Genomic DNA, 56,676 nt, shown 5'->3' with positions numbered 1-56,676 from the left:
CGAGAAAGTCGATGTGATCGCCGGGACGCAGGTCGGCGGGCAGCAGCACCGGTGTCTGCTCGTACAGCACGTCCGCGCTGTCGCAGGTCGGTCCGGCGACGACCGCGGGGGCCTGCTCGCCGGCGAACTCGCCGCCCGGCCGCCTGGCCACCAGCGGATAGGCGATGGCCTCGCCCTCGGTTTCCGCCAGCCCGCCGAACCGGCCCACGTCCACGTACACCCAGCGCCTGCCGTGCTCGCGGTTGACCACGAGAACTACCTCGGAGCGGATCAGGCCAGCATCGCCGGGGAGATAGCGGCCCGGCTCGATGATCAGGTTCGGAACATGTCGGAAATGCTCTGCCACGCTGTTGTTGATCGCCGTGGCGTAGGCGGTGAGACCGGGCACACCGGCGTCGTAGCGGACTGGAAGCCCACCGCCGAGGTTGAGCAGGTCGAGTTCGATGCCCTCGGCCGCCAGTTTGGCGGCGACCCGTGCCGCGGCCGCGACGCCCGACTGCCAACTGCCCGGCCGGCGCTGCTGGGAGCCGACGTGGAAGGTGCTTCCCCTCGGGTTCAGACCGAGCGACCTGGCCTGCCGCAACAGGTCCACCGCGTCCTCCTCGGTGCAACCGAATTTCCGGCTGATCGGCCACTGCGCACCGGTGGTCCGCACGATGATCCGGCAGCACACGTCGGCGCCGGGCGCGGACCGTGCGATCTTTTCCAGTTCCGCCGCCGAGTCGATCGAGTAGAGTCGTATTCCCCGCTCATGGGCGTAGCGGATGGCGGACTCCTTCTTCACCGTGTTGCCGAATGAGATGAGTTCAGGTTCCGCGCCCGCGGCGATGCAGGCGTCGATTTCGCCAGTGCTGGCCACATCGAAACCGCAGCCGATGGCTACCAGCGTGCGCAGCAGTTCCGGGTCGGCATTGGCCTTGACCGCATAGTATATCGCGGCACTCGGCATATCTGATCTCAGCGCACGATAGCGCTCCGTCACAATATCCAGATCGAGCAAGAGGCAAGGCGTGGGTGGCCGGATGGCTTCGAAGAATGCGTGGTGTCCGGTATATGTGGTGTGGTCCACGGGTCGTTCGCCGGTCAAGTCGATGCCTTTCCTGGGTGGTGGGTCGCCATGTTCACCGAATGCTGGTTTGGTGTTCTTCTGTTGGCGTCGCGCCCGCGCACCGGCGGACCGAAGGAAGGCGCAACTCGACGGCATGGCAACATGTTTCGCTCGCTGGGTCGGCAGGGAAACACGCAATATCGCCACCCGCGAACATCTGCAAAATAATGGCGGATAATGCGCCGACGTGCGCTGCCATGTATCTGGACACACGTATTGCAGCCCCCATCCTGATGTAGCCAGACACCGGGAAATGCACGGATCCTTTTGGCTCATGAAAAGGTGCTGAGATGATCTCCACAAGATCGTCTTCTTGAGGTGGACGGGATCGGCCGCGACGCTGCGTCCTACTTTTCAGAGTGCCGTTATTGCTCGTTGGTGTCAACTATTCGGCCGGAAATCACCCGGGTGCTCGCCAACCGTCCGTCTTTTGGTGGATTCGGTTCGGTAGCTTCAAACACCACGATAACACCGCATTTCAAGGAATCTGATCCCGCGATCTTCGGAACCTCCATGACACCCAGAATTCCTCGGAGTGTATGGAAGTTCGAACCGGCCTGCCAAAGCAGGAGGTGAAAGGGTGCCCGCCAACATCACCGCCCGGCGCGTGCTGCCCGCGCCCGAAATAGAGGACACGGTGGCCCGCAGGGGGCGACCTCAGGCAACTTGTCCGCTGGCGAGGTCTACCGGACACGGTGAGAAGGACAAGCGAATGCGGAATGACGGCCGGGAACGGACTCGGCCTCTTCCGCTGCTGATTCACGCGATTGCCAGGACACCCAACCGCCGGCCGATCCGACCAGGTTCCAGGTGCCTTCAAGTGCCCACCGTCAGGATTGAGCCCGGAGAGTCCCGTCGTCCGAAACACCGTCCCGGAGGGAGACCGTCGTGTGCATCCTGATCGTCGCGCCAGCGGGGATTAGCCACAGCCTCCCACCGTTCCCGCCGCATGGGCGCATGGCACAGTCATGGCGCCGACGCGAGACCAGGATGCGGCGATCGGTCCGGTGTTCGGCGCGGTCAGCGAGCATTACCTGGGCCGCCCAGTTCGTCCTCCCGCGCGGGGGGCGACCAGTTCCTCGCCTCCGAGACGCTCACCCGGGCCAGGGTCACACCCGACGAACTGGAGCCGATTCCTACCCATCCTCATTTCTGGATATGAGTCTTTGTTGAACAGTTCACGCGAAAGGGTAGTCCGGGTGAATGGAAGCAGATTGTTTTCGCTGGAAATCGTCTATCCGGCAGATCCTGATTTCGCGGCCGCCGAAGAAGTCGAGGCGAAAATATTCAGAAATGCCTATGGTCTCTCGCCGGAACTAATGGCGGACGAGTTGGCGCCCTACCGGGACGCGAGCGAGTTCCTGGTCCTGCGGGACAGCGTCACCGGCCGGATCGCCGGGGAGGTGCGGCTGGTGACGAACTCTCCTGCCGGTTTCAAGAGTCTCAACGACATGGGCCATGATCCGTGGAGCACGGATTACCGGACGGTGTTGCGGGAGAACGGACTGACCATGGCTCCGGAGTACACGGTGGACATTGCGACGCTCGGAGTGGACGAGGGGTATCTTTTCAAAGATGATCCGGAGATGTCGATCTGGGTACGTATCGCTCTCTTTCATGGGATATGCCAGTATTCCGTCGAGCGCGGTACACGGCACTGGGTCGCCATTCTCGACAACCGGGTGCTTGCCTTGATCCAGCGGATCGGCAAACCGTTCCAGAAATACCACGGCGTGGACTCCGCGGAATATCTCGGTTCGCCGTGCACCCCGGTCTGGTCCGATTTCACGGCCGCCACCGAGAACCTGCGGAAGGACCAACCGGTCCGATACGCACAGGTAGTGTGCGGAAAGGGACTGGACAGGGTGGTCGACCTTCCTCCTAAGGGAGCGCTTGGGGTGCGGTCGTAGACCAGGTCAGCTCCGAACGGCGCGCCGGGTGGGCGCCCTCCCGGATGGCCGGGTTGAGCCCGGCCGTGCTCCTGGAGGCCTTACCCCACGGTGAACTCCAGCGGCGCCCTGAACACGGCGGTCAGGCAACGTGACTTCAAGCAAGGCCGGACACGCACGGCGTCCACCTATCTGGCGGCACACCACACCAGTCAGGGACGGCGCCACGAACAAGGTGTGGATCAACGGTCCGCCTGATGACGGCGGCACGCTGATCGGCTACGTCGCCCACCGCACACCCCGCGCGAAGCGTTGGCCGAAACGCGACGAGAAATGGCACACCACAGTGGAAACCACCGGCCCGTTGGCACGGGCACGGTGGCGGTCGTGGTTCGACACCTCCGCCAAAGCCGAGGCGCCTCTCCTCGGTGCGTGGGCGGCACGCACGGCGGCCGCCGAGCGGCGACAGGTCATCAGCGCGCGCTGATGCGGTGGGTACTCACGATCACATCATCGAGCTGGACGTCGTAGGACGACGGGGCCGGGTTGGGCTGGTAGAGCTGCCAGCCCAGCTTGAGGGTATCGAAATGCGGGAAGACGAAGTCGCCCGATGCTCCGCCGTGCTGCTTTGTGGAAACAGTGAGCGCGGTCTGTTCGACACCGTCCAGGTATACGGTGACACGATTGTCGCTGGCGTCAAGGTGGAATTCCACGCACCGCCACCTTCCGGCGACAGCCGGGGCCGAGGTCTGCCAAGCGGTCCAGTCGCCCGTGGGACCCTGATCCGACCCCACGCCGAAGAAGTTGGCGCCAGAGGTGGGCACGTACTGGCCGCCGAGCGGGCGGACCAGCGTCGGCGAATCGGAGCCGGAAGCCTCGGCGATAGTCCAGTGGGCCCAGTCGGGAGCGGTGGGGAACGTGGCCACCCTCAGGCGCATGCGGACCCAGAAACTGTTGCCGGGTGGAGTCAGGCCGGGCACCACGAGAAAGGCACGGCCGTTCCCGTCGGTGTGGATGTGCAACTCTTGGCCGTGCCCGGTGGAGTTGGGTTCGATTGCCAGGCTGCCGCCGGAGGTGTCGGCGGCCCAGCCGTGGCCCCAAGTGACCTGGCCAACCGGCAGGTGATCGAAGTCCTCCTGGAACAGGCGGCCGCCCTGCGCAACCGCCGTGGCGGCCGACGTCAGCAGCGCGACCGCCGCGGCTAGCACGGTCACAGCCGATCTTCTCAAGCGAATCATGTCCAGCAGTACGGCGGAAGAAAGGTCGGCGACGGCAGGGAAAGAGTCACCGGGTAATTCCGCGCTTTCGGGAAATTTCCCTCGAATCTAGCGGCTTGCCGGCACGGCGGCCATCACACCCGGGAATGGCCCTGCGCAATACGCACGGTCCGTGACCGGTTCCGGGTCGGCGGCCAGTGCGTTCAGGCCGATCGCGGCACGCGAGGTACCAGGGGCCAGCAACCGGAGCAGACCGGCCGAGATCTCGCTGGACATGCGGAACAGCGACTTACTGAGCCCCAATCAGTTCCGGCCCGCCGTACCGCTCCAGCTCGGGTTCGTAGCGCTCGCGGTAGACGCCGCCGGTCCGCAGCCGCCCGACGGGCAGCGATCGGTCCCTTCCCCCACCGCCGCGATGCCGGCCGCCATCGCCAGGTACGTCTGCTGGTCGAGCCGCCGCTCGGCCGGGCTCCCCGCGTTGACGTAGGCAGGTCGAGCCTCCAGTTCGCCACCGACGGCATCGGCGGCCTCCGGCGCCAGGTCACGGATCCGCAGCCGCGCGTGAGACCCGTCCTGCCAGTAGCGCACGAAGAACGTAAGGAGTTCGAAGCCACCTCGGAACTGGCCGCACTGTGCGGTTACCACCCACTCGCCCTGCGCATCGCCGCCGGGAATCTGTTGCTGCGACCCGACTCCCCCATCGCCGACGCAGTGGAAAACTTCCGTGGCGGCAACCTGCTCGACGCCCTCGCAGCACCTGACGACCCTGCCACCGCGGTCAGGACGGCGTTCGACACCTCGTATGCAGCCCTGAGCGCCGACGGTCAACAACTGTTCCGCCGCCTCGGTCTCATTCCCGGCGCCGACTTTCCTCCCGAAGCCGTTGCCGCGCTCAACGGCACCAGTCTGGAACGAACCCGAGCGCTGCTGGAACACCTACAGGCGGTACACCTGATATCGCAGCAAACCCCTGGTCGCTACCGTCTGCACGACCTGGTCCGCATCTACGCCAAGCAACGCGCGGAGGCCGAATCCGACCACGAAGGCCCGCTGAGCCGTCTGTTCGGCTGGTATCTCCAGGTCGCCGACGCGGCCGCAGCTCCGTTGTACCCTCTGATACTGCGACTACCTCTCCCCGATCCGGATCCCACTCTTTCCGTACCCGACCTTCCCGACCAGCCCGCGGCGGTGGCGTGGCTGGAGGCCGAGCTCAGCAATCTTCTCGCCGCAGCCGAGTATGCCGCCAACTGCGGTCCGCACGAGTTCTCCTGGCTGCTGGCCGATCTGCTGAGAGGCTTCTTCATGGTCCGCGGTCACACCGAGGAGTGGGCCGCCGCGACAACTATCGGACGACGCGCCGCCGAAGACCAAGGCGACTTGGTGGCGAACGCGGCCATGCACAACAGTCTCACCACTCTGCACGTGACCGCCAGCCGGCTGGACGAGGCCGTGGAACATTCCGCGCGAGCGCTCGAGCTCAGCCGGCAGGCCAGCTGGCGAGGCGGCGAGGCGGCAGCCCTCGCCAACACCGCGGCCATCTCCCGGATATGGGGTGACCTCGACCGGGCCGGAACCAAGGCACGGAGAAATTCGCTGACCCGTCAGCATCGCCTCAACGTGTTAACCAAGGTCGGGTGGCCCAGGGGAATCTCACCCCTGGGCTCCCACAGATCCGGGCGTAACAGTCTCCCGTTACCCGGCTCCTGTCATCCTGATCGCCAGGCGGTGTGGACCCATGCCCAGTGGGCGAAGAGCCTGGGGTATTGGCGGGTGATGCGTTGCCAGCACGCCAGGGCCTTGTGGAAGGGCCGCAGTCGCTTGTACTTCTTGCGGATCCAGCGCATCAGGTAGGCGTTGATGCGTGCCAGGAAGGGACACAGCGCGGAGCGGTAGAACGCACCGTAGTACTGCATCCAGCCGCGCACGATCGGGTTGATCTTTCGTGCGAGCTCGGCGAAGCTGTGCCTGGTTCTGCGGTGCAGCCGCCATCGGCGCACCTCACCGCTGATCTTCTTCAGGGCGTTCTTGCTGATCGCGGGCAGGAAGCTGGTGAAGTTCTTCCCTGCCCTGGTGCGTGCCTTGCGGGCGCGGAAGGTGAACCCGAGGAAGGTGAACGACGTGTGCTCGTGCGAGCTGCGCCGGGTACCGTCCTTGCAGTACACCACCTTGGTCTTGTCGGGATGCAGGCGCAGTCCGACCTCGTCCATCCTGTTCGCGATCGCCGCCAGGACCTCGCGGGCCTGGCGGTGGCTGTCGCAGTGCACTACGCCGTCGTCGGCGTAGCGTTCGAAGGGCACGTCCGGGAACTCCCGGGCCATCCATGCGTCGAACGCGTAGTGCAGGAACAGGTTCGCCAGCACAGGTGAGACCCCCTTGCCGGGTCCCGGTCACCGACCTGCGCACCACCCCGTCCCTCATCACCCCGGCGTCGAGCACGACCCGCAGCAACTTCAGCACGGACTGGTCGCAGACGCGTTCCTCGACCGCCTGCATCAACCGGTCTTTCGGAATCGCCTCGAAACAATTGGCGATGTCCGTCTCGACCACCCACACCCGACCCCGCCAGGACTCGTCCACGAGCACGTGCAGGGCGTCGTGCACCGAGCGTTTCGGGCGGAACCCGAAACTGCACGGTTACATATCCGCCTCGAAGACCGGTTCGAACACGATCTTCAACACGGCCTGCACGACCCGATCCCGCACCGACGCGATCGCCAACGGCCGCCACTGCCCCGACCGATCCCGTTTCGGGATCAACACCTGGCGAGCAGGCAACGGCCGATACCGGCCATCACGCAACTCGGCCATGATCTCGGCCAGGAACCGGTCAACACCGTATTCCTCGACCGCATCCAGGGTGAGCTTGTCAATGCCCGACGCGCCATCATTACGGCGCACCGCGACCCACGCACGCCACAGGACGTCCCTGCGCAGGACCTTGTCCATCAGCGTGTGGAACCGTCGCCCGGGACCGGCCTTGGCCGCCCGGCACAGCGTGTGTTGCAGGGCACGCACCTTACCCCGCGGAACCTGGGTTCCGCGGTCGGCGGGACTAGCCAAACCGGCACTCACCGGGCACCTCCACAATCAACCTCACGCATCGACGAAGTAGTGGCCCTTCCCTCACCGGCGGTTGTGTTGTCCACCCGGCTCAAGCAGTACCACAGCCACCTCCGACTCCCTTCCGACCGGCTCCCACTTCCCGGCTCGTCACCGGTTCTAGGTCGCCGCACTCCAGCCACTACACGCAGTTGGCCGGGCCGGGCCGGGCCGGGGAGGGCCTCTCCAGTTCCCGCCACCGCTATCCGAACGTTCCGAGCCCCTTACGCCGGGGAGTCCTTCACGGCTGCACTTCCAGGCTCTTCACCGCTTCCCTGGCCTTCGCCCTTCTCCTCCAGGCTCGGCACTCCCTCACCCCAGCCGTTTCCGACCGGGAAACGTAACGACGCGGCAGGCTTCACTTCACGTTACGAACCGTTCGGTTGCACACCCCCAAGGTTGGGGCGCTCGACGCTGGGCTTCGACCCCGCCCGTTTCCAGACGACACCACCAGCCTGCTACCGGGCCCCCCGGCAGTTACCCGGACCCGACTTCCACCGCCAAGCGACGACAAGCTTACAAAACCAGCCATCAACCACTCACCTGATCAACCACCTATCCCTACTGGACACACAGGAGGTTCACCATGGCCGCGAACACCCAGGGCGCCACGACGGGTCAGGCTTCCACGCTCGCCGCCGGGCCGGCGGTCACCGGCGTGAACCCGGCCGCGGGCCCCGCTTCCGGCGGCACGGCCGTCACGATCACCGGTTCCGGGTTCACCGGTGCCAGCTCCGTCACCTTCGGCGGCACCCCGGCCGCGTACACGACCTTTTCGGACACCCAGATCATCGCCTTCGCCCCGGCGCACGCCCCTGGGCAAACGCTGGTGAAAGTCGCCGGACCCGCCGGCGCCAGTAGCCAGAACGTGTTCTACACCTACCTCGCCACACCCACCGTCACCGGCATCAGCCCCACCACCGGCCCGACCGCCGGAGGCACCACCGTCACCATCACCGGCACCGGACTCACCGGCACCACCACCGTCACCATCGGCGGCACCCCAGCCACCTTCACCGTCAACTCCGACACCCAGATCACCGCCACCACACCCGCACACGCCCCCGGACAAGCACAAGTCACCATCACCACACCCGCCGGCACCAGCACCCAAAACGTGTTCTACACCTACCTCGCCACACCCACGATCACCAGCCTCACCCCCACGGCTGGGCCGGCCGCCGGAGGAAACGGCGTCACCATCACCGGCACGGACCTCGGTTTCACCGGTGCCGTGACGTTCGGCGGTACCAGGGCGGCCTTCACGGTGCTGTCCAACACGCAGATCGTCGCGGTCGCCCCGGCCGGCACCGGCACCGTTGTCGTGGCCGTGACGACGCCGGGCGGAACCAGCGTGGGGTCTGCCTACACCTACGTGCCGGCGCCGATGATCTGAACAGACCGAGGCCCGTCTTACGGACTCCCGTAAGACGGGCCTCGGGTGTGCTCGTCAGTGCTCGTCAGTGCTCGTCAGTGCCCGTCGCCGTCGGGCACGTTGTCGGCGCCCGGGACCTCGTTGGGCAGCAACACCTTGCTGTCACCGGGAAAGGGCTTGGTGAAGTTGTTCGAGGCATACCAGATGTCGCGGTTCGCCTGCGCCATGTTCACCATGTCCTCGGTCGCGAAGTTCTGCTTCGCCGACCACTGTGCCCAGGCCGCCTGCACCGCACTGGTGGTCTGGGCCACCTGGGGATTGGTCGAGTTCAACGGAATCTGGTTGGGCAGGACGGTGTACGGCATGAAGTCCGGCCGGTCGGTGAACGCGTCGAACATCGGGGTCGCCGTCATGTCCTGCTGGTTCATCGGGGGCAGGCCGAGGATCTGCTCGATCGTCCTGATCACGTTGAGCTGGCTGTAGTAGTCGTGCACGACCGCGCCCTTCGCGGCGTACGGGCTGATCACCAGTGTCGGGTTGCGGTGCCCGTCGACGTGGTCGACACCGTTCTGCGAGTCGTCCTCGATGACGAAGATCGCGGTGTTCTGCCAGTACGGGCTGTGCGAAACGATGTCGATCATCCGGCCGGTCGCCAGATCGCTGTCCGCGACGTACGCGGACGGTGTGATCCCGCCCGGCGTGGTGCCCGAGGTGTGGTCGCTGGAGAACCACATCATGTTGAGCGCGGGCAGGTTGCCGTTGCGGACGTAGTTGTCGAAGTCCCGCTTGAACAGGTCGACCCGGTACTGGTCCGGGATGTTGAGGTCGAAGTTGGGATAGTCGGGCTGGGTGATCTTCTGCAACGACGGGATGTCCGTCCTGGGCTGGTAGGTGCCGACCGGCACATGCAGCTGGCCGGTGGCCTTGCCCTCCATGATCTGCGAGTCGTTGTACCACTGCGGCCAGGAACCGCCGGGCGTGCCCTTGCCGCTCGAGTCGACGTAGCTGTCGATCTGCTCGCCCCAGTTGGTCACCGTCTTGCCGTGGCTGAGGGCGTTGTCCCAGATCCAGCCGGTCTTCACGTCGGACATCGGGTCGCCGGTCTGGTACGAGCGGGTGTAGTTGCCATACATCTGCTGCATGTAGTTGTTGACGAACGCCTGGTTGAGCCAGTGGTGGCCTTCGGCGGAGTTGGTCCCGTCCGAGTACAGGTTGTCCACCAGCGGGAACTGCTTGACCAGCGCGTGGGTGTTGGGCGTGACCTGGCCGCCGAACTGCGCCAGGTTCGGGTCCCCGTTGCCGCGCGCGTCGTCACCGAGTTCCTGGTCGTAGGTGCGGTTCTCCTTCACGATCAGGAACACGTGCTGGATGGTCGACGGGTCGCCGACGTGGACGGGCACCGGGACCGGCCTGCCGTGGCCGTTGCCGGGCAGGTTGCGCTGCAGCAGGCCGTTCCACTGGTTGTTCTCGAAGACCTGCCTGGTGTAGGCCTGCATCTGCGCCGGGCTGGGAGCCACGATCGTCTGCACGGTTCCCACGAAGTTGTAGCCGAGGTGACCGGTGGCCGGGCTGGTGCCGGTTCCCTCGTTGACCGTGCCGGGAGCGCCCACCGAACCGATGCCCTGTTCGCTGGCCACGACGAGCCGGTCGAGCTGGGTGTCCTTCGCGATGCCGGTCGGGAACGAACCGGTGGGGATCAGACCCTCGAACCAGGGCTGGGTGTAGGGGTCCCGGTAGTCGTAGACCGCTACCGCGTTGTCCCGGCCGAGGCTGACCGCCAGGTGTGCCGGGTCGAGCATGGCCAGGCCGTTGGGCTGCGCGCCGAACGGCGCACCGGGCGCGGGACTGGTCGCGAACGTGCGACCGAGCGACTGCCGCTGTGTGTCTATTGTGGACACCGTGTCGTCGTCGGTGTTGGCGACGAGGACGTTCTTGCCCACCACGAGCAGCGCGCTCGGCTCCAGCCCGACCGGAAAGGTCCGGACCAATTGCCCCGAAGCGAGGTCGACTTCCGAGACCGTTCCGGTGGACGGCACGGCGTCGGGGTTGTTGGTCACGATGGGCGTGCCGTAGGAGTTGTCGGTCCGGTCGCCGGGCTGGGCGGGACGGCCGCCCTGGTTGCTGACGTAGGCCTTGCCGTCCACGACGACCACGCTGTTGGGCACGTTGCCGACCGGAATCTGCCTGGTCACGGTGTTGGTCGTGGTGTCGACCACGGCGAGGGTGTTGTTGCCGCTCAACGTCACGAGGAGGTCGGTCCCGGTGGGGGCCCAGGCGAGCCCGGCGGGCACGGCCTGCCGGCCGGAAACGCCCGGCAGGCCGACGCTGGTCTGGTTGGACAGGGTGCCGTCCGCGGCGACGTCGAACCGGGCCAGCGCGCCGGGCTGGGCGGCCCACAGGTGCCTGCCGTCGGCGGAGTAGAGGATGCCGCCGTCGGAGATCTTCCCGGTGCCGGCCTGCTGGACCACCTTGTGCGTCACCAGATCGAAGACGCTGACCATGCCGGTCGTCGCGCCGCCGGTGTTGAGCGCGGCGGCCGTCTTCCCGTCGGGGCTCAGGGCCAGCCCGAACGGCCTGCCCGCCTCCTTGATGACATCGCCGGCCGGGGTCACGAACTGGCCGGTCTGGGTCAGGTACGAACCGTCCGGCTGCGGCCCCACCGTCTTGTCACCGAGCAGCTTGCCGAAACCGCCGGTGGCGTACGTGACGCCAGTCCCCAGTACCATCGCCGATATCGCCGAAACGGCGACAATCGTACGTTTACCCCACTTCGGTCTGCGCATGAGGTTTCCTCTCTCGAGCCCACAGCCCAGTCGCCGGCCGACTCTAGGCGGGGGCATTCGAGCCGGGGCCAACAATGGCCCTACATGAAATGAACAATCGCCGGTGACCGCCCGGTGGATTCCTTTTGTTCCGTTTGGGCCGGCCCGGCCCGGGTGCGGGCCGGGCCGCGATGGGGTAAGCCAGAGGGCGTGGACCCGGCACGAGCACTCAGGCGGATCGCGTTCGAGCTCGAACGGGCCGACGCGCCGACCTACCGCGTGGCCGCGTTCCGCCGCGCCGCCGCGGTGGTCGACCAGCTCGCCGCCGAAGAGCTGGCGCACCGGATCAGCCAGGGCACGCTGCGGGCCCTGCCCGGCATCGGCGCGGCCACCGGAGCCGCCATCGAAGAGTCGGCCGCCGGCCAGGTGCCCGCCTACCTGCGGAAACTCCTCGACGCGGCGCCACCGGCGACGCGGGAAGGCCTGCGGTGCGCCGTGCGCGGTGATTGCCACACGCACTCGGACTGGTCCGACGGCGGCAGCCCGCCGAAGGAGATGGCCGAGGCGGCGCGTGCGCTCGGGCACGAGTGGATCGCCCTGACCGACCACTCCCCCCGGCTTACCGTGGCCCGTGGCCTGTCCGCCGAACGGCTGCTGACGCAACTGAAGGTCGTCGAAGCGCTGAACGGCGAACTGGCCCCGTTCCGGGTGCTCACCGGCATCGAGGTGGACATCCTCGACGACGGTTCCCTTGACCAGCGCGAAGACCTGCTGTCCCGGCTCGACGTGGTCGTCGCGAGCGTGCACTCGCATCTGCGGATGCCGTCCGAGCCGATGACCGAACGCATGCTCGCGGCCGTGCGCAACCCGCACGTCGACGTGCTCGGCCACTGCACCGGGCGCCTGATCACCGGCCGGGCCAGACCGGAATCGGTCTTCGATGCCGAAAGGGTTTTCACCGCGTGCCGCGAGCACGACGTCGCGGTCGAAATCAACTGCCGCCCGGAGCGGCAGGACCCACCCGACCGGCTCCTGCGCCTGGCCACCGAAATCGGATGCGTGTTCGCCATCGACACTGACGCGCACGCACCCGGCCAGCTCGACTGGCTCGGCAGCGGCTGCCTTCGTGCGCAAGCGGAAGGCATCCCACCCGAACGCGTGATCAACACCCGCCGCGCGGACGAGTTTCGTTCTGTGTAACGCCGGGGAAAGCCTGCCCGACCAATCGGCATGAAAACACTGGCCATCGTGGCCGTCGCGTTGTGCGTGCTCACCGCGTGCGGTGGCGAATCGAAGACAGCCGGCGAACCGGCGGCCTCGACGACCGAAAGCGCGGAAACGACCACCACTGCCGAGACCACGACGGCGACAACCGAATCTTCCGAGGAAACCACGAAAAGCTCCGAATACACAACCTCCGAAGAAACAACCACCGGCAGCGACAGTGACTGGGACGACATGCTGCCAGGTGTGTGGCGAGCGCCGCAGCCCTACGGGGGCGAGGAGCTGTGGACGTTCAATGGCAGAACCCATGGCGTGACCTGGAATTACTGGCCACGAGGGGTCGGTGTCGGCAATCCACTCGACAACGGCGTCCCGGCCCCGGTCAACATCGGCTCGATCTACTCCGTCGACGGGGATACCTTGACCATCGAGAACATGGTCGGTGGCGGCCGGGTCTACACCGACCTGACGATGCTCGACTCCGAGTCATTCTCCGTCGAATTCAACGGCGACACGATCACCTTCCACCGCTACACCCTATGAAGATCCAAGTGATGCACTGAACTGCGGAAGCTGAAGAGTCGCCGAAACCTTCGCCGAGCTCACCACTGCTTGACGCCGTCGGCACCGGCGAGTGCCCGGTAGAGCCGGTCGTGGTGGACCAGCTCACCATGGCGGCCGGTGGCGCGCACCCTGCCGTCGGCGAGCAGGATGATCCGGTCCGCGGCGGTCGCCACGGACAGCCGATGCGTCGCCGCGATCACGGTGCTCGTTCTGGCCTCATGGGCCACCGAATCGAGCAGGGTACGTTCACTGACCGCGTCGAGCTGCGAGGTCGCCTCGTCGAGCAGGAGCACGTCAGCCCCCCGCAGCAATGCCCTGGCGACCGCGAGCCGCTGGCGCTGCCCTCCCGAGATCGCCACTCCCCGCTCCCCGACCGGGGTGTCGAGCCCGTCCGGCAACCGCGCGATCCAGGCGTCCAGGGCGACCGCTTTCAGCGCGCCGTCCAGGTCGGCGTGATCCGGGTCCGGCACGCCATAGAGCGCGGCGGACCGGATCGTGTCGCCGAGCAACGGCGCCTCCTGCTGCACGTAGGCCAGCCTGCGGCGCAGTTCGGTACGGTCCATGTCCCGGAGGTCGCGGCCCCGCAGCGTGATGCGTCCCCGGTCCACGTCCGCGAAACGCTCGATGAGGCCGAGAACGGTGGTCTTTCCGGCCCCGGAAGGACCAGCGAGCACGGTCAGCCCGACGTCCATGTCGAGGGTCACCGCCCGCAGGATGGGGGCGTCGTGGTAGCCGAACCACACGTTCTCGAACCGGACGACCGCTGGACCGGATCCCGCCGGAGCCACGGCCCGCCCGGCCTCGGTAACGACCGGCTCGCCAGGGATGTCGCGCACTTCCTGGATGCGCTTCACCGCGGCGAAGCCCTCGGACAGCGAGGCGGCCGCGATGGTGGTCGTCTCGATGGGATCGCGGAGAAAGACGACGTAGAGCAGGAACGCCACCAGATCGGGCAGTCCCATGTCGCCCGCGGCGACCCGTGCCGCGCCGACCGCGAGCACCACCAGGAACGTCGCGTCCACCGCGATCATCGCGACGACCTCGAGGATCGCGCGGGCGCGGGCCGAGCGGACACCGGCGTGGTAGGCCGAATCGGCCTCCGCCCCGATCACGTGCTTCTCCAGTGCCTCGGTGCCCGAGGCCTTGACGGTGCGGAACGCGACGAGTGCGCGCTGGAGACCGGAGACCATCCTGGCGACGCGATCCTGCGCATCCTCGGTGGCACGGCACAGGCGGCGAAACGACCACCGTTCGGCGATGGTGGTGATCACTAACAGCGCCGCGACCAGTGCGAACATCGGCAGGTCGATCGTGCCCATCAGCACCAGCGCGGCGAGGACACTCAGCGGCGAGGCCGCGGCGTGCACGAGCGAGCCGGCGATGTTCTCTTCGAGCAACGTCGTGTCGCTGGCCAGCCTGGACAGGAAGTCACCGACCGGCCTGCGCTCGACGACGCTTACCGGGGCGAACAGCACCCGGCCGGCCATGGCTCGCCGGACATCCCTGATGACCTGCTGGCCGGTTCGCTCCAGCAGGAAGGTCGAGATCCCCACCAGTGCCAGCCCCGCGACCGCCGCACCGGCCAAGGCCAGCGCGGGGCCGAGCACTCCGCGATGCGCTTCCAGCTCGTCGAGCACCCACCGGGCCGCGAGCGGCTGGACCAGTGACGCCCCGTTGGCGGCCAGGTCGAGTACCAGTAACCCGGCCAGCAAAGCCCGGATTCCCCTGGTGTAGTCCCACAGAGACTTGCCGGGCCTTCGTCGCTTCGCTGTCGTCAACGGCTCGCGGCACGACATTCCTCGATCACACCAGGCGGAAATCGTAGGAGTGCCGGTTGAGGTGCATCACCATGCACGACAGCAACGCCCCGCCCTTGAGATATTCGCTCAGGTTCACCAGCGTGACTTCGAAAGCCTGCGCTGCCGCGATGTCCTCCAGTTGCCGGTTCTTGACCACCTCGGCCTGGTAGTCCTCGGTGCCTGCCTTCAGATCGTGCACATTGGACGCGTTGAGGATGGTGTTGTGCAGCCGCACCGAGTTGCAGATGCCCGATATGCAGACCTCCACGCCGACATCGATGATGTCGGTGTGTCGCTCCAGTTCCCTGATCTCCGTGCGGTCGTACAGCTCCGTGCACACCAGTGTCTGCTCCCGGGTCAACGGAAACACCGTGCAGTCGAGGTGGTACAGGTAGGGATCGGTGAGCTTCAGCGGTACGACGGTCATGCCGAACTCACGTCGCATCCAGTCGTAGGTCTCCGGCTCCGACCGGATGCCGTACCCTCCCACGTAGACGTTGCCGTAGAGATGTTTCAGCTCCGCCTCGCCTTCGAACTTGGCCGGAGAAACGTAGGTGCGGTAGTTCATCTGGTCGAAGAACCGCAGCCCCACCTCGGTCTCGCCCTTTCTCGGTTCGGAGGTGAAGTTGGACATCACGACCGTGTTGTTGCCCACGACGTGCTCCAGCACAACGCCCAGGTTCGCGGTGAACACGAGGTCCTGCAGTCCTTCGGTGGCCGGTGTGGGCAGGACGTAGACCAGGCCGCCCGCGGCGAGATAGTGGTACAGCTCCAGAAACTGCACCATCGCCTTCTTCGCGTCGGGAACGCGCTCGTGCTCCGGGAGCTCTTGCATCCACGCGTTGTTCGCCTCGCCGGTGTCGTAGGAGAACGGCGGATTGAGCAGGAACGCCGGGCACTCGAGCCGAGTCGGGTTCGCGGACCGGACCTGGCCCGCGATGCTGGTTGAGGTCATCGGTTTCGTTTCTTCCTGTCGTGACTTTTCCGATCGGTCCGGCTTCAGTCGGGGCTGATCGACACGAGCGGATCGACGCCGGCTTCGACGTGGTCATTCGGCGACTGGACCGCGGCGAACCGGTAACCCGGCGTGAGCGGGACGATGAGGTCCACCTGGGATCCGTATCTGATCTGGGAGAAACGGTCCCCTTGCCGGCAGGGCTGGTTCTGCTTGAGCGTGAAGGGCGTTATCGAGTCCACGTCGTAGTCGGCGACCTGCAGCACGTAGTAGCGCAGGCCGAGCGCGGGCGCGTCGATGCGGTTCACCACCCGCTGGTTGTGGTGCAGGTAGCCGGCCTTGTCGGGCGAAACCCGGAGGTCGTCCACGATACCCTGCTCGAGGTCGAGCATCGGATGGTTCTCCGTGTCCAGCGGATCGAATTCACGATAGGACAGGAAACCCGAGTACGGCACCCGGTTGACATGCACGTCGAAGAACGTCATGAAAATACCGAAGACGATACTCGTCCGGTCGTACGAGGGATCACGTATCGCGTCGCGCACCGAATAGGAGCGCCCCTTGATCCCGACAATCGGCTCAGCTGGCTCAACAATTCGCACATACAGCAGAACACCGTCCGCCGGAGAAAAGAAGAACCGAGGATCCACGAAGGCCGGCCGCGCCGGATCACGGAAGAAGTGATACTGGGACAGCCACGCTACCGGCTTGTCCCGCAAAGGTTTCACGTCGGAGTCGATCCACTCGTCAAGCCTCTTGGCCATAGTTCACCCTCAACCGGACACGAACCCGGGAACAGCCGGGCGGCCGTGAACGATCAACGCTCGCCCGCGCACAGCACGCAAACAGCCCACGCCCGGTCGCGTCGCGTATCCTGATCAAAATTTCCTAACCTGCTCGTAAAAAAACTACGGGCACCGCACTTCGCACGTAACCCAAGGGATTGGCCGAACGGTGCGCATGATTAATTGAACACACCGGCGAAGACATACGAAAGAATATGGCGAACGCCGCGTTCACCGCGCCTGGCCGGCCGATGGCGCTTACCCGGGTAACACCCCCCTCCAGTAGAACTGAAACTTGTTCCAGTTGGCAGACCGATCTTCCCCTGTGTTCCCTATAAAATGGCCGTTGCCCATAGAGATAACATGTTCTAGTCTGACCCGGTGACCCGTACGCTGGCCGGCACCGCGACCGCGTCAGCCTTCGCGACATCTGGCGGCGCACCATGAGTGTCAGCGCTCCCTACACGATCCGGTTTGCGTTCGAGCGCACAGTGGGGCCGAAGATCGGCACCCTCGTCAGCGGCCTGCGGGACTGTCAGTTGTACGGCGTCCGGTCGAACCGGGAAGTTTTCTGCCCGCCGCTGGAGTCGTCGCAGTGCCCACCGACGTCCGACGGGGCGGTCGTGGCCGGCGAGCGGTTCGTGCGGGAAAGCGCCGTCGAGCTGGCCCAGGCAACGGTCACCGACACGGCGTCCACATGCAACTCCGGATCGACGATCGACGTGGTCGGAGCCCCGATGACCGGCCACCGGCAGGTACACGGAGCACGGCTGGGGCTCGCGCACACCCTCGGGCCGGGTGGCGCCCGTGTGGTCACGCCGTATGGGAAGGACTGACGATATGAACGAGCAGGCGATGCGGCTTCCGAACCACCTCGGTCATCTGACCATCGCGGCACTGAAACGCCACCTGGCCAAGCCGGTGCTGGTGCTGGGCGAGACCGCCATGACCGGCGGCGAGACCGCGGAGCGGATCAGCCAGTACGCCCAGGCGTTCGACGCGCTCGGAGCGGGCATGGGCGCGGCCGTGGCGCTGCTTTCGCTCAACCGCGCGGAAGTGCTGTTGATCATCGGTGCCGGTCAGCTGCAGGGCGCCCGGCGGACGGCGCTGCACCCGCTGGGCTCGCTCGACGACCACGCCTACATCCTCAACGACGCCGGCATCACGACGCTGATCGTCGACCCGGTCCCGGCCTTCGTCGAACGCGCGCTCGGCCTGCTCGACAAGGTCCCCGGCCTGACCCAGGTGCTCACCATCGGGCCCGTGCCGGAGCGGCTGGCGCACATCGGCACGGACCTCACCGCGGCCGCCGCGAAATACGAGCCGCAACCGCTGGTGGCCGCCGACCTGTCACCGGGCCACGTCGCCTCGATCACCTACACCGGTGGCACGACGGGCAAGCCCAAGGGGGTCATGGGCACGGCGCTGACGATGGCGACCATGACCCAGATCCAGCTCGCCGAGTGGGAGTGGCCGGAGTCGCCGAAATTCCTGATCTGCACGCCGCTTTCGCACGCCGGCGCCGCGTTCTTCGCGCCGACCCTGATCAAGGGCGGCTCGCTCGTCGTGCTCCCGAAGTTCGACCCGGCCGAGGTCCTCCGCATCATCGAGGAACAGCGGATCACCGCCACCATGCTGGTGCCGACCATGCTGTACGCGCTGATGGACCACCCCGACTCGCAAACCCGTGATCTGTCCTCGCTGGAAACGGTCTACTACGGCGCCGCGGCGATCAACCCGGCGCGGCTTCGCGAGGCGATCGAGAAGTTCGGCCCGATCTTCGCGCAGTACTACGGCCAGTCCGAGGCGCCGATGGCGATCAGCTACCTCGCCAAAGGCGACCACGACGACAAGAGGTTGTCGTCCTGCGGGCGTCCCTCGGCGTTCCTGCGCACCGCGCTGCTCGGCCAGGACGGCACTCCCGTTCCCCGCGGCGAACCCGGGGAGATCTGCGTAGCCGGCCCGCTGCTCGCGGGCGGATACTGGAACCTGCCCGAGGTCACCGCGGAGACCTTCCGCGACGGCTGGCTGCACACCGGCGACGTGGCCAGGGAGGACGAGGACGGATTCTGGTTCATCGTCGACCGGATCAAGGACGTGATCGTCACCGGCGGATTCAACGTGTTCCCCCGCGAAGTCGAGGACGTCGTCGCCGAGCATGCGGCCGTCGCGCAGGTGGGCGTCATCGGCACCCCCGACGACAAGTGGGGTGAGGCGGTGACGGCCGTCGTCGTGCTCCGTGAGGACGCCGCGCACGACGACGAGTCGATCGCGCGCCTGACCGAGGAAATCAGGGCGACGGTGCGCGAGCGCAAGGGCCCGGTGCACGCGCCGAAGCACGTCATCGTGGCGGACACGCTGCCGGTGACGGCGCTGGGCAAGCCGGACAAGAAGGCACTGCGGGCGCAGTACGCGGGCGGACCGCAGGCGGTTCCGGCGCGCTGAGGGCGGGTTCGCCGGGCAACCGCGCGGCCCTGCCTATGACCAGGGTTGGGTGACCGCCCAGCTCACGTCCTCCGCCCACGAGGTGGCGCTGTCCCACGCGTTCGAGCCGCCGTTGCTCGCGATGTAGACGGTGTTGTCGTAGTGGCGGATGAACTTGGCCGGGTAGTTGTAGGAGGCGAAGGACGTGCCTTGCCCGTTCTTGCCCGCCTGGGGACAGAAGGTCGCGTCCGCGGCGAACTGCGCGGTGCCGTCGAAGGGCTGCCGCAGGAGCCGGAAACTGTAGTGCCGCAGCCAGTCACCGGGATAGTTTTTCGACTCGAACGAGACGCAGGAATTGTCGGCCAGGCCGCGGCGGACGATCCACGTGGAATCGGCCTTGTCGAGAGCCGAACTGCTCGGCGTGATCACGGACGTGACCGCCTTGTCGAACTGGTGCCGGATATACCGCGTCGTGCAACACGCGGTCGTGGCTCGCAACGAGATCGACGAGCCGGCCGTCAAAGCTCCACCGGCGACACCGTTCGAACCGCCGTAACCGGCCCCGACGATATTGGCCTGCACCGAGTTTTCCGCCGAGTCCGAAGGCAGGCCCGACGTCATGACACCTTCGAAGAACGACCCGATCGATCCGTTGCTGTTGTCCCCGCCCGTGCCGAGCACGATGGCGCCTTCCAGGTGCATGGGTGCGTAGCCGGCGGGCGAGGTAGGCAACGGTCCGGAATAGCGGGTGGTGAGACCGCCGGACCGCGCGTTGCCGTCCTTGATCGCGAAAAAGTTCTGGCCGTTGTTCTTCAGCATGGCCGTGACGAACGGCGCGCTGTTACCCGTGTTGGAAGTGTTCGTGCTGTGCCCGGCATTCGACTGGAACAGGCCGTTTTCGAGGTCGGCCTGAACCCACGGGCCACTTCCGTGGCACGGCGAGAACCAGCACTCGGTGCCGAAGTTGATCGCGTCCATGTGACCGTTGCCGTTGTCGCGATTGTTGGTTTCGGCATTGCCGTAGTCGAAACAGCAGCGGTCGTTGACGTGCGTGCCGGATGTGACCATGTACATGCCTTCGGCCTGACCGCCGACCGCGACGCCCGAGGTGGCATTGTCGCGGTAGCCCATCACTCCGGAGAAGGACGCACCGTAAACCGTGTGGCCGCCGATGCTTACCGGCAACGCGTCCGCCGGCACGCCGCTGTCGGCGCCGCCCGCGCCACCGGCACCCTCGATGGTGAGATCGTTGTGGGGTGACGACTGGTCGTAGATGATCGTGATGGTGCACCGGGTGTTCGCGCAGAACGAGTCCTGCGCCGCCGCGTTCGCGTACCCGCCCACACTGAGCAGGCCGATGTTGGTCGTCCCGTTGTCCGAAGCCCGGCGCACCTGGTAGAGGGGGCCGTTGTAGGAAGCGAAAAGCGCTCTCACGGTGCTGTGCGCGGCGACACAGGGCGTGCCGGCGGCGCCATAGATGTCGCAGGGAAGTGCACTGGCGGCCTGAGCGGTATCAGGCACGCCGACCAGTGTGCCGGCGGTCAGCGCGACCGCCGCGACCGCGAACAGAAGCACCTTCCCCCAGCGTCGAACTCGTGGCCCAGCAGTCATGACGCCACCCTTCGCTCGCGATGTGAGCGTTAACATCATTGTCTTGGCGATTTGTACTCCGCGGCTGCCGGAACCGTCAACGGCGAACCCGGAAAGCCGCGCCTGACCTGGCCGAACCGCGGTGAAAGTGTCAGCCGCCGGCGCCGCTGGAGGAATCGCGCCGGCCGTCTTCACCGCTGAAGATCTCGTGCATGCCGGCCTGGACCGCGCCGCGGATCTGTTCCTGGTTTTCCCTGACCACGGCCGAAAAGAACTCGTCGACCCGCGGGTCGAGCAACACCTCGAGCAACACCCGGAAGGACGTGTCCACAACGGCGCGTACCACCTCGCCGTGGAACGGAAGCCGCCTCAGCTTGCCGAGCTGGGGATCCTCCGACACCTTCTCGGTGATGATGACGCGGAGTTCGGCCCGATGCGCCTGCAGCGACCTGGCCAGGTTCTCCGGGTAGTTCCCCGTCGCCAGCACCTTCACGACCTCGTCGAGCACCGCGATGGTCACCGGTTTCTTGACCGCCCGCACGATCGGCTCGGACAACTTGTCGACCAGCCGGTAGGTGAACTGCTCCCCCACCGCCCGGTCCACGGCCCGGCCGATTCTGACCAGCAGCAGCACCACGACGACGAACCGGTACCCCATCAGTCCCGGATGCGCGACCGGCACCATGGCGAACAGCTCGTACCAGTTACGGACCAGAAAGCCCTTCGCCCACCCCCGCCCGCGCCAGCGCCACAGGAACTCGGCCAGGAACACCACGCAGATCGCGCAGTCACCATAGAAGATCCACAGTCCGGCCTCGCGCGACGGAGGGCTGAGCACCAGGTAACCCAGCAGACCCACCGACAGCACCGCGAGCACGAGCACGATCCAGTCGTCCGCCCGCACGTTGCCCGGCAGGATCCCGCTGTTCAGCTCCGGCTCACGCACATCGCGCAGGGTAGCCGCCACACGCGAGTCGCCCCCGCACGCCCCGCGAGTCCGGCTTTCGCGCACCCCGAGTCCCGCTCTCCGTGTCCCCGAGTCCCGCTTTCACGCACCCCGAGTCCCGGTCTCCGTGTCCCTGAGTCCCGCTCGCCGTGTCCCTGAGTCCAAATGAGCCGGACTTCAACCGCAAGGGATGTCGGCCTGCCTGTCGCGAACGCCCGACTCACCTCTCACGAACGGCCGACTCGCCCGTCACGAAAGCCCGACTCGCCCGTCCCGAAAGCCCGACTCGCGTGTCGCGGAAGGTGGACTCGCGAACGGCAAGAATCTCCCGTGATTCGGCTTCTTCGCGAGTATTTCCCACGGAGGCCGGGGATTTCACGATTCGAGTGAAAAGGTGGTTTCCGGACGTAACGCCGCGAACGGAACGCGCGACCAAGGTCGCGAGTCCGCTCGCACATGTGGAGGTCGCCGGGATGACCCTGTTGTCGGAAAGCGCCGGAAAGCCGCCGGCCGGCTCACTGGTGCTCGCCGCGTTCGTCGTGGTCACGCTGCTGTCCGGGGTGATCGCGCGACGGCGGGCGCGGCGGAGCAACGCCGTGCGCGACCGAACGGTGAAGGTCATGGTGGTGGGCCTGCCCGAATCCGGCAAGACGGCGTTGCTGGCCAGCATGTTCTGGCGGCTGGCGTTCGGCGGGCCGGAGGGGGTGCTGCTCGAGACCGACCGGGAGACGACCGGCCGGCTGCTGGCGCTGACCAAGGGCATGGCACAGCGCGACGTGGAGGTGCCCGCGGGCACGCTACCCGGCGACACGGCGAACTTCGAATTCGACTTCCTGGTCAGCAAGGACCGCGGCGAACAGGCGCGTCCCTGCCGGGTGAGCTATGTGGACTACGCGGGCGAGCACGCCGGGGCACTCGTGCGGCCGGGATCCGGCGAGCCGCCACCCGATGTCATGAACGCCGTCGCCGAATGCGATGTCCTGATGGGAATCCTGGACGGCGAGAAAGTGCTGCGGGTCATGACGGGTAAGCCGGACAACGATTTTTTCACCGAGTTCGGCGATCTCGTCCTGCTGCTGGCCAGGGCCCCGCAGAAGGCCGTGCACCTGATCATCACGAAATGGGACCTGCTCGAGCCGGCGTTCACGCTGGCCGAGATCGTCCGGCGCCTGGAGCGGTTCCCGCCGTTCCGCCAGTTCTCCGGGCACCGCCGGCACGGCGTGCTGCGGATCATCCCGGTCAGCTCGTTCGGCATGAACGGTTACCTCCACCGGGACCGCGACGGGGTGGTCCGCAAGAGCGGCGATCCCGAACTGCACTGGGATCCCTACAACGTCGCGACGCCGCTGGCGTATGCGATGCGAGACGTGATGCGGGCGGACACCGCCAGGGCATTCGAACAGATCGGTGTCCGGCAGCGGGCGCGGGATTTCTCGCCCTTTTTCGTGGCGGTGGGCGCGCTGCTCGGCATGATCAGCCTGAACGTCCCGCTGACCTCGTTCGGCGCCCTCGAGTTCGTCCTGAAGCGGAAGGCGGTCGACAATCTGCGTGCGGTGGCCGACCGTCCGCAGGACGTGAAGCCGAGACGGCGCCGGCAGCGTGAGGTACTGCACGTGCTGAAATTCCTGGACCGGCTGACCACGTCGGGTTTCTCGTTCGAATTGAAGCGGTCCAGGACGGGTGCGGCATGACGACGCTCGCCTGGCCGTTCCTGGTCGCGCGGACCCGCACCGCCGGGCATCGCGTGGTGGTGGCCCCGGACTTCATGGTGGCGCGTGACACCGCGACCTCACTCGGCCAGGTAGCCGTCGGCGCCGACACACCGGAGGGCGAAGCGGTCGTGCACACCGCCGGCGGCCTGGCGATCGTCTCCCGGCTGTTCGTCGCCGGGCACGCGGACTACGGCATCGACGGCGACGGCCTGCTGCGGGACGGCAGCGGCCGGGCGATCCGGTTCACGGAAGGACTCGTGCTGCGGGGCGAGCCCACGCACCTGACCGCGGCCGACCTCGCGCGCGCCCACCAAGCGGTGACCGGGCCATACCAGCGGTTCTGGCTGGACGAGGACGGCTACCGAACGGCACCATCGTCCGGTTTCCCGGTCGGAGCGAGTCCAGGCATGCCCCTGCGGCTGAGACACTCCACCCCCCGAGCCGCGGCGCCCGCGACCATCCCACCACCGGCGAAGACGAGGCACCCCCGCCGCCTGCTGGCCGGGCTCGGAGCCGTGCTCGTCGCGATCGCGGCAGCGGCCGGTGCGGCTTCCTTCCTGCGCGACAGCAACGCGCCGCCGGTTGCCGCACCGCCGGTGCCGGCCACTCCCAGTTCCGCGGCCGCGGGAGGCGCGGCGGTTGCGGAATGTGCCGCCCCGGCCAAGTCCTGCCTGGTGAGCCCGGCCGAACTGGGCATCGGCGCGACGACCGTGCTCGAATTCGCCAACGTCATCACCGCTCAACCCGCCGAAGACTGCCGGAACGACCGCGGGCCCGGCCTGCGCCTGGTCTGGGCCCGAACCGGCACAGGCAGCGTGAAGCTCGACTGGTCGGCGTCCCCCGGCCGGCATGTCGACCTGACCGGCCGGACCGGCCTCGACCTGTCGATCCGGTCGGAGGGCGGGGTGACCGGCCTGGATCTGGTGATCACCGACACGGCCGGTGGTTCGGCCGCACTTCCCGTTCCGTTGAAGGCGAACACCGCCGAAACCGTGGCGGTGGCGCTGGTCAACCTGCAGGGCACCAACCTGGCTTCGGTGCGCACTGTGGAACTTAGGTGGCCGCAAGGGCGCGAAGAGCGCTCCGGGATCTGCTTCGGCGGTGTGACCTTCCGTTGACGCAGCAGCCTCCGCGCGAACTCCCCGGCCACCGTGCCCGGACGTCCGCGCGGTGGAGCCACCGCTTCCTCCGTTCGGCCACCGGTCGGTGAAGTGTCTACCGCCGAACAAAACAATTCGACGCGAACAGCGACCATCATTCAATCGCCGAACAGAGCAGTCGCGTGCCTCGCTGCCTTACCTTGGCCTCTCGGAAGCGGAAAACTCACGCGACAGGGAGCTCGAGCCGTGGCGATGCCGGACCGGAAAGAAGCCGATCGGAGCACCCCGATCGGCTTGTCGGGCGAAGCGGGCGAGCGCCATCGTGCCGCCTTGTTCGGTTTCGTTCTCGCACTGACCGACCACGACCGGCAATGGGCCGAGGACGTCGTCCAGGAAACCCTGTTCCGGGCGTGGCGGCACGCGGAGCGGATCGGGGACGTACGGCACCTGCGCCCGTGGCTGTTCACCGTGGCGCGCCGGATCGTCATCGACGACCGGCGGAGCAGACGGTCGCGGCCGCTCGATCTCGACGATGCCGACGCGGCGGCGCGCGAGCTGCCCGGGAGCGAGGACCCGGCCGAATCCCTGTCGGCGATCCTCCTCCGGGACGCGGTGCTCGGGCTGCGGCCGAAATACCGCATGGTGCTCGCGGAAATCTACTTCCACGGCAGGTCGACCACCGAGGCCGCGCGAACACTCGGCCTGGCCACCGGCACGGTGAAATCCCGGTTGAACTATGCCCTGCGCACGCTGCGGACCGCGCTCGCCGAGATCGGGGTGACGGACCTTGCGTGACATGCCCGGCCACGACGACCTCGGAGCCTATGTCCTCGGCGAGCTGAACGAGGAGGAGGACGAGGCCTTCCGGGCGCACCTCGCCCGGTGCCCGAGTTGCCGCAACGATCTCGGCTGGATGAGCGCGCTTTCCACCTCGCTCGGCGAACTCGGCCTGCCGGCCGAGCGGGCCCGGCCGCCCGGTACTCGTCACCTGGCTGATTGATGGGCCGAGCGGGGAACCGGGCCGGCGCCTCTCGGGGCGGCGGGCCCCGCTGGCACCGGCTCCGGCGCCGTTGTTCACCGTGACCGACCGGCCCGGCGACCGGTCCTCTCCCGCGGGCAGGGCACTCGGCGCTTGCCTGGCCGGGGTGGCACGGCCACCGGCCGACCGCGACGCCTACCAGCCCGGGATTCTGCTGCAGGATGGCGAATACCGGGTCGTGCTGGGCCGGACCGCGGGGCACGCCGTGGTGTGCACCGCCGAACCGGACCCGAACGACCCGGCCAAAACGTCCTACAAGCTGTACGTCGACACCTTCATCGGCCAATCCATCCCGGTGCGCCGGCTCTCCGTGCCCGCGCTCGGCCCGGGTGGCACGAAGGTGCCGTTCGTCGGCATCGTTCCGCCGTCGGGCAGGTCGATGGTCGCCGACTTCTCCGTCGGGAAGGCGGTGAACGTCCCGGTGGCCAACGGGACCTTCGGGATGTGGCTGCCGGCGGAGGCGAAGCCGGTCTGGAACGGAGAAACCTGGGTCAGGACGGACGACGACCGGCCGGCGACCCTGTTCAACGGTTACGTACCGATGAAGTGACGCGGTTCCCCGGCCTGAACGGCGCCTGAGCTACCCAACGTCGCCGCCCGGTACGGATTTCCGCCGCGAGCGCGCGAAGATCGATCGACTGCCGGATGCCCCATGCCCGGAAACCGCCTAGGACACCGGCCTCACAACGGGGCCACCACCGCCACAGAAGGTCCACAACAGGACACATAGTGTCACTGTCCCGCTCCGACCGGAGCCCCCATCGAACTGAACCCACCAACACGCTCGTCGGGCTGGGGTGGAACCCCGTTAACTGGGCCTGCGGCGATGCCGCAAGCGCCCAACCGCCCACAGGGTTGCGACCAGGAGCCATCGCCAGACTGAAGTCGATCTGGCCCAGTAGTACTAGGCTTCTGGCCGAACCGGACCGGAAGGACCGCCCTTGCCTCGCAGTGTTCCCGAGTCCGCCTCCGTCGTGGTGATCGGGGGCGGGGTGATCGGCACGAGCATCGCCTTTCACCTGGCGCGGGCGGGGGTGCCCGACGTCGTGCTCGTCGAACGCGACGAACTCGCCGAAGGGTCGACGAGCAAGGCGGCCGGCGGGGTGCGTGCGTCGTTCAGCGATCCCGCCAACGTCGCGCTGGGACTGCGAGGCCTGGAAGCGTATTCCACCTTCGCCTCCGACCACCGGCAAGAGATCGACTTCCGGCGCGACGGCTACCTCTACCTGCTTTCCGATCAGGACTCCGTCGACGTGTTCACCGAAAGCACGGCCGTGCAGAACCACTACGGGGTACCCAGCCGGATGATCACTCCCGAGGCGGCTCAGCGGCTTTCGCCGCTGGTCGCGACGGACGGGCTCCTGGCGGCGGCGTGGTCGCCCGACGACGCCAAAGCGACCCCCGAGGCGGTCGTGCAGGGCTATGCCCGGAGTGCGCGGCGCCTGGGTGCGCGGATCATCCGGCATTGCGCGGTTCAGTCGATCGAAAGGGACGGCCGCGCGATCCGCGGAGTCACCACGTCGTTGGGCACCATACGGACGGAGAACGTCGTATGCGCGGCGGGCGCCTGGTCGGCCCTGATCGGGGACATGCTCGGTGTGCGCATTCCGGTGCAACCGGTCCGGCGGCAGATCGCCTTCACGGAACCCGTTCCCGGCACGCCCCGCCACACGCCGTTGACCATCGACTTCCCGTCCAGCTTCTACTTCCACGCCGAAGGCCGGGGGATGTTGGTGGGCTGGTCGGATCCCGCTCAGCCCGCGGGCTTCGATCTGGATTTCAGCCTGGGCACCTGGCTGGAAGGGCTGGGGGAGATCGCCGCGGTACGCGCGCCCGCGCTGCTCGAGGCCGGGATCGTTTCGGGCTGGGCGGGGCTGTACGAGGTGACCCCGGACCACACCCAGATCATCGATCGCAGCGAAGAGGTCGAAGGACTCCTGATCGCCACCGGGTTCTCCGGCCACGGCTTCCTGATGGGCCCCGCCGCCGGAGAAATCATCCGCGATCTTTTCCTCGGAAGAACACCGCGATACGACATTTCCGCGTTCACGCTGTCGCGTTTCCGTGACAGCGCCGACCGTCCGCGTGAGACCAACATCATTTGAAGGAGTGGCATGTCCGGGCTGGACGGCAAGGTCGCGTATCGGCGCGGAGACCGTACGCCGGTTCCTCGCCGGGTTCATGGCCGTGAACGTCCGGGGCGCGTTCCTCACGATTCGCGAGACACTGCCCGGTAAAACAGGAGCGATATGCGTTTCTCCAAGCAGTTCAACGTCGTCGGCGTCCATGCCGAGGGCGAAGTGGGCAACGTGGTCGTCGGCGGTATCGGTGACGTCCCCGGCAAAACGATGTTCGAGAAGAAGCTCTATCTCGAACAGCACCGCGACGACGTCCGTCAGATGCTGCTCCACGAACCTCGCGGCTCGGCCGTGCGCAACGCCAACATCGTGCTGCCGGCGACCGACCCCCAGGCCCAGATGGGTTACGTGATCGCCGAGCCGGGCGAGTACCCGGCGATGTCGGGCAGCAACACGATCTGCGTCGCCACCGTCCTCCTCGAGACGGGCATGCTGCCCATGACGGAGCCGGTCACGGAACTGACCCTGGAGTCCCCGGCCGGCCTGATCACCGTCCGGTGCACCGTGTCCGGCGGCAAGGTCACCGAGGTCGAGTTCCGGAACCAGCCAGCCTTCGTGCACCAGCTCGACGCGACCGTGGACGTGCCGGGCCTCGGCGAGATCACCATCGACGTCGCCTGGGGCGGGATGACGTTCGCACTGGTCGACGCGGATTCCGTCGGACTCGCGATCACGCCGGCCAATGCACGCGAGTTGTGCGTACTGGGTGAGCGGATCAAGAAGGCCGCCGCCGGACAGCTCGAGACGGTGCATCCGCTCTTCCCCGAATACCCCGGCGTGACGGTCACCGAGTTCACCGGCCCGCCGCGCGAGGAGGACGGCGTGCTGCGGGCACGGAACACCGTGGTGGTCAGCCCGGGTCGCTGCGACCGTTCACCCTGCGGCACGGGCAGCAGCGCGCGCCTGGCCGTGCTGCACGCGCGGGGCCTGATCCAGCCGGGCCAGACGCTGATCCACGAGTCGATCATCGGAAGCAAGTTCACCTGCCGGATCGACTCCACCACCACGGTGGGTGACCGTGCCGCCGTCGTCCCGGTCATCGCCGGGCAGGCCTGGATCACCGACATCTCGGTACTCGGCCTGGACCCGACCGACCCGTACCCGTCCGGCTACAAGATCTCGGACAGCTGGCTCGGCGCCGGATGAATCACGGTGTTGACAACCCTTGCCCCGTGCCGCGAGTCTGGTCTTACGACGAGGTCATGCGGGCGCTGACGTGGACCGACGCGGTGGAGGCGCTCGCCTCCGCGCTCAGGGACGGCTTCGACCCCGAGGACGACCCGGACCGCGTCCGGACGCACGCGGAAGCGGGCGACCTGCTCGTCATGCCGTCCGCGTCGGAACGGATGCTCGGTGCGAAGCTGCTCACGATCAGGACCGGGTCACCCGAGCAAGGCGTCCCGAGTATCCAGGGCGTCTATGTGCTCTTCGAAGGCACGAGCCTGTCGCCGATCGCGGTGCTCGACGGCGCGGCTCTGACAGGGCGCCGAACCCCGGCGGTTTCCGCACTCGCGGCGCGCCACCTGGCGGCGCGGCCGCTGCGGCGCCTTGCGGTCTTCGGCACCGGCGTGCAAGCGCTGGGCCATGCCTTGGCACTGGCCGAGACCGCCGGCGTCAACCACGTCGACGTGATCGGCCGCACGCCCGACAAGGTGCGTGCGATGGTCAAGCGGCTTGTGGACGACGGTATCTCCGCGGCCCCGGCCGGCCCCGGTGCCGTGCCGACCGCCGACATGATCGCGTGCACCACGAGCGCGGGCTTCCCTTTGTTCGACGGAAACCAGGTCGCCGACGGAACCGTCGTGCTGGCGGTCGGAAGCCACACGACCGCTACCCGGGACGTGGACTCCTCGCTCGTGAAGCGGTCGTCGGTCGTCGTCGAGTCCCGCCGGAGTGCGCGGCGTGAGGCGGGTGCGGTCGTCATCCCGCGACTGGACGTCGACCGCCTGACGACGTTGCGCGAGCTGGTGACCGGTCGTGACCTCCCGAGGCCGGAGGGGCCGCGCGTGTTCGTGGGGACCGGGATGTCGTGGGAGGACCTGGTGGTCGCGACGGCGGTGGTCAAGAACGCGGAGTGAGGCGAGCAGCGTGGACCGCGGTTTGCCGGCTCAGATGCCCAGGCGGGCCTCGCGCAGTTGCCCGACCGCGGTTTCGTCGCCGGAGATCTCCACGCGCGCCGCCTCCACCCGGCCGGAGGCGAACAGCAGGAGCTCACCCGGCTCACCGGTCGCGGTCACCACCGGAGCGCCCCGCTTGAGCACCACCGTCTGGCCGTCGGGCCGGCGCAGCACCACGCCGACCGGCACCTTGCGGCCGAACAGCCGGGCGGCGCGCTCGAGGTGCGCCCACAGGGTGTCGGCGAAGGCCGGGTCGATCTCGCGCGGGGCCGAGTCCGGCCGGCCACGGCGGACGTCCTCGCCGTGGATGTAGAACTCCACCGTGTTCGCGGCCTCGTCCACCGGTTCCAGCGCGAACGGCGACAGGCTCGGCGGGCCGGTGCGGATGAGGCGGACCAGCTCCTCGTACGGCTTGTCCGCGAACTCCTTCCGCACCCGCTCGCCGTACGGGGCGAGCCGCGCGATCAGCACTCCGGCGGCGGCATGCGGCCTGCGCTCCCGGACCACGACGTGTGCCGCCAGGTCGCGCGTGGTCCACCCCTCGCACAGGGTCGGCGCGTCCGGCCCCGCCGTCTCCAGCAGTTCCGCGAGGATGAGCCGTTCACGCTTCGCATGGGTCGCCATACCGTCAGCCTATCGCTGACCGCGGAAGTTTTCCTCCACACCGCGGAAAGGCAGGCGCGCAGGGCGTCACCTCCACGGTGAGCCGGGAGCTGGTTGTTCACCTTGTCCTGGACCTTGGTGAAGGCGGGGAGGACGAAGAAGATCACCAGGATCAGTGCGAGCCCCACAACGAAGGCGACGATGCTGAACTTGGCGTAGCCTTGACTCCCTCGTTGAGGTTTCTCCGAGGTCGCGTCCCCGGAAGAAGCCGCGCACCGTCCCGTCGAGACCGGTTCGGCCGGACGTTGCCGCTCGTCGACCCACTCACCACAGTGCATGCATTTGCGCGCCTTCTCCGCGGATCTCGCCGAAGCAGAACGGGCGGCTCTTCATCGCGGCGCCCCCCTGGACCAGTACGTCCGTCCGGTTCAGCCGAATCCAGCTCGTTCGCCACCCCTCCGTCATGCCGATCGCGCGGGAGTGCCGGTCGTTCCGTCACACCGGGAACCTGACCCCGGTCAGCTCCTCCGAAACCGTCCACAAGCGACGCTGGACGGCGAGGTCGTGCGACTGCTCGCTGGAGGAGACCCTCCTCGGGTGGCCCCAGATCTCGCCGGGCCCGGCCGGTCCGAAGTACTCGCCACCCAGCACGCCCGGATCGGCGGCGGCGCGCAACGTGGGTAACGCACCCATGGCGGGGCGCTGGACGAGCGGGCCGGCAATCGTTGCGAACGCACGGAAAGACGCCGGTGCGTTGCGCATCAGGTCGGTGTGCGCGCCGCCTGGATGGGCGGCGACCGCGATGGTCTTCCCGATACCCGGCAGGCGGCGTTGCAGCTCGTAGGTGAACAGCAGGTTCGCCAGCTTGGACCGGCCATAGGCGGCGATCCGGTCGTAGGACCGCTCGGACCGCGGATCGTCGAAATCGATCCTGGCCCGCACCCGGTGTCCGAGGCTGCTGACCGTCACCACCCGTGAGCCGGGCACCGGCAGCATCTTTTCGAGCAGCAGCCCGGTGAGCGCGAAATGCCCGAGGTGGTTGGTCCCCCATCGCAGCTCGAACCCGTCGCTGGTGGTCCCTTTCCCCGTGAACAGCACCCCCGCGTTGTTGATCAGGAGGTCGATCTTCGGATGACCGGCGCGCAACTCCTCCGCGGCGGCGCGGACGGATTTCAGCGAAGCCAGGTCGAGGTGCGTGACCGTGACTTCGGCACCGGAGGCGGCGCCGGTGATCCGGGCGGCCGCCCGCTCGCCCTTGTCCCTGTCCCGCACCGCCAGGACCACCGAGGCACCCCGGGCGGCGAGCACTTTCGCGGTCTCGAACCCGATGCCGGTGTTGGCGCCGGTGACCACGGCGACCCGGCCCCGCTGGCTGGGCACGTCTTCGGCGGTCCACTTGCGCACGCCTCCATTTTCCCGGACCGCCGGGGTCGCCGTCACCGGCCGGGCGCGCCGGACCCGACGGCGTTGTCGGCCCTCAACACGTAAGCCATCGCATTTCCGACCCTTCACGCTAGGGTCGTCCCCGGACGAGGCGAGGAGAACCGAGTTGGCGGGGATCGTGGTGATCGGGGGCGGCATCGCCGGGTCGGCGGCCGCGCTGGCGCTGCACAAGGCCGGCTTCGAGGTCGCCGTCTACGAGGCGCATCCGGGCACCGGAGCGGACATCGGCGCCTTCCTCACCCTGGCGAGCAACGGGATGCGCGCGCTCGCCCAGTTCGACGCGGCGGAAGCGGTCGCCGGCATCGGCTTCCCGATCGTCACGATGAGCCTCGTCGACGCCACCGGCGCCGAACTCGCGACCATGCCACTCGGCGAGCACGACCACCCGCTGAGGCGCTACCGCTGCCTGCGGCGCGCCGAACTCGCCGCGGCACTCCAGCAGGAGGTCCAGCGGCGTGGGATCCCGATCCGGCACGCGGCTCGCCTCGCCGCGGTGACCGAGGACGCCGCGGGCACCACCGCGACCTTCGCCGACGGCACCTCGGCGACCGGCGACCTGCTCGTCGGGGCCGACGGGCTGCACTCGACCGTGCGGTCCCACCTCGATCCGGCCACTCCGGCCTATGCAGGGCAGAGCGTCTTCTACGGGTACACCACCGAGGCGGAGCCGCATGGCGAGCGGGAGGGGATCACGATGATTCGCGGCAGCGGCGCCGCGTTCGGCTACCTGGTGTCCCCCGCCGGAGAAACCTTCTGGTTCGCCAGGGTGCCGGGGCCGGCCGTGGCCGCCGAGCAGGTAGCCGGGGCGACGCCCGCGCAGTGGCGGGAACATCTCCTGCCGCTCTTGCGGACCGACACCACACCCGCCGCCGACATCGTCGCCGCGACCGGTCACGACCTCATGGTCACCAACGCCCTCCACCTGAGCCCCGGTATCCGCTGGCGCAGCCGCGGTGCGGTGCTCATCGGAGACGCCGCCCACGCGGCCTCACCCGCGACCGGTCAGGGCGCGTCGATGGCGCTCGAAGACGCCGTGATCCTGGCCAAGGCGCTTCGCGACGCGGACACGTTCGCGGCGGCGCTGGACCGCTACGAACGGCACCGCAGGCCCCGCGTCGAGCGGAACATCGCGGTCAGCGCCCAGCTCACTTCGGGCGGTCCCGGGCCGACGTCGTCCGCCGTAGGAAACGCGGCCCTGTCCCGACGCGAACCCCCGCGCCCGGACGACGAACTGAACCACCTCCTCGACTGGCACACCCCCTTACCGGCGCTCGCGCTGCGCGAGTCCGGCGCCCGCGACCGGTGAGTCCGGCTTCCGCGACACGCGAGTCGGCCTTCCGCGACACGCGAGTCGGCCTTCCGCGACACGCGAGTCGGGCTTCCGGCACACGCGAGTCCCGGTTTCGCGGATGTGCTCGACCCGCCGGGACTTCACCGTGCGGCTGACGCGACCGGTTCGCCGAGCCAGGTGTCCGGCCCGAACACCTCGTAGTGGATGTTCTCGGCGGGCACTCCCCGGTCCAGCATGCTGCGCCGCAGCGCCGCCATGAACGGCAATGGGCCGCACAACAGCGCCTGCGTCGAGGGCCCCGCCGGAACCAGCCCGGGTTCGATCAGTCCATTTCGGACGTCCGGCCGCCCGGAAAACGGGTTCTCTTCGTACCAGAGGGCGAGCGAGGCACCGGGCAACCGGTCGGCGGCGGCGAGCATCTCCGCCCGCAACGGATGGGTGGACGGCGATCGGTCGGCGTGCGCCACGGTGATCTGACGGCGGTCGCCGGTGGCCACGAGGTGGTGCAGCGAAGCGATCACCGGTGTGATGCCCACCCCCGCGCTCGCCAAGATCAGCGGCGCGTCTCCCGCAGGCAGCACCAGGTCGCCGAAGGGCGGGCTGAGCTGGATCTCGTCGCCCTCTCGCACAACGTCGTGCAGATACCCCGAAACCATCCCCGGCGGTCGGCCGTCCTCACCCCGGTGCCGCTTGACGGTGATCCGAAGCCGCTCGTCACCAGGCGGGGAGCTGACGGTGAACTGCCGGATCTGCCGCCCGATCCCCGGCAGGTCGACGGCGACGCTGACGTACTGGCCAGGTTCGTGGGCCGGGATCCGCCCGGAGACCGGTTCGAGCCAGAAGCTGGTCACGTCCTCGGTGGCAGGCACCACGCCGGCCACCCGGTAGGGGCTCATCAGCTGTTCGAACCCGGTTCCCGCCCGGGTGTACAGCCGTGACTCCTCGGCGACGAGCAGGCAGGCGAATGCCCAGAACACCTCGCTCCAGGCGTCGATCACGGCCGGGGTCGCGGCGTCGGAGAGGACTTCCCCGATCGCACCGATGAGGTGGCGGTGGACCACCATGTACTGCGCCGGTGCGACCCCCAGGGAAGCGTGCTTGTGGGCGATCCGCTCCACGACCGCCCGCAGTGGCACCTGTCTGATCCCGGCGAGATGCGCCCCGGCCGCCGCGACCGCCATGGCCAGCGCTTGACGCTGCGTGCCGTTCGCCTGGTTTCCCCGGTTGAACAGGTTCAGCAACTCCGGATGCGCGTCGAAGAGCCGGTCGTAGAAACGACCGGTGATCTCCTCGCCGTGCTCGATGACGGTGTCGGCGGTAGCGCGGACGACGCTGACCGACTCGGGCGAAAGCATCGGAACAACTCCCGGTGATCGAAAGGAACACGGACACTTAAACCGTATATCCAATACCTGTTTAGTCCAGGCGAGCCTTCTCACAGCCGGAAAGTGACCTTGTACCCTCCCCTCAAATACATGAATCCAAGATGCCTGTTATCGTTGCCCTGTGCGGATGACCAGGGCGACCGACATCGCGCTACGCGCGCTCATGCTCGCCGCCGTGAAGGACGAACAGACGACGGTGGACGAGCTGGCGGCCGCGCTGAGCGTGCCCAGGCATCACCTGGCCAAGGTCGTCCAGCGGCTGGCTCAGCGCGACCTGCTGACCACCACGAGAGGCCGGACGGGCGGGCTACGCATCGCGCCCGGGGCAGCGGGATGGTCGGTCGGCCAGATCGTTCGCGATTTCGAGAGCGACCTGGACGTAGTGGACTGCGAAGACCCACCGTGCCCGTTGCGAGGCGCTTGCCGCCTGCGTAGCGCGCTACGTCGTGCGCACGAGGCGTTCTTGTCGGAACTGGACGGTGTGACCCTGGCCGACCTCATCGCGCCGCCGACCGGCGCGCTGCTGCACCAAATCGCGGCACCACTCACGTGAGGCACGCGGCGTCACTTCGTCAGCGAGCAAGCCGGCCGATCACGGCAGGGTCATGGTCACCATCAGGGCGTCGTGATCGGTGTGCTTCAGGTCGATCTTGTCGGTGCGCTGGAAGCCGGTGCCGGTGGTCGCGACCACGTGCATGACCTCGCCGTCGCCCTCCCGGTGATAACCGGCGGGGACGCAGTTCTGCACGTCGTAACGGCTGGAAGTGTCGTGTCTCAGGTTGAGATCCGCGCCCACCACGGTCGGCAGATCCACTCCTTCCTGCCCTTTGAAGTACGGGATCGCCATGCTCATCAACGTGAGACATTGGTTCATCGCCACCGGCTCGTTGCCGGCCTCCAGATGACTGGTGCAGACATAGTAGTGCCGGATCACATGCAGGCAGCCGAAACCGCGCTTCTCGTCTTCGGACGACGACTGGACCGTGTACATTCCGTACACCGCCGTCAGACCGTGATACTGGCTTTGCGGAATATGCCCGATGATCGCGTTGCCATATTCGTCGCCGTCGGCGCAGGGGTAGGGCGCCATGGCGTCGCCGCTGTTTCCGTCGATGGCCGGCGCGAACTGGAAGAAGGTGTTGTCGGCCGGCCACACGTCCGCCATCGAAGAAACCAGCCGCCCGGCGATGTCGTCGCGGCAGACCTCGTTGAGGGTGATGAGGTCCGGCGGAGTGCGACCGCCGGAAAGTCGCCGCAGCAGCTCCTCGATTTCCGGAATCGTCGAGTCGCCGCCACAGGGAGCGAAGCCGCCGTGGCACAGGTTCAGCTGAAGTGCCCGCAGCGTGTTCGAGACGGGAACCGGGCCGGCAGTCCGCGTCTTGGGCGGCAGCACCTGGGTCGAGGGCTGGGCGAGCCGGAAACCGTTCGGTGGGGCCGGAAGGGCGGCTTCCGGCGCGTCACCCAGCGCACCGAGCACGAGCACCAGGACCAGCGAGACCCAGTGACCTGCACGTACAACCTTTTTCACGGCTCCTCCCCCACGATTGTTCGCCCGGCCCGGTACAACCTTCGTCAAGGGCGGAAAGCGACCTTCAGGCAGTGCCGTATCGGCGATGCTTGTTCCGGAAATCGGTTGCCGTGACGGGGCGACTCAGCTGCCGGGAAGGGCGACTCGCGGGTCGCCCTCGCGTACTTGCAGCACTTTGGTCAAAGCGTGCGCTTCCTTGAGCAGCAAAGCGCCCAGTTCGGGGCGGCGATCGGCGCGGAACCGCGATTCCACGCCGGTCAGCGTGAGTGCCCAAGCGGGTTCGCCGGAACGGCCGAAGACCGCCGCGGCCATGCCCCAGCTTCCTTCCACGACCAGGCCGGGGTTCACCGCGTAGCCGAGTTCGCGGGTGAGCGCGATCCGCTTGCGGACCTCGCCCGCGTGGTGCGCCGGTCCCCAGTCGGCGGTGAGATCGACCCGCCGCAGGTAGTCGTCGATCTCGCGGTCGGGCAGCATCGACAGCACCACCAGGCCGGCCGAGACGACGCCGAGCGGGAACCGCGCTCCCTCGTAGAGGACGAACGACCGGATCGGGAAGTCGCCGTCCTCGCGCAGCAGGCACACGGTCTCGTCGCCGCGACGGGCCGAGAAGAAAGCGCTTTCTCCCGTCGCGGCAGCGAGCCGATGGACGCTGGCGCGCGCGTGCTGGGTGACGTCGTACCGCTGCGCCGCGATCTCGCCCAGCAGGTAGAGCTCCGGGCCGAGGTACCACGAACCGGTGTGGTGGTCGCGGTCCACATAGCCCTCGTCGGCCAGCGCCGCCAGCAGCCGGTGCACGGTCGGCCGGGCGAGGCCGGCCGAGCGGGCGATCCGCGAGGTCGAGGCACCCCGGTCCGGGAACGCCGCCAGCGCCCGCAGCACCACGGCGATCCGGCCGGTCACGTGCGCCGGAGGAGAGGCCATGACGCCCATCCTACGTCCACTCAGTGAACATCTGTCGTCAGGCCGTTCATCAGCTGAGAAGATCTGGCCCCACGGCATCGCGCCCGTTGACGAGAGGGCAGCGGTGGACTTTGACTTCTCCGAACGTTCATTGACCGGACGGAAGGTGGTCGGGTGTCCACGATGTACCGCGGCGCCGCCGAGGCGCTCTCGGATGTGCTCGAAGACGGCATCACCATCGCCGTCGGCGGCTTCGGCCTCAGCGGCAATCCGAACGATCTCATCGAGGCCGTCCGCGACTCGGGCGTGCGCGACCTGACGATCGTGTCCAACAACATGGGCGTCGACGGCAAGGGCCTCGGCCTGCTGCTGGAGAACCGGCAGGTGCGCAAGGTGATCGCCTCCTACGTCGGCGAGAACAAGCTGTTCGCCCAGCAGTACCTCGATGGTGAACTGGAGGTGGAGTTCGCGCCGCAGGGCACGCTGGCCGAGCGGATGCGGGCCGGCGGTGCCGGAATCCCCGCCTTCTACACCCGGACCGGGGTCGGCACGCCGATCGCCGAAGGCAAGCCGCACGCCGAGTTCGACGGCATCACCTACGTCCAGGAACGCGGGATCGTCGCGGACCTGGCGCTGGTGCACGCCCACACCGCCGACCAGGCGGGCAATCTGACCTACCGCTACTCCGCGCGCAACTTCAACCCGCTCGTCGCGACCTGCGGCCGGGTCAGCGTCGCGGAAGCCGAGATCGTGCTCGACGGTTTCCTCGACCCGGATGCCGTCGTCACGTCCGGGGTGTTCGTCGACCGCCTCGTCCCGGCCCGGCCCCGCGTCAAGGACATCGAGAAACGCACGGTGCGCACCAGGACGGAGGCCTGATCATGGGCTGGACACGCGACGAAATGGCCGCCGTCGCCGCCCGCGAACTTCGCGACGGCGACTACGTCAACCTCGGCATCGGCATCCCCACCCTGGTCGCCAACCATGTGCCCGCCGGGGTCCGGGTGAGGTTGCAGAGCGAAAACGGCATCCTCGGCCTTGGCCCCTTCCCGTTCGAGGGGGAGGAGGACGCCGACCTGATCAACGCGGGCAAGCAGACCGTCACCGTCAACCCCGGCGGCAGTTTCTTCGACTCCGCGACCTCCTTCGCCATGATCCGTGGCGGGCACATCGACATCGCCCTGCTCGGCGCGCTCCAGGTCGCCGCGAACGGTGACCTGGCCAACTGGACCGTCCCCGGCGCGCTGGTCAAGGGCATGGGCGGGGCCATGGACCTCGTCGCGGGCACCAAACGCGTCGTCGCGATCACCGACCACGTCGCCAAGGACGGCAGCCCGAAGATCGTCGAACGCTGCACGCTCCCCCTCACCGGCGCCGGCGTCGTGGACCGGATCATCACCGACCTCGCCGTCCTCGACGTCACCCCGGACGGGCTACGGCTTGTCGAGACCGCCCCGGGGGTGACCCCCGGCGAGATCCGGGAAAAGACCGGCGCGCCGGTCCACCAGGCGTGATCGTGCCCGGCCGGGCTACTCGAGCAGGGGCGTGGCCAGGTCCGCGACCCGCTTCCCGAGTGCTTCGAAGGGCAGCCGCCCCACGCTCGCCATGACCATGGTCCCGACGAAGCAGATCAGGACGCCCTCCCGGGATGCCTCGTCAAGGCTGTCCGCGAAGTCCTCGTCGAACCGTTCGAAAATCAGGGTGTGATGGCGACGTCACGGACTCGCCGCGCTTCCTTCGCGCCACCACCCCGTTGGGTTCAGCCGACTTTGTCCACAGCGGCGGACCCCGGCTTCGCCGGGAAACCGGGCGGGTTACCCGGCCAGGCCGAAACGTCGAATTGTTCCGGTCAACCCCGTCTCGTTGACATCCCGGCGCCGAGGGAAAATACTTTCCCTCGCTTTCGAAAGCAGCTTTCCGTCCCTGACCATGAATGAATCCGACGAGGAGCCCGTTGATACACGGGTTCGGCTGGCACCCCTGGCATTGCCACGACACCCTCTCCCACCTGCTGGCCAACGTGGCCCATTTCGTGGGCTGGCTGGTCTGATCCGCGCGTGAGAAGACGGCCGGCTTTTCGCGACGAAAAGCCGGCCGTTTACTTCACCGCCGCGGCCACCCCGGATCCCACTCGCGCGGCGGCCTGGCCTTGACCGGCCGGGGTCGGCCCTACCGCCTGGTTTAGCGCTACCCCAGGCTTTCGTAAGGCTCGGCAGGGGCCGGGACCGGTTTGGCCTCCTTCACTTCGATGAACGGAATGGTGGCGTTGTTGACGGGATCCTTGGTTTGCCTGACCGTGTAGGTACCGGTGATTTCCAGCCAGGAGTCGGGCCGCAGCACAGGAGGAATCTGCCCCGTCAGGCCGACTTTGACCGGCCGGGCGTCGGCGGCACAGCAGTTGAGGAGCATGCGGATGAGGTAGACCGTACCGTCGTGGTCGAAGCCGACGAAGCCGGTGATTTCGACCGGCCGGTCGCCGAGGGAACGGCCGTGGTCGTAGACCGCGCGGTCGGCGTAGTCGACGACGGTGAGCCGGAGCGGATCGGCGGCGGGGAGGGCCGGCAGGCCCACGGGTGGTGGCAGGGCCGTGCCGTCACGCATGGCGCTGTAGGAGTCGAGGGCCGGCGGGGCGAGGAGGATGAGGGCGAACAGGGGCAGGACGAGGAGCCACGATGTTCGAGGTTCCGGGTGGGGGTGGTGCTCGCGCTCCCGGGTCGCGCGAAGTTCGTACCAGACGGTCGCGAGGGCGGCGCCGGCCAGGACGACGCCGGCCACGAGCAGCAACGGGCGTAACCCGGCCTTGACGTAACGCAGGGAAAGGTCGGTGACGCCGGCGAACACCATCGCCCCGCCGACGAGGAAAAGGAGGACCGCCTGCGCTTGCCGGTTCACAGCAGGACCGTCCCGGCCAGGGCCGAAGTCAGCACGGCCAGCGCGAAGGTGACGGGAGCGAACCGCATCGCGAACCCGCGGCCGAACGTGGCGGCCTGCATCCCGAACAGTTTCAGGTCGATCATCGGGCCGACGACGAGGAAGGCCAGCCGGGCCGTCAGCGAGAACTGGGACAGCGACGCGGCCACGAACGCGTCGGCCTCCGAACAGATCGACAGCAGCACCGCGAGGATCCCGAGGGTGAGGACCGACACCACGGGGTTCCCGGCCGCGGTGTGCAGCCAGCCGGCCGGGACCACGGCCTTGAGGGTGGCCGCGGCCATCGCGCCGACGACGAGGAAGCCGCCGGCGTGCATCACGTCGTGCCGGACGGACCCCCAGAAGGCCGCCCCCCTGCCCGCGCCTTCGAACGACGGGTGAGCGGGCGGGCGCAGCCAGCCGGGACGGCCCAGCCGGTGCCACAACCAGCCCATCACGCACGCCACGAGCAGGCTCGCCGCGAACCGGGCGAGGACCATCTCCGGATCACCGGGAAACGCGACCGCGGTGGCCGTGAGCACGATGGGATTGATCGCGGGAGCCGACAGCAGGAACGCCAGCGCCGCAGCCGGGGTCACGCCCCGGCGCACCAGCGCCCCGGCAACGGGGACCGACGCGCACTCGCAACCGGGCAGCACCACTCCGGCCAGCCCGGCGACCGGCACCGCCAGGGCGGGCCGTTTCGGCAGCGCCCGGGCGAAAAACGACGCGGGGACGAACACCGCCAAGAGCGCCGAAAGCAGCACGCCGAAAACGAGGAACGGCAGGGCCTGGACGACCACCGCGACGAACACGGTCATCCAGTTCTGCATGGCCGGCGCGGACAAGGCCTGGCGGATCGGTCCCTGCAACTGAAACCCCAGCAGCAGGAGCAAGGTCAGGACAAGCAGCGAATTGAAGTGCCAGCCCCGCCGATCGTCCGCATCGCCCTGCTCGACGCCGGTGGGGTCCGCTTTGGCGGTGGTCACAGGCTGGTCCCCTTCCGCCGCGAGATCGGTCCGGGCCGGACTTTCTCACGGCCCCAATCCGAAGTCACGTACCACGGCCTGCTCCGGTTCACTCCGAATGCCGCACTACCTGCGAAAATCCGGGCAAAACCGCCGATGCGGCACACTTTTCGGGACGAAGGCCGGACTCGCGCGTCCCGAAGGCCGGACTCGCACGTCCCGAAACCCGGACTCACCCGTCACGAAGGCCGGACTCGCGCGTCCCGAAAGCCCGACTCACCTGTCCCGAAAGCCCGACTCGCTGGTGGGGCCGTGAGCGGCATGGGACACCGCGGCCCAGGCCTCCCATTCCGCGATCCGGCCGGCGTACTCCTGGCGCATGAGGTCGAGCGGTCCCTTGCCGAAGAAGATCCGGAGGGGCGGCTCGTCCGCGTCGGCGACCTTGAGGATCGCTTCCCTGGTCGCGACGGGATTCCCCCGGCCGGCGGCAGCCCGGTCCGGCATCTTCGCGCGGAAGCCGTCGTAGGCGGGCAACGGATCCGCGCGCACCGCCGAAGAGCCGCTCCATTCGGTGTCGTAACCGCCGGGCTCGATCAGCGTCACCCTGATGCCGAAGTCCTTGACCTCCTTGGCGAGACTCGCGGTGAAACCCTCCAGCGCGAACTTCGAGGCGTGGTACAGACCGAGACCGGGCACGGAGAACAGGCCGCCGACCGAGGAGACCTGGATGAGGTGACCGTGGCCCTGCGCGCGCATGATCGGAAGGGCCGCCTGGGTGACCCAGAGCGCCCCGAAGAAGTTCGTGTCCAGTTGCTCGCGAGCCTGCGCCTCGGTGACCTCTTCGACCATGCCGAACAGCCCGTATCCCGCGTTGTTGAGCACGATGTCCAGCGTCCCGAAATGGTCGGCGGCCTGCTGGACGGCGGCGAACGCGGTGAGCCGGTCGGTGACGTCGAGGCTGACCGGCAAAACCGCTTCGCCGTATTTCGACACCAGCGGCGTCAAGGACGTCAGGTCGCGCGCCGCGGCGGCGACCCGGTCGCCCCGTTCGAGCGCCGCCTCCGTCCACTCGCGACCGAGTCCCCTGGAACTTCCGGTGACAAACCAGGTCCGTCCGGCCATGACCTCAGCCTTTCCTTGCCACGTGGAACGTCGGCACCACGGACCGACTGTTCCACGTGGCCGTCACACGGCGGGCGGCCCGCGACGCTCAGGCCATGGACTCCTCGAGGTTCCGCGCGGCCTGCTCCGGCTCCCCGGCGCGCCGCCGGCGGCGGTCGCGGGACCGTTGTTGCTGCGCCGGCACCTGCGGCTCGACCCCGGCCGGCGACTACGTGCGAATCCGGTTCAGGGCCTGCTGGATGTCGTTGGACGCGTCCTGAACGGAGGTGCCTGCCGGAGTCGGGACACTTCGGACTCACCTACCCTACTTGTGGAATTTTCGCCCATGAACGGGCTGACCAGGGTCAGCCTGGTCGACAGAGCGCTCGTCGCGGTGGCGTTCGGTGCCTTCGCCATCCCGTCGCTGGAACTGCCTGCCGCGTCGGTCGTCGCCGCGTATCCCGGCGCTTCTCCGAAACTCGTCCAGGAACAGATCGTCCTGTCGATCGAGGGTGCCGTACGAGCGGTTCAAGGGGTTTCCACCGTCACGTCGACCTCTGGTGAGGGGTCGGCGACGGTGCAGGTCCCCGGCGCCACCCATCACGAAGTAGCTGAAAGCTTCGTAGGTTGCGTCATTCTCCGCGCAACGCCTGGTCGGTCGCGGCGATGACCTGGCTCAGCACGGCATGCAACGCCTCGAGTTGGGCGACCTCCATGCCGAGGGTCTCGACCACGTGATAGGGGATCTTCTCCGCTTCCGCGCGCAACGCGCGCCCCTGCTCGGTCAGATCGACGGTCAACGCCCGCTCGTCGGCCCTGTTGCGCCGGCGGCTCACGTACCCCTGCGCTTCCAGACGCTTGAGCAGGGGTGACAGGGTCGCGGGCTCGGCTCGGAGCACCTCGCTGAGGTCCTTCACCGAGCGCGGGGCCTTGTCCCACAAGGCCAGGAGCACCAGGTACTGCGGGTGGGTCAGCCCGAACGGCTTGAGCAGCGGCCGGTACACCGCGATGACGCTGCGCGAGGCCACCGACAGCGCGAAGCACACCTGGCGATCGAGCTCCAGCGGGTTCGGTCCGAGGTCGATCTGCATCACTCCACCCTAGCTTAGTTAACGCACTAATTGTTAACGTGGAGACATGCGGAACGAACGACGGAGGCCGAACCCGGCCCAGTGGGTGTGGTACGCCCTCGGCGGCCGGCTACCGGCAACCTACCGCGAGTGGGTGCTGAACGACGTCACGGCGTCGACGTGGGTCTGGCGGCATGCCGCACGCAGCTCGGTGCTGCTCGCACCGCTGTGCGTGGTGTGGCTGCTGCTGCCGGGTCCACTGTGGATCCGGCTGGCCATGGTGCTGCTGGCCGTGATCGTCGGCTACTTCTACTCCTTCGTCTACATCGAGGAAAGCGCCGAACACCGGCTGGCCAAGCACGGCTACCCGCACGGCACCGGCAAGCAGATCCGCGCGGAGGCCAAAGCCGGGGCCGAGGCCGAAATCCGCGCCCGCTACATCGCCACCTACCGCCGGCAGCAGTGATCCCCGGCACTCACCCGATGCCGTCGACGGCCACCGTCAGATGGCGAGGGCCGCGCAGCACCGGGCTCGGCCGGTAGGGCGGCGGATCGGTCACCAGGCGTGGTTCGCGAAGGCGGCCGATGAGCTCGGTCAGCGCGAGTTGCGCTTCCAGGCGAGCCAGTGGCGCGCCGAAGCAGGCGTGCACACCGAAGCCCAGGCCCAGGTGCTGATTGTCCCGGCGAGCGGGGTCGAAGCGGTCCGGGTCGGCGAAACGCTTCGGATCCCGGTTGCCGGAAGCCAGCAGCAGCCACACCGGAGCGCCCTTGGGGATGACCACGTCACCCACTTCCAGATCCGCGAGCGGGGTGCGCTGCGGCAGGATCTGGACCGGCGGTTCGAAGCGCAGCAGTTCCTCCACGGTTCCGGCCGCCGTCTGCGGCGCCTCGCGGAGCATCTTGCAGGCGTCGGGGTTGCGCAGCAGGGTCAGCATCCCGTTGGTGATCAGGTTGACGGTGGTCTCGTGGCCGGCGATGAGCAGCAGGACGGCGGTGCTGATCAGCTCCACCGGCGAAAGCCGTCCGTCCGGTCCCTGGCCGGTGGCCAGCGCGGAGAGCATGTCGTCGCCGGGGTCACGGCGGTGCTGCTCGATCAGCCCGGCCAGGTACTGCCCCAGCTCGAAGCGGGCGCGCTGGACCGCGCGACGCTGCTCGGCCGGGTCCTCGGCCGGGCCGAGACCGGCCACCACCGCGTCCACCAGGCCGCGGAAATGCGGTTCGTCCTCCCGGGGCACGCCCAGCAGCCGGCAGATCACCGTGACCGGGAACGGGTAGGCGAAATCGTCGACCACGTCGAACTCCTGCCTGCCCTCCAGCCCGTCGACGAGGTCCGACACGACGCGGGCCAGCTCTTCGTGCATGTCGTGGATCCGCCGGGGACTGTGCGGCGGGCCGAAGGGGCGCATGGCCAGCCGGCGTAGCCGGTCGTGCTCGGGCGGGTCGCGTCGGATGAAGGCCGGCGGCAGGGGCACCTCCTCCTCATCGTCGGCGAGCAGGCTGTTCGCCCCGGGGGCCAGGTTGCGCGCTTCCGAACTGATCCGCGGATCGCGAAGCAGCCCCCGGATCTCCCAGTAGGTGGTGACCAGGTGGATGCCGCTCTCGTCCCGGACCACCGGTGTGCGGCGCAGCTCTTCGTAGATCGGGTAGGGATCGCTGCGGTTGGCGTGGTCGGTGATCCGCTGCACCGGGCTCGACGGCATGGGAGGACTCCTTGAATCTCGGCCTCAGGCCTGGGCGGGCGTGAACAGGACCCGCCGCTCGCTGGGCGAGTGACCGGTGAGGGTGACAGTGGGACTGTGGCTGGGCAGGGTGGGGTCGGGGAATTCGGCCGGGATCGGCCGCAGCCTCTCGGGCCGTTGGTCCACCGCGGGGAACCCGGGTGGGAACGGCGCCCCCTTTTCGATGAGCTGCTGGTAGAAACCCATCCACTTCGCCTGGTCGAAACCGACCGCGGCGATGACCCGGCCCCTGTGTCCATACGCGGCCATGAACCGGCGCTCCGCCAGCGAACCCTGGGTCACGACCAGTTCGTCGGCCATCGAGGGGACGCCGACCGACTTGATGGTGACGCCGAACTGTGTGGACCAGAAGGCCGGCATCCACAGGTGCGGGCGGCGCGCCGACCCGGCGTGCAGCATGTTGTGGGCGGCGATCTCGGCCTGCGCCACCGCGTTGCCCCAGTGCTCCAGGGACAGGAACTGGTACCCGAACAGCGGGTGCGGCGACCGTGCGACATCACCCGCGGCGAACACGTCGTCCGTCACGATGCCGTGGACGTCGAAGGCCCGGCATCCCGCGTCGCAGGCGATCCCGCGCGGCCCGGCGGCCAGCCCGGAGCCGTCCAGCCACGCGGTGTTGCGCACCGCGCCGAGCGCGATCACGGCGACATCCACGTCCAGCACGCTGCCGTCGGACAGGTGGGCGCATCGCAGCCGCCCGCGCGCGTCGCCTTCCAGCGCGGTCACCGTGATCCCGCAACGCAGGTCGACGCCGTACTCGCGCTGCAGTTCCGCGGCCACCGCGCCGACGACGCCGCCCAGCGCGCCCACCAACGGCGCCGGGCCGCGTTCGGCCACGGTCACCGCCAGCCCCCGCTCCCGGCACGCGGAGGCGATCTCGCAACCGGTGAAGCCGGCACCGATAATCAGAACACGGCGGGGGCGCGCGGCCAGCCGCCGGCTCAGCCCGGTGGCGTCGTCCCTCGTACGCAGCACGAACACCCCGTCCAGCGCGGCTTCCACCGGGTTGGGCCAGGGCCGGGACCGGACTCCGGTGGCGATCAGCAGGCGGTCGAACGCCACCGCTTCCCCATCCGCCAGCAGCACTTTCCGGCTGTCCAGATCGAGCTTGGCCGCGGCGACGCCAAGCCGCCACCGCGCGTGGACGGGGCGTTGCCCGGGCAGCGCCGTGTGGTCCGGTGGCACCAGGCCGAGCAGCACCTGCTTGGACAGCGGCGGGCGGTCGTACGGCTTGTGGGGTTCGTCCCCGATCAGCGTGAGCGAACCCTCGAACCCCTCCGCGCGCAACGATTCCGCGGCACGAAGCCCGGCCAGGGAAGCACCGACGATCACGATGCGCCCGTTTTCGCGCAGCGCCCGCATGCCGTCAGCGGCCATCGGTGTCCGCCTCCCGCTTGTCCCCGGCGTCCACGAGGATGGCCTGGACCGGGCACGCGGCCGCGGCGCGCAGCACGTCGGGGACCTTCGCCTCGCCGACGCGCGGCTCGTAAAACAGGGCTTCTTCGCCGTGCAGGGTGAACACATCAGGTGCCAGGAAGGCGCACTGCGCGTACGCCTGGCACCGGTTCAGGTCGACGACAATCCTCATCCCGCCTCGCCCTCCGGTGTGCCGCCGCGCTTGGGTGGGGTCCCAGCGGACCTCCCCGCGATACTCCCCCCTCGGCGTCACCGTTCCCGGACCGTCGATGCTCGCACCTGACGTCACGTCAGGAATTGGCGTCGTTCTCGCCGTGACCGCCATGTCCTGGTGGTGGCCCCGCGTGCCCCACAGTCCCAGGTGGCAGTCCCAGGCGGCGCCGCGCGTAGGCCTCGATGGCCGCGGCCAGCCAGGCGGGCAGGTCCGGGTCGGCATGTTCGGCCATCGACCGCTGCCGGGGGTCGGTCAGGTACAGCCTCCCCATGGCGGCGTAGGCCTCGGGGGTGGGCTGCCAGTAGTGGCACACGGACTCGTAGTGCTCGGCCACCGCGTCCAGTGCGGCGGGTTCGTGCGGCGCGGCCCCGGCGCGCATGACCTGTGCGAGCCGTCGGAACAGGGCCGTTCCCTGGGCGGCGGCGTGCTCGTAGTCGGCGGCGGTGAAGCTGGCCTGGGCGGTCTCGGCGGAGTCGAAGGCTTCTGTGGTCTGCTCTCCGAAGGCCGACAGGAAGGTGCGCCGCATGGCGGTCCGGTCCCGTCGCAGCCCGGCGAAGAACTGTTCGGGATCACTGATCCGGGCCTCGTCGAGGTCGGCGACAGTCTGCTTGACGGTGGCGATGATCCGGTCGAGGTGGCGACGCTCGTCCTCCAGTTGTGCCAGGTGCCCGCGCAGCGCGGTCGCTTCGTCGGCCTGCTCCCGCAGGACCTCGCCGATCCGTTCCAGCCCGAGGCCGAGTCGGCGTAGCACCAGGATGCGTTGCAGCCGCAGCAGTTCCGTCCTGCCGTACCAGCGGTAGCCGTTGGCGGTGACACAGTTCGGCGGAAGCAGGCCGATCGCGTCGTAGTGACGCAGCATCCGCGCGGACACGCCGGAGGCCTTCGCGACCTGGCTGATCGAGTGGAGCACGCCGCCAATCCTACGAACTTGACCTTCACACTGTGTCAACTTTTACCGTGCACACTGTGTCAACTTCTACCGTGGCCGCCATGGCAACGACCATCACGAACGCGCGCGTCTTCGACGGCGAGCACATGACCGGCCACACCGCTGTGCGCGTGGTCGACGGCCTCATCGACGCCGTCGGTGGCCCTGATCTGCTCCATCCCGGTGACGAGCACGTGGACGGGCGCGGCGGCACCGTGCTGCCGGGACTGATCGACGCACATGTCCACCTGCTGCCCGGCGCGCCCCGGCAGGCGCCGACCTTCGGAGTCACCACGATGCTGGACATGTTCAGCAAGCCCGACCTGGTGCGCGAGGCCATGGCGCAAGGCGCCGAGCCGGACGCGGCCGAGGTGCGATCCTCCAGCATCGGCGCCACGGCACCCGGCGGGCATCCCACGATGATGTACGCGCCTTTCCCCTACGTGACCGGCCCGCGGGAGGCCGAGGCGTTCGTCGCCGACCGCCTCGCCGAAGGGGCCACCCACGTGAAGGTTTTCTACGACGACGGCACCGGCGGCGGCCCGATGCCCATGCCGTCCTTGGACGTGCCAACGGTCACCGCGCTCGTGGAGGCCGCGCACCGTGCCGGCCTGGTTGTGGCGGCGCACGTGTCCACGGCCAGCGGGGCCATGGACCTGCTGCCCACCGAGGTGGACGTCCTCGCCCACGCGCCCTTCGACCCGCTTTCGGCCAATCAGGTCAAAGCGGTCGCCGAAGCTGGCGTCGCGGTCATCGCGACCCTGTCGGTGGCGGACGGATTTCCCGGCGCGGACGGGAGAATGCCGTTGCTCTCCGAACCCGAGCTGGCCCGAAGGCTGGGCCCCGCCTGGTCCGGGGTCCTCGAGCGGCAGGGACGGCGCTGGATGCCCCCGCAGCTGCCGGACTTCGCCGCGGCGCTGGACAATGTGCGTCGGCTGCACCAGGCCGGCGTGCCGCTGCTGGTCGGCACGGACGCGCCCAACCCCGGGACCGTGCACGGTGCGAGCGTCCATCGCGAGCTCCAGCTGCTCGTGGCCGCGGGCCTGACCCCGACCGAGGCCCTCACGGCGGCGACGGCGCGCACGGCCGGCGTGTTCGGCCTCCTCGACCGGGGCCGGGTCCGCCCGGGACTGCGCGCGGACCTCGTCCTGGTCGACGGTCGGCCGGACCAGGACATCACCGGCACCCAGCGGGTTGACGCGGTGTGGAAACGGGGCGCCCGCGCCGACCTGGGCCGCTACGCGGGGTCGACCGACGAGCACGACGGCCTGGCCGCGCTCCGCGCGCAGACGGACAAGGTCCTGGCCGCCGTCCGGGCGATGCTTCCCCATTCGACGTCCGCCTCTCAACCGGGAGCTGAAGACATGAACACCACGGACACCACGGACACCACGGACACCACGGCCACCTCGGACACCACAGACACCTCGGACACCACGATCACTATCCGCCGTGGCGGGGACGATGAGATCCTCGGCTACCTCCAGCACACCAACGCCGGTTGGCAGCCTGCGACCGTCTTCCACGCGGCGCTGGCCGAACCCACCTCGCGTGAGGAAGCCGAGAACATCCTCAGACGTGACGGCCTGTCGTGCCTGGGCGACGTTTGGTGGGTCGAAGACGAGCCGGGCCGCTGGAAGGAAGCCCGGATACAGGAGGCACGGCGGGACCGCCTCCGTATCCGGTGGGCCGACCCCCTGGCCGACCAGCCCGCAGACGGGCACTGGGTCGATCTGCGGGTCGTGCGGGTGCAGCGGCACCACCCTGAGCACGCCGGCCGGCTGTACTCCCCCATCGGCATGACGCCACCCGAGGACCACTGACCAGACATCCCCGTCGGTCACCAGGGTCGCCGACGAGCGCTCGGCCAACCCCATCGAGGCCCCACCCGGCGGGCACCGGTCCCTCCGGTGCCCGCCGGCATTCCGCCGCAGCGGCCAGGATTTCGGCGGTTTCACGTCGCGCGCTGTGCGATGAACACGAATTCGCGGCCTGGCCGCCTCAGGCACCGCGCACTCTCGTCGCCGTGACCGCGTGGCGTGATCAGCGATTTGAGGGTTGGCACCTGCTTATCTCGTGTTTCACCCGCAATTCCGCGGAAAAGTCTCAAAAGGCAGTTCAATGAAACACTTGAAGGCATGGATTTCACCGAAATTGACATCATCGCGTTCGTGAGCGGCCTGGACGGGGTCGTCGTGTTCACCCCGACCGCGGCCGACGGGGCGCCGGAGATCTCCTGGGGCGACACGTTCGTCTACCACGACCCCGACGGCGATCCGCAGGCCGGCCGGCGGATGCCCTTCGCCACCATCGTCACCAAGGACTACGACGGGTTCGACACCGTGTCGAACCTGAACCGGCCCGGCGTGTTCCGGCTGAACATCGCCGTCGGCCGGGAAGGCTTCGAGAAGCTCGTCGGCTACCCGCCCGCCGCGCACGCCGGCCGTGCTGCACACTTCGACTACGCCGTCCTCGACCGGTTCCTCCCGCATCCGGTCTATGCCACCCAGTCCTGGGTCTGCGTCCTGAACCCCGGCCAGGCCAGCGCCGCCCAGGCACGGTCCCTGCTGGCCGATGCGCACGCGCGAGCCGCCCAGCGGCACCGGCGGCGCGCGAGTGAGTAAGCGCTTACCGGCCCAGCTAGGCCATTTGGAGCAATTCCCGCCCGAATGGAACCTCCGCGAGCCGAAGCACATCAATATGGGACAAACGGACAAAGGGTTCGTTCGCGTTGAGAGGGGCCACATGGGACAGGGTGGTTTCGAGGTCGGTTCCGACCTGGAAGCGCATGCCTCGCAGCTCGACGGCCTGACCGATCAGCTGAACCAGGCGGTCGACGCCGCACGGCAGGTCAGCATGCCCACCGACGCCTACGGCATCCTCTGCCAGCCGTTCCGCGTGCTGCTGGATCCGGTCGAGCAGTACGGGATCAACGCGCTCCAGGACGCCGTCACGGCGATGGAGTCGGTGGCCGACAAGGTCCGCAAGACCGCGCAGGCGTATCAGGACAACGACAGCGGCGTCGGGACGACGTTGAAGCAGTACGAGGCGTAGCTGGGGAACTGGGGAATGGCTGAGGGAAACTCGCTGGTCGCGAAGGCGCCGACGGATGGCGACGGGCCAGGTCCGCTCACCGAGGGCAACGGCGACTACGGGTACGCCACCGGGATCGGGATCGCCGAGTCGGCGATGGACACCTTCAACGGCATCAAGGACGGCAACTGGGTCGAGGGCGGCCTGGGCATGCTCGGGCTGGCCGCGGAGGCGGCGAACGCGGCGATCGACCCGTTCGGCTGGCTGATGTCCTCGGTGGCATCGTTCCTGATGGAGCACGTGCAGCCGCTGAAGGACATGCTGGACTCGCTGGCCGGGAAGCCGCCGGTGATCCAGTCCTATTCCGAGACCTGGGGCAACGTGGCCAAACGGCTGGAGGAAACCCAGGCCCAGTTCACCAACGCGGTGAAGAACGGCACCACGGCCTGGACCGGGGAAGGCGCCGAGACCTACCGCAGGTCCGCGGCGGAGCAGGCGGAGGCGATCGGGGGCGCGGCCACGGTCGCCGGGGCGATCTCCACCGTGGTGATGATCATGGGGGAGGTCGTCGCGTTCGTCCGCGAGACGGTGCGGGACCTGATCGCGGATCTCGTCGGCAAGCTGATCTCCTGGGTGATGGAGACGGTGTTCTCCCTCGGGTTCGGCACGCCGGTGGTGGTGGCGCAGGCGGTGACGGCGATCTCCAAGTGGGCCACCAAGATCGCCGACCTGCTGCGGCGGCTGGTGGGCACGATCAAGCGGGTGTCGCCGCTGCTGGGCAGGCTGGCCGAGATCTTCGGCAAGATCATCAAGGTCTTCGGCAAGCTCGCGGGCAAGGCCACCGGGCTGGACGTGATCAACCCCAAGCACATCACCCCGGGTGGCTTCGCGCACCGGACCGGCCGCGGGGGCGGCGGCCACGGCGGAACCGGCTCCGGCCACACGGGCGACGGCGGTGACTCCGGCGGCACCGATGGGAACGCTTCCGGTCACGACGGCGGCGGGGACGGTGCGGGCAGTTCCGGACGCGACGGCGCCGGGGGCGGCGGGGGCGGCGGGGGCGGCGGGGGCGTCGATGGCGGGGGCACCGGTTCCCCGGGCAGCCGTTCCGGCGGATCGGACAACGGTTCCGGTCGTGGGAGCGACGGCACTGGTGGTCCGGACGCGGGCACGGCCGGCGGCTCGCCCGACGGTTCCCGCGGTTCCGGGAGCGACGGGAGCCCTTCACCGGGTACGGCCCACGGTTCCCCGGGCAACGGCGGCGGGACGCCCGTTCGCGACCCCGGCGGCGGCAGCCCGCAGACCCCCTCGCCGACCAACGGAGCCGACTCCCCGGACACCAGGCCGCACACCGCCTCACAGAACAACGGCGCAGGCGCGCCAGGCACCGGACCGCACACCGCCTCACCAGCCAACGGAGCAGGCGCGCCCGGCTCCGGTCACGACAGTCCGGCATCGCACTCCACCTCGCACGGCGACCGCGGCTCGTCCGGGTCCCCGGCCCACGACGGCGCCAGCGCTTCGCCGAACGGTCACGGCGCCGCCCACCCCGCCGGATCTCCCGGCGAGGGCGCCCATGCCCCGGGGCCGTCGCGGGCGGACTCGCCCTCGGCGGGCGCCACCGGAGGCGGGCACTCCAGCGGCCACGGCGGCTCGTCCGGTTCACCGGCGCACACCCCGCACGGCGGCGCCGACACCACGCCAGGGACACACGACAGCACCGCCAGTTCGGGGTCCGCGGCACCCACCGCGCCGCCCCGGACACCCGACACGAACCCTGGTCACGTCCCGTTCCAGCGCGGCGGGGACGGCTCCCCGTCGAGCCCGTCACCGCAGCAACCGGTGATGGGCGGCGGGATGCCGGCCGGTGCGGGCGGTCCCGGCTCGCCGGGCGCCGGTTCCCCCGGCCCGCGTCCGGGCAGCGGAAGCGGCTGGACCGGAACCCCGGGAAGCCCGGGCGCCCGGACACCGCACACGCCGGAGATGCCGAACCGGCCCGGCGGCCCGCCGGCTCCGGGCAACCGGGGCGGCCGGCCGTTCAACGGTGGACAGCCGGACCACGTCGGCCCGTCCAGCCTGGCCCCGTCGCGAGGTGGCTTCGGCCCCCAGGACTCCCCGGGACCCCATCCGGTTGGTCCCGGCGGCCCACCGGGTCCGGTCGCCCGCGGTCCGGTGGCTCCACCGCAGATTGGTCCCGGCATCCACGGCCATGGCAGCCGTCCCGGTGGCCCCGGTCCGTCCCAACCTGGCCCCGGCAGCAGGCCGGGACCCCCCGCCTCGCACGGCCCGAACCCGCCCGGCCAGCCCGGCGCCCCGCACGAGTGGCACGGCGGCGACGGCCACCACGACGACTCGGGCACTGGTCATCCCGAGCCGGAGCGACCAACCCCGGACCAGATCAACCAGCGGCACGCCGACAGCACTTCGTCGGGCACGTCCTACCACCGAGGCGACCCGGAGATGGGCGATCTGCCGCACCGCGTCAAGCCCGACCCGGACGGCCGCTACACCGTCGACGTGCACGTCACCCCGGACGGGCACGCCCGCATCGGGGGCCGCGACTACCCGCCCGAAGAGTTCGCCGACCTGCTTCGCCGCAACGGCGCCTACGACGGCCGCCCGATCCGGCTGATCGGCTGCGACGCGGGGTCCAACGACTTCGCGAACCGCCTGTCGCGGTCGCTGGACACGGAGGTGATGGCGCCGGACAAGCCGGCCTGGACCGACTCGAACGGCCGCGTGTTCTCCTCCGACTACGAGATCGGCCCCGACGGCAAAATCCGGCCCAAGATCCCGCCGAACGGCGAATGGAGCATCCACCGCCCCGACGGCACTTCGCACCGGGTCGGCGACGACGGCTTCACCCCCGACACCCACCACGCCGACAAGCGCGACCTCGACCCCAACGACGCCCGCGCCCGTGGCGACGACGCGGCGGAAGCCCACCGCAAGCGCGTCCACGAGGAAATCATCAGGACACTCAACGGACCCGACGGCGAGAAAATGCTCGAGAAGCACTGGCGCGATATCGGCGGCGGCTCGGCGACGATTCTCCCGCGAAAGCGTGCCGACGCACTGTACGAGGGGGTCGAGCTTCCGGTACTGCGCCGGGACGAGAACGGCGTGTACGAGATTTGGAACCCCAGGGACCCCAAAAATCTGGTCAAGTCCGAATTCACGGGAGACCGCCACATCGGCGGGCGCGAGACGGCACCGCCCGATCTCCTGGACAGCGCCGACATCCTGGCCGCGGGACGCCCCGATATCCATTCGTACGTGAGCGAAGCCAATGACGCCGTCAAGGGTGTGCATCGGCCCGACAGCGAGTTCCACCCGCCGTTGGAGAAAATCGACCAGGCCGTGTTCAACGACGTGCGGAGCAACCACTGGAACAACAAACTCGGTGATCTGGCCGCTGATCACGCCGTGCATGACGGCCTCAACCAGCCGGAATACGTCAGGAACCCGCTCGAGCGCGTGGACGTCCCGGACCGGGGAGCGAACCACTTCGACCAGATCTACCAGGACGCCGACGGGCGCTACGTGATCGTGGAGGCGAAAGGCCCCAGCGCCGGACGTGGTGGCAACGACGGATACGAACAGGGGCATCCCGAATACGTGCGGAACATCTTGGACAAGATGGCGGCGCGGGGTGGCGCCGAAAAGGACGTCGCCCACCAGATGCGAAAGCAGCTCGACCAGGGTGACCTCCGGTACTTCTATGTCCAGGCTCAGGTCGAAAAGGCTCACCACTCCTACCCGGATGAGCAGTTGCGCGAAATGAGGGCCGCGGACCGGCCGAAGGACAAATACGCCGGATACGTGCTCAAGGAGTTCGATCTCGGTATCACCACGGTCCACCCGGGGAAGCAACGATGAGCCGGCCACCGCGACCGCTGACCCCCGGACAGCGGCTTCAGCTGGTTGGGCAGATCGGGCAGGCGCTAACCGCCGCCGTGCCGCCCGGGTGGCGACAACTACGCACCGAGTATCGCGCGGCCGGACGGCACATCGAGGCCGACGTGATCGTCACCGGCTCCGACGGGGTCGCGCGCCCGGCGCCGCCGCCACCACCGGTCGTGCAACTGCTCGGCTCCCTGCGCGCGGGCATGTACCAGCCGGGGCGCGGCACCTGGCTCGGCGCGGTCGTCGTGCTCGACGCGGTCAACCCGCCCCGCGCCGAGTTCACGATCGACGAGGAACCCCGCTGGCGCCGGCTCCCGCCTCCCGTTGGTTTCGCCGACGAACTCCGCTTCTTTCCCCGTGCGGAGGAGCACATTCCCGGCTGGCTGCGCCGGCGTGCGGGCCTGTCACCGGGATCGTCCGCACTCTCCGGCGAGGGCGAGCTGCGCACCCCGCGGGTCTACGACGGGCTTTCGGAGTCGGGCCGGCCGGTGGTCAACCGCGAAGCGTTGCGACCGGACGAGCGCGACCGCGTGCTGGCCTACCTCGAGACGGCCCCGGTCGTGCTCGCCGCCCGGACCTACGACGCCGACGCGTTCGATCCCGGCCGGGAGCCGTTGGTGCCGTTGAACTTCCGCACCGACGGCGCCTGGGTGTGGCCCGGCGCGGTCGGGTACTACCTCCGTGAGCACGAAGTGGCTCCGGATCCCGACCTGCTCGCGCACCTCCGGTCGCGGCAGTTCGTGCTCCCCGAGGTGGACGAGTCCACCCGGGACCGGGCCATCACCGCCATCACCGAGGGTGCGCTGCGCTGAGCGCGGGTCAGGCGGGCCAATCGCCGCCAAGGCGGTGATGGTTCTCCCCCGCCTGCTCAGCACCCCGCCCGCCGGCCTGGAACCGCTGATCCCGCCGGGCCCGTTCCACCACCGCGATCAGGACCTCCTTGGACGAGGTCCGGTCACGAACGTCGCACAGGACCACGGGGGTGCCCGGGTCGAGGTCGAGCGCCGCGGACACCTGGTCGACCCGGTAGCGCCGACACCCGTCGAAGCAGTTGACCGCGACGACGAACGGGATCGCGCGGCGCTCGAAGTAGTCCACCGCCGGGAAACAGTCCTGCAGGCGGCGGGTGTCGGCGACGACCACCGCACCGAGCGCGCCCTCGGCGATGTCGTCCCACAGGAACCAGAACCGGTCCTGACCTGGTGTCCCGAACAGGTACAGCGCCAGCCGGTTGTCGAAGGTGATCCGGCCGAAGTCGATCGCCACCGTGGTGGTGGTCTTGTGCTCCACGGCGCCCGGGTCGTCCACGCCGCGGCTGGCCTCGGTGATGTATTCCTCCGTGCGCAGCGGCCGGATCTCGCTGACCGTGCCGACCATGGTGGTCTTGCCGACCCCGAACCCCCCGGCGATGAGGATCTTCAAGGCGATCCAGGGCCGCGTGGGGGCGAGTTCAGAGCGCGCGGAGTCCATTGAGTACTTCCCTCAGGATGTGGTCGTTGGGCAGCCGGTTCGGCGGCGTCGGGTGGGTGACGCCGATATGCCTGGCCTCCTGCAAATCCGCGAGCAGCACGCGGACCACGCTCAATGGCAGGCCGGCGCGTGCGGCGATCTCGGCGACCGACAGCATCCGGTCCAGGCACAAACTGAGGATGGTGGCCTGTTCGGGGCTCAGGGACAGGTCGTGCTCCGGGCGGCTGTGGGCGTGCACGAGCGCGACGATGTCCAGGAACTCGCCCGCCGGCCGCGCCCGCCCTTTGGTCAGGACGTAGAGCCGCACCATCGGCCCGGAGTCGTCGCCGTACCACTGATCGCCGTTCACGGGCCGGTCCGCTCCGGCACCACCGGACGGCCGTTCACGCGGGGCGCGGTGTACATGTGCTCGCCGACCCGCCCGACCAGGCGCGCCATCTCGTAGGCCACCAGGCCGATGTCGGTGCCCGCCTCGGCGACCACCGCCAGGCAGGTGCCACCGCCCGCGGTGATCACGAACAGGAACCCGCCTTCCAGCTCGACCATGGTCTGCCGGACGGCGCCCGCGGCGAACTGCCGCCCAGCGCCCTTGGCCAAACTGTTCAGCGCCGACGCGACCGCCGCCAGGTGCTCGCTCTCCTCCCGGTCCATCCCGGTCGACGTGGCCATCGCGAGCCCGTCGTTGGACAGCAGCAGGGCGTGCCGGACCCGCGGCGCGTTGCCCACCATCTCGTCCAGCAGCCAGTTCAGTTCGCGGCTGCCCTCGCCTGTCTCGGCCATCTGATCTCCTTGTCCGCCGCTACCGTTGGCGGCCACGGTGAAATCCCTGCTGGAGCGCGGACATCGTCGCCCGCGCCTGGTCCGGTGACGGCTGTGCGGTGGCGTCGTCGCCGCCGCGCGGGTCCAGCCCGCGCAGGCCCGGCGCGAG

Annotated in this window: 54 protein-coding genes and 1 pseudogene (1 of these 55 only partly in view); 27 read left to right on the top strand and 28 right to left on the bottom strand. The window is 68.6% G+C overall.

Features of this window, described 5'->3' with window-relative positions; all coding sequences use genetic code 11:
• Window positions 1-1,384: the 5' portion of a type III PLP-dependent enzyme gene (locus VJT49_RS07995; RefSeq protein WP_324164080.1), read on the bottom strand. 95 nt of this gene lie to the left of the window's left edge; 1,384 of the gene's 1,479 nt are visible here — the first part of the coding sequence; the start codon lies at window positions 1,382-1,384; the stop codon falls past the left edge of the window.
• Between the two features lie 938 nt (window positions 1,385-2,322).
• Between VJT49_RS07995 and VJT49_RS07990 the strand changes: the two genes are divergently transcribed.
• Both VJT49_RS07990 and VJT49_RS07985 read left to right on the top strand, forming a co-directional pair.
• The gene (locus VJT49_RS07990; RefSeq protein WP_324164079.1) at window positions 2,323-3,018 is read left to right on the top strand and encodes a hypothetical protein; all 696 of its coding nucleotides are present in this window, start codon (window positions 2,323-2,325) and stop codon (window positions 3,016-3,018) included.
• A gap of 130 nt (window positions 3,019-3,148) precedes the next feature.
• Complete coding sequence (locus VJT49_RS07985; protein WP_324164078.1) at window positions 3,149-3,484, top strand: hypothetical protein; 336 nt, start codon at window positions 3,149-3,151, stop codon at window positions 3,482-3,484.
• Here VJT49_RS07985 and VJT49_RS07980 read toward each other — a convergent pair.
• From VJT49_RS07980 to VJT49_RS07970, 3 genes are all read right to left on the bottom strand, one after another.
• Window positions 3,471-4,211 carry a hypothetical protein gene (locus VJT49_RS07980; RefSeq protein ID WP_324164077.1) on the bottom strand — a complete coding sequence of 247 codons (741 nt, stop codon included), beginning with the start codon at window positions 4,209-4,211 and terminating at the stop codon, window positions 3,471-3,473. The genes VJT49_RS07985 and VJT49_RS07980 overlap by 14 nt on opposite strands.
• Before the next feature lie 111 nt (window positions 4,212-4,322).
• Window positions 4,323-4,490, bottom strand: a complete 168-nt coding sequence (locus VJT49_RS07975) for a hypothetical protein (RefSeq protein WP_324164076.1) — start codon at window positions 4,488-4,490, stop codon at window positions 4,323-4,325.
• A gap of 27 nt (window positions 4,491-4,517) precedes the next feature.
• A complete protein-coding gene (locus VJT49_RS07970) occupies window positions 4,518-4,802 on the bottom strand; it encodes a hypothetical protein (protein WP_324164075.1) in 285 nt (94 codons plus the stop codon).
• Here VJT49_RS07970 and VJT49_RS07965 point away from each other — a divergent pair.
• Window positions 4,776-6,065, top strand: a complete 1,290-nt coding sequence (locus VJT49_RS07965; protein WP_324164074.1) for a hypothetical protein — start codon at window positions 4,776-4,778, stop codon at window positions 6,063-6,065. The genes VJT49_RS07970 and VJT49_RS07965 overlap by 27 nt on opposite strands.
• Window positions 6,066-6,070: 5 nt before the next feature.
• Here VJT49_RS07965 and VJT49_RS07960 read toward each other — a convergent pair.
• Window positions 6,071-6,791 (bottom strand): annotated as a pseudogene (locus VJT49_RS07960) (reverse transcriptase domain-containing protein); the annotation flags it as partial.
• 57 nt (window positions 6,792-6,848) lie between these two features.
• Complete coding sequence (locus VJT49_RS07955; RefSeq protein WP_324164073.1) at window positions 6,849-7,286, bottom strand: hypothetical protein; 438 nt, start codon at window positions 7,284-7,286, stop codon at window positions 6,849-6,851.
• Between the two features lie 613 nt (window positions 7,287-7,899).
• Between VJT49_RS07955 and VJT49_RS07950 the strand changes: the two genes are divergently transcribed.
• Window positions 7,900-8,709 carry an IPT/TIG domain-containing protein gene (locus VJT49_RS07950; protein ID WP_324164072.1) on the top strand — a complete coding sequence of 270 codons (810 nt, stop codon included), beginning with the start codon at window positions 7,900-7,902 and terminating at the stop codon, window positions 8,707-8,709.
• 74 nt (window positions 8,710-8,783) lie between these two features.
• Here VJT49_RS07950 and VJT49_RS07945 read toward each other — a convergent pair whose 3' ends face one another.
• On the bottom strand, window positions 8,784-11,414 hold the full coding sequence (locus VJT49_RS07945; protein ID WP_324164071.1) for a bifunctional YncE family protein/alkaline phosphatase family protein: 2,631 nt from the start codon (window positions 11,412-11,414) through the stop codon (window positions 8,784-8,786).
• A gap of 246 nt (window positions 11,415-11,660) precedes the next feature.
• On the opposite strand from VJT49_RS07945, the gene VJT49_RS07940 reads away from it, so the two are divergent.
• Together VJT49_RS07940 and VJT49_RS07935 are read left to right on the top strand one after the other, a co-directional pair.
• Window positions 11,661-12,650 carry a PHP domain-containing protein gene (locus tag VJT49_RS07940; RefSeq protein WP_324164070.1) on the top strand — a complete coding sequence of 330 codons (990 nt, stop codon included), beginning with the start codon at window positions 11,661-11,663 and terminating at the stop codon, window positions 12,648-12,650.
• Window positions 12,651-12,698: 48 nt separating this feature from the next.
• Window positions 12,699-13,217 (top strand): hypothetical protein, encoded by a 519-nt coding sequence (locus VJT49_RS07935; RefSeq protein WP_324164069.1) that lies wholly within the window; start codon window positions 12,699-12,701, stop codon window positions 13,215-13,217.
• A 59-nt stretch (window positions 13,218-13,276) separates the two neighbouring features.
• On the opposite strand, the gene VJT49_RS07930 is transcribed toward VJT49_RS07935, so the two are convergent.
• The 3 genes from VJT49_RS07930 to VJT49_RS07920 are packed head-to-tail and all read right to left on the bottom strand — an operon-like array spanning window position 13,277 to window position 16,756.
• Complete coding sequence (locus tag VJT49_RS07930) at window positions 13,277-15,016, bottom strand: ABC transporter ATP-binding protein (protein ID WP_324164068.1); 1,740 nt, start codon at window positions 15,014-15,016, stop codon at window positions 13,277-13,279.
• A 25-nt stretch (window positions 15,017-15,041) separates the two neighbouring features.
• The gene (locus tag VJT49_RS07925) at window positions 15,042-15,992 is read right to left on the bottom strand and encodes an amidinotransferase (protein ID WP_324164067.1); all 951 of its coding nucleotides are present in this window, start codon (window positions 15,990-15,992) and stop codon (window positions 15,042-15,044) included.
• 44 nt (window positions 15,993-16,036) lie between these two features.
• Window positions 16,037-16,756, bottom strand: a complete 720-nt coding sequence (locus VJT49_RS07920) for a phosphatidylserine decarboxylase (protein WP_324164066.1) — start codon at window positions 16,754-16,756, stop codon at window positions 16,037-16,039.
• Between the two features lie 464 nt (window positions 16,757-17,220).
• Between VJT49_RS07920 and VJT49_RS07915 the strand changes: the two genes are divergently transcribed.
• Together VJT49_RS07915 and fadD8 are read left to right on the top strand one after the other, a co-directional pair.
• Window positions 17,221-17,613 (top strand): hypothetical protein, encoded by a 393-nt coding sequence (locus VJT49_RS07915; RefSeq protein WP_324164065.1) that lies wholly within the window; start codon window positions 17,221-17,223, stop codon window positions 17,611-17,613.
• A 4-nt stretch (window positions 17,614-17,617) separates the two neighbouring features.
• Window positions 17,618-19,222 (top strand): fatty-acid--CoA ligase FadD8, encoded by a 1,605-nt coding sequence (fadD8, locus tag VJT49_RS07910; protein ID WP_324164064.1) that lies wholly within the window; start codon window positions 17,618-17,620, stop codon window positions 19,220-19,222.
• A 33-nt stretch (window positions 19,223-19,255) separates the two neighbouring features.
• On the opposite strand, the gene VJT49_RS07905 is transcribed toward fadD8, so the two are convergent.
• Both VJT49_RS07905 and VJT49_RS07900 read right to left on the bottom strand, forming a co-directional pair.
• A complete protein-coding gene (locus tag VJT49_RS07905) occupies window positions 19,256-20,812 on the bottom strand; it encodes an alpha-L-arabinofuranosidase B (RefSeq protein WP_414635867.1) in 1,557 nt (518 codons plus the stop codon).
• A gap of 130 nt (window positions 20,813-20,942) precedes the next feature.
• Window positions 20,943-21,737, bottom strand: coding sequence for an ion transporter (locus VJT49_RS07900; RefSeq protein WP_324164062.1), 795 nt, complete (start codon window positions 21,735-21,737; stop codon window positions 20,943-20,945).
• Window positions 21,738-22,210: 473 nt separating this feature from the next.
• Here VJT49_RS07900 and VJT49_RS07895 point away from each other — a divergent pair, with 473 nt between their 5' ends.
• From VJT49_RS07895 to VJT49_RS07860, 8 genes are all read left to right on the top strand, one after another.
• Window positions 22,211-23,428, top strand: coding sequence for a hypothetical protein (locus tag VJT49_RS07895; RefSeq protein WP_324164061.1), 1,218 nt, complete (start codon window positions 22,211-22,213; stop codon window positions 23,426-23,428).
• Entirely contained in the window at window positions 23,425-24,567 is a 1,143-nt protein-coding gene (locus VJT49_RS07890; protein ID WP_324164060.1) for a hypothetical protein, read from the top strand. The genes VJT49_RS07895 and VJT49_RS07890 overlap by 4 nt, the downstream gene beginning before the upstream one ends.
• 234 nt (window positions 24,568-24,801) lie before the next feature.
• The gene (locus VJT49_RS07885) at window positions 24,802-25,344 is read left to right on the top strand and encodes a sigma-70 family RNA polymerase sigma factor (RefSeq protein WP_324164088.1); all 543 of its coding nucleotides are present in this window, start codon (window positions 24,802-24,804) and stop codon (window positions 25,342-25,344) included.
• Window position 25,345: 1 nt separating this feature from the next.
• On the top strand, window positions 25,346-25,549 hold the full coding sequence (locus tag VJT49_RS07880) for a zf-HC2 domain-containing protein (RefSeq protein WP_324164059.1): 204 nt from the start codon (window positions 25,346-25,348) through the stop codon (window positions 25,547-25,549).
• Between the two features lie 79 nt (window positions 25,550-25,628).
• Window positions 25,629-26,138 (top strand): hypothetical protein, encoded by a 510-nt coding sequence (locus tag VJT49_RS07875; protein ID WP_324164058.1) that lies wholly within the window; start codon window positions 25,629-25,631, stop codon window positions 26,136-26,138.
• 391 nt (window positions 26,139-26,529) lie between these two features.
• On the top strand, window positions 26,530-27,693 hold the full coding sequence (locus tag VJT49_RS07870; protein WP_324164057.1) for an FAD-binding oxidoreductase: 1,164 nt from the start codon (window positions 26,530-26,532) through the stop codon (window positions 27,691-27,693).
• Window positions 27,694-27,837: 144 nt separating this feature from the next.
• Window positions 27,838-28,872 carry a proline racemase family protein gene (locus VJT49_RS07865; RefSeq protein ID WP_324164056.1) on the top strand — a complete coding sequence of 345 codons (1,035 nt, stop codon included), beginning with the start codon at window positions 27,838-27,840 and terminating at the stop codon, window positions 28,870-28,872.
• 26 nt (window positions 28,873-28,898) lie between these two features.
• Window positions 28,899-29,804, top strand: a complete 906-nt coding sequence (locus tag VJT49_RS07860) for an ornithine cyclodeaminase family protein (RefSeq protein WP_324164055.1) — start codon at window positions 28,899-28,901, stop codon at window positions 29,802-29,804.
• Between the two features lie 30 nt (window positions 29,805-29,834).
• Here the strand turns inward: VJT49_RS07860 and VJT49_RS07855 are convergent, their stop codons facing one another.
• Both VJT49_RS07855 and VJT49_RS07850 read right to left on the bottom strand, forming a co-directional pair.
• Window positions 29,835-30,467, bottom strand: coding sequence for a TIGR03085 family metal-binding protein (locus tag VJT49_RS07855; protein ID WP_324164054.1), 633 nt, complete (start codon window positions 30,465-30,467; stop codon window positions 29,835-29,837).
• A 474-nt stretch (window positions 30,468-30,941) separates the two neighbouring features.
• Window positions 30,942-31,850 (bottom strand): SDR family NAD(P)-dependent oxidoreductase, encoded by a 909-nt coding sequence (locus VJT49_RS07850; protein ID WP_324164053.1) that lies wholly within the window; start codon window positions 31,848-31,850, stop codon window positions 30,942-30,944.
• Window positions 31,851-31,995: 145 nt separating this feature from the next.
• Here VJT49_RS07850 and VJT49_RS07845 point away from each other — a divergent pair, with 145 nt between their 5' ends.
• Window positions 31,996-33,195, top strand: coding sequence for an FAD-dependent oxidoreductase (locus VJT49_RS07845; RefSeq protein ID WP_324164052.1), 1,200 nt, complete (start codon window positions 31,996-31,998; stop codon window positions 33,193-33,195).
• A gap of 125 nt (window positions 33,196-33,320) precedes the next feature.
• Here the strand turns inward: VJT49_RS07845 and VJT49_RS07840 are convergent, their stop codons facing one another.
• Window positions 33,321-34,535 (bottom strand): globin domain-containing protein, encoded by a 1,215-nt coding sequence (locus VJT49_RS07840; protein ID WP_324164051.1) that lies wholly within the window; start codon window positions 34,533-34,535, stop codon window positions 33,321-33,323.
• Window positions 34,536-34,692: 157 nt separating this feature from the next.
• Here VJT49_RS07840 and VJT49_RS07835 point away from each other — a divergent pair, with 157 nt between their 5' ends.
• A complete protein-coding gene (locus VJT49_RS07835) occupies window positions 34,693-35,118 on the top strand; it encodes an Rrf2 family transcriptional regulator (protein WP_324164050.1) in 426 nt (141 codons plus the stop codon).
• Window positions 35,119-35,157: 39 nt separating this feature from the next.
• Here the strand turns inward: VJT49_RS07835 and VJT49_RS07830 are convergent, their stop codons facing one another.
• Both VJT49_RS07830 and VJT49_RS07825 read right to left on the bottom strand, forming a co-directional pair.
• Window positions 35,158-35,958 carry a hypothetical protein gene (locus tag VJT49_RS07830; RefSeq protein WP_324164049.1) on the bottom strand — a complete coding sequence of 267 codons (801 nt, stop codon included), beginning with the start codon at window positions 35,956-35,958 and terminating at the stop codon, window positions 35,158-35,160.
• Window positions 35,959-36,216: 258 nt separating this feature from the next.
• Entirely contained in the window at window positions 36,217-37,014 is a 798-nt protein-coding gene (locus VJT49_RS07825) for an IclR family transcriptional regulator (RefSeq protein ID WP_324164048.1), read from the bottom strand.
• Window positions 37,015-37,167: 153 nt separating this feature from the next.
• Between VJT49_RS07825 and VJT49_RS07820 the strand changes: the two genes are divergently transcribed.
• Together VJT49_RS07820 and VJT49_RS07815 are read left to right on the top strand one after the other, a co-directional pair.
• Complete coding sequence (locus VJT49_RS07820; protein ID WP_324164047.1) at window positions 37,168-37,872, top strand: CoA transferase subunit A; 705 nt, start codon at window positions 37,168-37,170, stop codon at window positions 37,870-37,872.
• A 2-nt stretch (window positions 37,873-37,874) separates the two neighbouring features.
• Entirely contained in the window at window positions 37,875-38,507 is a 633-nt protein-coding gene (locus tag VJT49_RS07815) for a CoA transferase subunit B (RefSeq protein ID WP_324164046.1), read from the top strand.
• Window positions 38,508-39,180: 673 nt separating this feature from the next.
• On the opposite strand, the gene VJT49_RS07810 is transcribed toward VJT49_RS07815, so the two are convergent.
• From VJT49_RS07810 to VJT49_RS07800, 3 genes are all read right to left on the bottom strand, one after another.
• Window positions 39,181-39,885 (bottom strand): TIGR03943 family putative permease subunit, encoded by a 705-nt coding sequence (locus VJT49_RS07810; protein ID WP_324164045.1) that lies wholly within the window; start codon window positions 39,883-39,885, stop codon window positions 39,181-39,183.
• Window positions 39,882-40,892: a permease gene (locus VJT49_RS07805; protein ID WP_324164044.1), complete on the bottom strand. Its 1,011-nt coding sequence runs from the start codon at window positions 40,890-40,892 to the stop codon at window positions 39,882-39,884. Before VJT49_RS07805 ends, VJT49_RS07810 begins: the two co-directional genes overlap by 4 nt.
• A 255-nt stretch (window positions 40,893-41,147) precedes the next feature.
• Window positions 41,148-41,993, bottom strand: coding sequence for an SDR family oxidoreductase (locus VJT49_RS07800; protein WP_324164043.1), 846 nt, complete (start codon window positions 41,991-41,993; stop codon window positions 41,148-41,150).
• A 325-nt stretch (window positions 41,994-42,318) separates the two neighbouring features.
• On the opposite strand from VJT49_RS07800, the gene VJT49_RS07795 reads away from it, so the two are divergent.
• Window positions 42,319-42,642 (top strand): efflux RND transporter permease subunit, encoded by a 324-nt coding sequence (locus VJT49_RS07795; RefSeq protein WP_324164042.1) that lies wholly within the window; start codon window positions 42,319-42,321, stop codon window positions 42,640-42,642.
• Here the strand turns inward: VJT49_RS07795 and VJT49_RS07790 are convergent.
• The gene (locus tag VJT49_RS07790; RefSeq protein ID WP_324164041.1) at window positions 42,605-43,063 is read right to left on the bottom strand and encodes a MarR family transcriptional regulator; all 459 of its coding nucleotides are present in this window, start codon (window positions 43,061-43,063) and stop codon (window positions 42,605-42,607) included. The two genes, VJT49_RS07795 and VJT49_RS07790, sit on opposite strands and share 38 nt — an antisense overlap.
• A gap of 46 nt (window positions 43,064-43,109) precedes the next feature.
• On the opposite strand from VJT49_RS07790, the gene VJT49_RS07785 reads away from it, so the two are divergent.
• Window positions 43,110-43,508 carry a DUF5313 domain-containing protein gene (locus tag VJT49_RS07785; RefSeq protein ID WP_324164040.1) on the top strand — a complete coding sequence of 133 codons (399 nt, stop codon included), beginning with the start codon at window positions 43,110-43,112 and terminating at the stop codon, window positions 43,506-43,508.
• 10 nt (window positions 43,509-43,518) lie between these two features.
• Here the strand turns inward: VJT49_RS07785 and VJT49_RS07780 are convergent, their stop codons facing one another.
• From VJT49_RS07780 to VJT49_RS07765, 4 genes are all read right to left on the bottom strand, one after another.
• A complete protein-coding gene (locus VJT49_RS07780) occupies window positions 43,519-44,742 on the bottom strand; it encodes a cytochrome P450 (protein WP_324164039.1) in 1,224 nt (407 codons plus the stop codon).
• 24 nt (window positions 44,743-44,766) lie between these two features.
• Window positions 44,767-46,158: an NAD(P)/FAD-dependent oxidoreductase gene (locus VJT49_RS07775; RefSeq protein ID WP_324164038.1), complete on the bottom strand. Its 1,392-nt coding sequence runs from the start codon at window positions 46,156-46,158 to the stop codon at window positions 44,767-44,769.
• Window positions 46,148-46,369 carry a ferredoxin gene (locus tag VJT49_RS07770; RefSeq protein WP_324164037.1) on the bottom strand — a complete coding sequence of 74 codons (222 nt, stop codon included), beginning with the start codon at window positions 46,367-46,369 and terminating at the stop codon, window positions 46,148-46,150. Before VJT49_RS07770 ends, VJT49_RS07775 begins: the two co-directional genes overlap by 11 nt.
• A gap of 118 nt (window positions 46,370-46,487) precedes the next feature.
• A complete protein-coding gene (locus VJT49_RS07765; RefSeq protein WP_324164036.1) occupies window positions 46,488-47,321 on the bottom strand; it encodes a MerR family transcriptional regulator in 834 nt (277 codons plus the stop codon).
• A gap of 80 nt (window positions 47,322-47,401) precedes the next feature.
• On the opposite strand from VJT49_RS07765, the gene VJT49_RS07760 reads away from it, so the two are divergent.
• From VJT49_RS07760 to VJT49_RS07740, 5 genes are all read left to right on the top strand, one after another.
• Window positions 47,402-49,162 (top strand): amidohydrolase family protein, encoded by a 1,761-nt coding sequence (locus tag VJT49_RS07760; protein ID WP_324164035.1) that lies wholly within the window; start codon window positions 47,402-47,404, stop codon window positions 49,160-49,162.
• Between the two features lie 315 nt (window positions 49,163-49,477).
• Complete coding sequence (locus VJT49_RS07755; protein ID WP_324164034.1) at window positions 49,478-49,963, top strand: DUF6194 family protein; 486 nt, start codon at window positions 49,478-49,480, stop codon at window positions 49,961-49,963.
• Window positions 49,964-50,084: 121 nt separating this feature from the next.
• Entirely contained in the window at window positions 50,085-50,393 is a 309-nt protein-coding gene (locus VJT49_RS07750; RefSeq protein ID WP_324164033.1) for a type VII secretion target, read from the top strand.
• 15 nt (window positions 50,394-50,408) lie between these two features.
• Window positions 50,409-54,251: a hypothetical protein gene (locus VJT49_RS07745; protein ID WP_324164032.1), complete on the top strand. Its 3,843-nt coding sequence runs from the start codon at window positions 50,409-50,411 to the stop codon at window positions 54,249-54,251.
• Window positions 54,248-55,090: a ferredoxin gene (locus VJT49_RS07740; protein WP_324164031.1), complete on the top strand. Its 843-nt coding sequence runs from the start codon at window positions 54,248-54,250 to the stop codon at window positions 55,088-55,090. Before VJT49_RS07745 ends, VJT49_RS07740 begins: the two co-directional genes overlap by 4 nt.
• Window positions 55,091-55,097: 7 nt before the next feature.
• Here the strand turns inward: VJT49_RS07740 and VJT49_RS07735 are convergent, their stop codons facing one another.
• Genes VJT49_RS07735 through VJT49_RS07725 form a run of 3 tightly spaced genes read right to left on the bottom strand, consistent with a single transcriptional unit; the run spans window position 55,098 to window position 56,528 of the window.
• Window positions 55,098-55,748 carry an ATP/GTP-binding protein gene (locus VJT49_RS07735; RefSeq protein WP_324164030.1) on the bottom strand — a complete coding sequence of 217 codons (651 nt, stop codon included), beginning with the start codon at window positions 55,746-55,748 and terminating at the stop codon, window positions 55,098-55,100.
• Window positions 55,729-56,097 carry a DUF742 domain-containing protein gene (locus tag VJT49_RS07730; protein ID WP_324164029.1) on the bottom strand — a complete coding sequence of 123 codons (369 nt, stop codon included), beginning with the start codon at window positions 56,095-56,097 and terminating at the stop codon, window positions 55,729-55,731. Before VJT49_RS07730 ends, VJT49_RS07735 begins: the two co-directional genes overlap by 20 nt.
• Window positions 56,094-56,528, bottom strand: coding sequence for a roadblock/LC7 domain-containing protein (locus VJT49_RS07725; RefSeq protein ID WP_324164028.1), 435 nt, complete (start codon window positions 56,526-56,528; stop codon window positions 56,094-56,096). The genes VJT49_RS07730 and VJT49_RS07725 overlap by 4 nt, the downstream gene beginning before the upstream one ends.
• Between the last annotated feature and the right edge of the window lie 148 nt (window positions 56,529-56,676).

The organism is Amycolatopsis sp., from assembly GCF_035276945.1.
Taxonomy (GTDB): Bacteria; Actinomycetota; Actinomycetes; order Mycobacteriales; family Pseudonocardiaceae; genus Amycolatopsis_E.
Note: the sequence above shows the minus strand (reverse complement) of the source record. Positions and strands in the feature narration are given on the sequence as shown.

What these genes read in the sequence shown, in the direction of transcription:
- VJT49_RS07750 (WP_324164033.1), top strand. Translation starts at nt 50,085, where the DNA reads ATGGGACAGGGTGGTTTCGAGGTCGGTTCCGACCTGGAAGCGCATGCC.
- VJT49_RS07895 (WP_324164061.1), top strand. Translation starts at nt 22,211, where the DNA reads ATGACCCTGTTGTCGGAAAGCGCCGGAAAGCCGCCGGCCGGCTCACTG.
- VJT49_RS07735 (WP_324164030.1), bottom strand. Translation starts at nt 55,748, where the DNA reads ATGGACTCCGCGCGCTCTGAACTCGCCCCCACGCGGCCCTGGATCGCC.
- VJT49_RS07905 (WP_414635867.1), bottom strand. Translation starts at nt 20,812, where the DNA reads ATGACTGCTGGGCCACGAGTTCGACGCTGGGGGAAGGTGCTTCTGTTC.
- VJT49_RS07760 (WP_324164035.1), top strand. Translation starts at nt 47,402, where the DNA reads ATGGCAACGACCATCACGAACGCGCGCGTCTTCGACGGCGAGCACATG.
- VJT49_RS07975 (WP_324164076.1), bottom strand. Translation starts at nt 4,490, where the DNA reads ATGTCCAGCGAGATCTCGGCCGGTCTGCTCCGGTTGCTGGCCCCTGGT.
- VJT49_RS07885 (WP_324164088.1), top strand. Translation starts at nt 24,802, where the DNA reads ATGCCGGACCGGAAAGAAGCCGATCGGAGCACCCCGATCGGCTTGTCG.
- VJT49_RS07800 (WP_324164043.1), bottom strand. Translation starts at nt 41,993, where the DNA reads ATGGCCGGACGGACCTGGTTTGTCACCGGAAGTTCCAGGGGACTCGGT.
- VJT49_RS07835 (WP_324164050.1), top strand. Translation starts at nt 34,693, where the DNA reads ATGACCAGGGCGACCGACATCGCGCTACGCGCGCTCATGCTCGCCGCC.
- VJT49_RS07745 (WP_324164032.1), top strand. Translation starts at nt 50,409, where the DNA reads ATGGCTGAGGGAAACTCGCTGGTCGCGAAGGCGCCGACGGATGGCGAC.
- VJT49_RS07915 (WP_324164065.1), top strand. Translation starts at nt 17,221, where the DNA reads ATGAGTGTCAGCGCTCCCTACACGATCCGGTTTGCGTTCGAGCGCACA.
- VJT49_RS07740 (WP_324164031.1), top strand. Translation starts at nt 54,248, where the DNA reads ATGAGCCGGCCACCGCGACCGCTGACCCCCGGACAGCGGCTTCAGCTG.
- VJT49_RS07775 (WP_324164038.1), bottom strand. Translation starts at nt 46,158, where the DNA reads ATGGCCGCTGACGGCATGCGGGCGCTGCGCGAAAACGGGCGCATCGTG.
- VJT49_RS07925 (WP_324164067.1), bottom strand. Translation starts at nt 15,992, where the DNA reads ATGACCTCAACCAGCATCGCGGGCCAGGTCCGGTCCGCGAACCCGACT.
- fadD8 (WP_324164064.1), top strand. Translation starts at nt 17,618, where the DNA reads ATGAACGAGCAGGCGATGCGGCTTCCGAACCACCTCGGTCATCTGACC.
- VJT49_RS07780 (WP_324164039.1), bottom strand. Translation starts at nt 44,742, where the DNA reads ATGCCGTCGAGCCCGGTGCAGCGGATCACCGACCACGCCAACCGCAGC.
- VJT49_RS07815 (WP_324164046.1), top strand. Translation starts at nt 37,875, where the DNA reads ATGGGCTGGACACGCGACGAAATGGCCGCCGTCGCCGCCCGCGAACTT.
- VJT49_RS07945 (WP_324164071.1), bottom strand. Translation starts at nt 11,414, where the DNA reads ATGGTACTGGGGACTGGCGTCACGTACGCCACCGGCGGTTTCGGCAAG.
- VJT49_RS07890 (WP_324164060.1), top strand. Translation starts at nt 23,425, where the DNA reads ATGACGACGCTCGCCTGGCCGTTCCTGGTCGCGCGGACCCGCACCGCC.
- VJT49_RS07770 (WP_324164037.1), bottom strand. Translation starts at nt 46,369, where the DNA reads ATGAGGATTGTCGTCGACCTGAACCGGTGCCAGGCGTACGCGCAGTGC.
- VJT49_RS07785 (WP_324164040.1), top strand. Translation starts at nt 43,110, where the DNA reads ATGCGGAACGAACGACGGAGGCCGAACCCGGCCCAGTGGGTGTGGTAC.
- VJT49_RS07795 (WP_324164042.1), top strand. Translation starts at nt 42,319, where the DNA reads ATGAACGGGCTGACCAGGGTCAGCCTGGTCGACAGAGCGCTCGTCGCG.
- VJT49_RS07755 (WP_324164034.1), top strand. Translation starts at nt 49,478, where the DNA reads ATGGATTTCACCGAAATTGACATCATCGCGTTCGTGAGCGGCCTGGAC.
- VJT49_RS07950 (WP_324164072.1), top strand. Translation starts at nt 7,900, where the DNA reads ATGGCCGCGAACACCCAGGGCGCCACGACGGGTCAGGCTTCCACGCTC.
- VJT49_RS07865 (WP_324164056.1), top strand. Translation starts at nt 27,838, where the DNA reads ATGCGTTTCTCCAAGCAGTTCAACGTCGTCGGCGTCCATGCCGAGGGC.
- VJT49_RS07855 (WP_324164054.1), bottom strand. Translation starts at nt 30,467, where the DNA reads ATGGCGACCCATGCGAAGCGTGAACGGCTCATCCTCGCGGAACTGCTG.
- VJT49_RS07880 (WP_324164059.1), top strand. Translation starts at nt 25,346, where the DNA reads ATGCCCGGCCACGACGACCTCGGAGCCTATGTCCTCGGCGAGCTGAAC.
- VJT49_RS07725 (WP_324164028.1), bottom strand. Translation starts at nt 56,528, where the DNA reads ATGGCCGAGACAGGCGAGGGCAGCCGCGAACTGAACTGGCTGCTGGAC.
- VJT49_RS07825 (WP_324164048.1), bottom strand. Translation starts at nt 37,014, where the DNA reads ATGGCCTCTCCTCCGGCGCACGTGACCGGCCGGATCGCCGTGGTGCTG.
- VJT49_RS07790 (WP_324164041.1), bottom strand. Translation starts at nt 43,063, where the DNA reads ATGCAGATCGACCTCGGACCGAACCCGCTGGAGCTCGATCGCCAGGTG.
- VJT49_RS07840 (WP_324164051.1), bottom strand. Translation starts at nt 34,535, where the DNA reads ATGCTTTCGCCCGAGTCGGTCAGCGTCGTCCGCGCTACCGCCGACACC.
- VJT49_RS07920 (WP_324164066.1), bottom strand. Translation starts at nt 16,756, where the DNA reads ATGGCCAAGAGGCTTGACGAGTGGATCGACTCCGACGTGAAACCTTTG.